This window comes from Burkholderia sp. AU30198, from assembly GCF_020419825.1.
In the GTDB taxonomy this organism is placed as follows: Bacteria; Pseudomonadota; Gammaproteobacteria; order Burkholderiales; family Burkholderiaceae; genus Burkholderia.
In genome coordinates this window covers 1-40,669 of record NZ_JAIZSA010000031.1, presented here as the reverse complement: position 1 = coordinate 40,669, position 40,669 = coordinate 1, and the positions used below count along the sequence as shown (strand labels likewise).

The following is a 40,669-nucleotide window of genomic DNA, read 5'->3' as shown; positions in this document are numbered from 1 at the left end:
CACCTTGGCTTCGGTCTTCAGCTTCTCGACCAGCGTCTTCACGTCCGGCACCTTCACGCCGGCTGCGCGCTTCGGCGGCTCGACCACCTTCAGCGTCTTCAGACGCGGCGCGACGTCCACGCCCAGGTCTTCCGGCTTCACGGTTTCCAGCGGCTTCTTCTTCGCCTTCATGATGTTCGGCAGCGTCACGTAGCGCGGCTCGTTCAGACGCAGGTCGGTGGTGATCACCGCCGGCAGCGTCAGCGACAGCGTTTCCGCGCCGCCGTCGACTTCGCGAGCGACCGTTGCCTTGCCGTCGGCCACCGTCACCTTCGACGCGAACGTCGCTTGCGGCAGGCCTGCCAGCGCGGCCAGCATCTGGCCCGTCTGGTTCGAATCGTCGTCGATCGCCTGCTTGCCGAGGATCACCAGTTGCGGCTGTTCCTTGTCGACCAGCGCCTTCAGGATCTTCGCGACACCCAGCGGCTCGACGCCATCGGTCGACTCGACGAGGATCGCGCGATCCGCGCCGATCGCCAGCGCCGTGCGCAGCGTTTCCTGCGCTTGCGCAACACCCACCGACACGGCGATCACTTCGGTAGCCACGCCCGCTTCCTTCAGGCGAACCGCTTCTTCAACCGCGATTTCGTCGAACGGGTTCATCGACATCTTCACGTTCGCAATGTCGACACCCGTGTTGTCCGACTTCACGCGGACCTTCACGTTGTAGTCGACGACACGTTTGACTGCCACCAGAATTCGCACCTGCTATCTCCTTGGCCGCCCATACGATGTGCCGCCTGTTTGCGACAGACACGCTCACGCTTTGGGCTTGATTGAATGCGCTTATGAAAATGGCATTTGAACCCGTCGCCGAGGGTTGCGCAAATATTCGATCTCACTGCCGGCCATAGGATGAACCTATGTCGAGCGCTCACCTCGAAGCGACCCGGCGGGCATCCCCGGAGCACTGAGTGATCGTTCGCGCAGTACCGCGAGCAATGCACGGTCGTGCCACTCGATCCGGTGTATCCCCTCGATGAATTGCGCGCGACGGTCATTCGAATCGGTGACATACCGGCCGATCCACGTCACGGAGTCGACGATCTCCGTGACCACCGCGAACTGCGCAGGCGCCGGACTGCCAAGTTCCCATTCGCCCGCCTGTTTGGTTGAAAGCCGGTGATGCGGCAGCGCTGCCGCACGCGGCGACAGCCACGAGATGCCCGATCCGCGGCAACCGAATGTCTGTCCCGCAAAAAATCGATCAACTGGTTTCGTCTGGCCACTACTGCGATCTCTATTAAGACGACATAACGAGTCCGCGGAAATTCCGTTCAACTACCGTGCGCGCATATGCCTATAAATTTCGACGGAGATCTTGTAGCCGCCGAAATTATGACTCTGGAAAATTCTGGAACAACCATGACAACGCCAATGTAGGTGCTCGTTTCCGCATCGAGTGAGTCTTTCCAATTTTCTTCGCAGACACCCGTCGAGCCGCCAGGCCTCATGGACTCGATTTTCGGCAGGGGCACCGTCGATCGGCCCGCTGTTTAGCAAGGCAAGCTAAAAATTTTCGTCAAACATTCACGCCATCTGCAAGTTTTCAAAGTCGGCAAAAATCCTTGAGAAAGTACAATCAAAATGATGTTTTTCCTGCCATAAAACGCCAACTTTTATCTCAAACCACCCCGCCAATCACCCATCTGCATTTTTCTCAAAAATCATTACAAAAAATTACCAGGTAATACCGATTTAAATATACGATAGCGCACGTCCTTACGTTTCCCCGACACCTTCCGTGAACGCCGGAACGCGTCGCACCGGAAACAGCCTGCACGCCGACTCGGTAGCCGCTCGCACAGGATCGCTTTTCAACCGGAGACCTCCCATGGCAACGAACACGCCCGTGAGCAGCAGCGCGAACGCGAGCAGCCTGATGCAAGAGGCCGCGCAATCGATCATCAACGGCTCGACCGGCAATCCGTCGATGGACGTCGGCACGCTCGTCAAGACGCTGGTGAACGCGAAAACGGCCGGCCGGGCCGCGGCGCTTGCCGCGTCGCAGACAACCGGCACCACGCATATTTCCGCGTTCGGCGCGCTGTCGTCCGCACTGGGGGCGCTCGAGGCGGGCCTCACGTCGCTGACGAACGGCGGGCTGCAGTCGACGTTCACCGCAGTTGCGAGCGGCAAGGGCCTGAGCGCAACGACCAGCGCGGGGGCGGTCGCCGGCATCTACACGGTCGGCGTCACGCAGATCGCGACCGCGCAGGCGCTGGCTTCGTCGGGCGTCGACGGGAGCAAGGCGCTCGGCACCGGCACGCTGACCCTATCGCTCGGCAGCCAGTCGTTCAAGGTCGACGTCAACCGCTCGAACAACACGCTGCCAGGCATCGCGGCCGCGATCAACGCCGCGCAGAACAACCCGGGCATCAGCGCGACGGTCATCAACGGCACCGACGGCGCGCACCTCGTGCTCGCGTCGACCAAGACGGGCTCGGCGAACGCGATCAGCGTCGCGGTCGGCAACGTGGCCGACGACAAGGGGCTGTCGAGCCTCGGCGTCACGTCGACGGCCGACACGTCCGGCGGCGCGTCGACGATCCAGTCGGCGAACAGCGCGGCCGCATGGCGGCAGAGCACCGTCGCGCAGGATGCGAAGTTCACGCTCAACGGCATCGCGTCGACGAGCGCCAGCAATGCGGTGTCGGGTGTGCTGAACGGCATCACACTGAACCTGGCGGCGGCCGCGGTCAGCGCGACCGATACGCAGACGCTGACGGTCAGTCCCGATACGAAATCGCAGGCAACGACGATCACGAATTTCGTGAACCTGTACAACACCGCCGTCAAGACGATGGGCACGCTGTCGAGCTTCACGGCAGGGGCGAGCTCGCAGGGCGTGCTGCTCGGTGATTCGACGCTGAACACGATCCGCAACTCGCTCGCGTCGGTCGTCGCGCGCGGCGTCGCCAACGGGAGCGGCCACGGGCACACCAACCTGATGTCGATCGGCATCTCGCTCGAGAAGGACGGCACGCTGAAGCTCGACAGCGCGAAGCTCGACGTTGCGCTGACCGCCAACCCGTCGGGCGTCGCGCACCTGTTCAACCCGAAAAACGGGATAGGCACGCGCATGGCCGAGCAGATCGCCCCCTTCACGAAGAAGGGCGGATTGATCGACGTGCGCACGAACGCGCTGGGCGCCGACCTGAAGCGCGTCACGCAGCAGCAGTCGGATCTGGCCGACTATGCGTCGCAACTGACTAAGCAGTACCAGGCGCAATTCACGGCGCTCAACGCGCTGATGGCCAAAATGAACTCGAACACGCAGTACCTGACGCGGCTGTTCGGCGGCGCCAACAGTAACGGCACGCTGGCGAACAAGGGATGAGCGTCCGGGCCGTCCGATGATCGCTCGATCCTCGTCGAGTCGAACGACAGCGTCGAGCTGCTGTCCGTCGCGACAATCCTGAAGCCGCTGGTCGACAAGGCGCAGCCGCATCGTGGCGGCGGCCGCCGTGCGACGGCTCGACCGGCTCGACCGGCTCGCGCCGCCGCGCACGGCGTCGCGCCTCGACACATCGTTCACGCACGACGGTCGGCAACCGCGCGTCGCCGGGCGTCTTTCCCCGGTTCACGCAAGCACGGCGGCGGCCTGCCCGCGGGTCGGCAGATGCGGGGGGCCGTCAGCCGAGACCTTCGACGCGATCGGCGAACAAGTCGATCGCACGCGACACCTGACGCCCGAAATAACCGGGCCGCTCGCGCTCGTATGCGCGCAGCAGCGACGTGCATTCACGCTCCGCCCAGCGCCACACGGGGCCCTGTTTCGCGAATACCGGATGATCGTGCAGTTCGGCCGGTACCGTGTGTTCGTCGTCCCAGCCCCAGAAATACGCCTGGTACGCACGCGCGAACGGCATCCCCAGATTGTTCGCCACGGTCTCGTCGTGGCGCAGCGTGAAATCGACGATTTCCTTGCGCGCGCGGCCGCCGATATCGTCGTGACGCGCCTCGATCCAGCAGTGATATCTCGCCAGTTGCGACAGATGCCGCGCGGTACGGCGCCGCTCGCGTGTCGTGCACAGCGCATACAGGTTGCCGCCGCCGAAATCCAGCACTTCCCCGCCCGCGAACGGCCGGTAAGGTTGGCCGGTCAGCAGCGTCAGCACCCGCGCACCGACGATCGCGTAGTCGGCACATCGCATGTAGCCATTGCGCGTCGTCGCTTCCGACACGCTCCGGTGGACGACCTCATCGATCACGGCGTGCAGCACCGCATCAACCGGTACCGCCAGGATCGGCGGCTGGCTTGTCGTCGTTACGTGTTGCATGGGAAACGGATGCGGACTCAACGGTTCATCGGTAAAAAACGCTCCGCGGCATAATATTACGAATCGTTACACGAACGGCGAGGCGGTTTGATCAGATTTGTGTGCTTTTGTCGTCCGACGTGAACATGCGCCGGTCAGCCGGTCAGCCGGTCAGCCGGTGGCGGTGGCGGTGGCGGTGGCGGTGGCGGTGGCGGTGGCGGTGGCGGATCGCAACACGTCGACGGAACGCGTGGCGGATTGCGGATTGCGGGCGGCTCGATGGCGCGATGGGATGGATGAAGTCCGGAGCGTGCGTCGGTGTCGTGTCGGCGGCACGCCGTCACGACGATGGGGGCAACACCAATGCGATCGGACGCCCGGCCGAGCAGGCCTCGTTCGATGCGCTCGAGCACGGCGCATCGGGCCCGGTCATGCCGCCCTGCCCGCATTGCGCACGCGGGAATCGGCCGCACCGCCGGCGCAGGCGCGCGCGGTGCAAAAAGCATGAAGACGGGCCGGGCGGCTTTGGCCGTCCCGCCCGCTCGTCACTGCATCATGTCGACCGGCAGCGTCTTGTCGAGACTGTCATGCCACGCCAGGATGGTCTTCGGCACGCTTTTCTTCCACGCCGGCACGTTCGTGTAATAGCGCATCCGGACGTTGCTCTGCGCGTCGAACACGAGCAGCCCGATCCACAAATCGTTGCCGCGGCGCATCACGATCGCTGCGTTCGTCGTCGCGATGCCACGCACCCAGTACTTCGTCACGTGCGTGTTGAGCCCGTCGAGATCCTTTTCTTCGGCGCCGTAATTGACGATGTCGACGAGCGTCTGATAATCGGCACCGAGCAGCTTGTGTGCGGTCGCGTTCTGCTGCGCATTGGCCAGCACGGCCAGACTCACGAGATCCGCGGGCGGTTTCGCTTGTGCCTGTGCCGCCGTCACGTAGTCGCCCGAGTAGACGACGCCCGCACCGGCGCCGCAATCGCCATCGTCGCCGTGCTGGGTAACCTGCACGCGCGCGCCCTTGCGGCTGAAATCGAGCCGGCATTGATCGTGCCGGAACGTGCCGCTGTTGCCGTGCAGTTCGATATCGCCGCCAAGCTCGCCGGTGTTCGCGCCGTTGTTGCCGCTCAGTTCGAAATGAAGGCGCGTCGCCGTGCCGGTGAACGTCAGCATGCCGTCGAACGACGGGTTGTCGCTGTCGCGATACCACGTCTGCTGCCAGCGGTCGGCGGCCAGCGGCGTGCCGTTCAGGCTCGCGAGCCGTTCGCGGTAGCGGTCACCGAGGCACTGCTCGTCGCCGCCGCACTGATCGCGCTGCTTGAGCCACTTCAATTGCGCGGCCTTCAGCGCAGCCGTGTCGCCGCCCTTCGCGAGCGCCTTCTTCCACGCCGCCGCCAGTTCGCCGTCGAGCTTCGACAGCGGCGCATCCGCGCAGATCGTCTTCTCGGTGGGCGACGCGGCTTTCGCGCAGTCGAAGCCGGCCGCGTAGGTGGCCAGCGGCAGCAACAGCGGCAGCAGCGCGGCTGCCGCGCGCAGGAATGGCATGTTCAACTTGATCGCCCCATTTCAATAAGATCCGTACAAAAGAAACACTCGATCCCCCCAAACGCGCTCACGTACCACGCGCCCCGCGAGCGCGCCCGCCCAGCGCTCATGCGGATGCGGCAAACGGCAACGTCATGTACGCCACCCGAACGAGAAAGAGTCAGGACCGGTGTAACGCAAATGAAGTCGGCTGCGATCAAAACGGCCATCGGCCTTCGCACCGTGTGCTATCGGTTCGGGCAGGATCGCGACGAGACCGACATCTGCACACGCGTTGATCCGTGGCCCGCCGCAATAGCCTCGATCTGTTTCGGACCACCTGGTTCCGGCATGACCTGACGGCCGTCACGCGCCGTCATCGATGGTTGCGCCTGGCGAGACGGATGCGTGCCAACGGACCGCGCAGCGTCGGCGCCGTGTCGCGGCGATCCGTCCCGCTCGCGATCGGATCAACCAACTGCACGCCGGGCACGGCCGCGTCGCACGTCAGTCTCCGGCCGGTCTGCGCCGAACGAACCGGCAACTGAACATGGCAGATCATCGGCCCGTACGGCACGAATCGCCGTCCGAGCGCCGCGAGCCGTTCCAATGCGCTTGCGCTTGCCGAGCCTCGAAAAAAGTCGCCGAGCGCTCGAGCAGGCGCGATCATGCACGATTTCCTTCATCGGCTCCACCAAACCGCCCACGCGCGACACCTTCATTCGAGCGACGAAATCAACTGCGCGCCGCATTCCGTCAAATCGTCATGAAAGGCGACCGGCGTGCCGTGATGGTTGCGGGTACTGTCTTGCGGAAGAATCCTGAACTGCCCGCCGCACTTTGGACACCATGTCAGGTGATCCTTCAGCGCAACCGGAACGCCCAGTGCCGTCAAATCGTCGCTCGCCGTGATCACTTCGCCACCGTGGGTCGTCTTGTCGTGCAGTCGGATCACGCCACGTCCGTTCTCGTCCTTCATCGTCTTCCCACCTTCTCAAATCTCGGCGGCTGGATCGTCGAGCCATGTCTCCGCATACGCCATGCCGTCGGCCCGACTTGTCCAGTTCTCGACCTGGGCCTTCGGATCATTCGGATATTCGCCGCGCTGCTGTGCGAGGACGGTATCGCCCCAGCCCACCGGGGTGCCCGCGCGAGGTTCGGCATAAGGGTCGTTCGAAGCGACCACGGAGATTGCTTCGATCGATTTCGGCCAGACCGGATCGCGGCACGTCGCGTTCGCCAGCATGCGCATTGCCGTGAAAATCAGGATCATCGGCATCATCAACAGACGGATGAAAACGGGCGCACGCATCCCGAAGCTGTAGAGCGAAAACAGGAAGGCCTCGCGCGGCGATTCATCCCGGGTATGAAACAACATCGGCTTGGGCAAACCGTTGGGGCCACTGTTCATGTATTTGCGCCAGTAGTTCCACTCGGCCAGGGCCATCTTGACCTGAATCTTGCCGCTCCATTCACGTCCGATGGAGAACACCTGCGTCACATTGCCTTGTTCGTCGACCGTGTAATGTCTGATGTGAAAGACCGTCCCGAACGGGCTGTCTTCACGATGCAGGCAAAAAATGGAATCTTCAGTCCAGGGAGCCTCCCAAACCACATCCCCCTCGCCTTGCTTCGCGGAAAAGCGTCGCGCCCGGATCGCATATAGCTTTTGCGACTCACGGTGAAATCGAATCGGACGGTATCGCAGGCCAAAGAACAGACCGCGACCCAGCTGCCAAACGATCGAACCGAACAGCAACACTGCAAAAATGGCAATGCCGTTCATCACGAAGTCACCGGATGATCCATCGCGATGGGTGACATAATAAATATATGGCCCGATTCCCATCGCGACAAAAGCGATCGCAACACCGGTAATAAACCACTGCTTTTCCAGAAATGAAGGTTCGATCACATCCATGAATACGGAGTTGATGCTGAAGATCGATCCGAAATCCTGGATGTCAGGACCAGAAGGTTGTTTTATCGACAGACGATGTGCCAAGTCCCACTCGGGAACTGGCATGCCAATGCATTTCTTCATCAAACGCTCATCCATCATCACCCCCCGATTGCCGAATCGAATGCCTTCAGCTCATCATCCAATGAACTATAGTGCTCGCCTTTGCTAAACCTGCATCGGGATATCCAGTCCTTGATTGCCGCTGCCTTGAAGTGAGCGATCAGGATGCCGACGATGATCGCAGCAAAAAAAACAATCCAGAAAGGAGGGAGCCACGCAACGATAACTGCCGGCAAAACCGAGAAGAACGGCGATAGTGATATGTAAATACCGAGAACTCCGCCAATGGCATAGAGTCTGGCAAGACCTTTTTCTTTATTCGCATAAGCTTCGGGCATATTCTTTAACAAATCATAGCCGGCGAGCACTATGCCTGCGACGGCGCCGATTGTTCGTCCTACCCGCGCGCCTGTCTCGGCCCAGCCCTCGGCACCGGCCCATTGCTTCATCAGGTATGCCGAGAGCGGATGAGCAGGCGCGGCCTTGACTGTTTCAGAGACGGATTCAACGATATTGCCGAGAATCGACACGAGCGAGCCCGTGAGCTTCAACAGGTTTTCGCCGTGGTTGAACTGATCGCTGCCGGCGTAATCTTTGTACGCAAAGGTGAGTGTGGCAAGCTGGAAAATTGCCGTGGCTACCCCCTGGTTGAATTTGTACGGTGACGACGAGCCCAACCATTTCCGAGTCGTTTCGACACCGGGGACCTTGATGACCTTGACGTCGCTCGCGTCAAGCGTGCCCGCCTTTACCCATGCGTCCGTGTCGAGTTCGTACGCGAACACAGCCGGGTCCGATGGCGGAGACGCCTTCACGACCTCCTTGCGGATATTGGCTGCGGCGGCCTGTTGGCTGAGTTGGTCGCTGTCCACTGGCAAACCGAGCATCTCCCCCTGATTGACGATCCAGTTTCGCATTTGGGCTGGCGTGATGTGCGCGGCCTTGATTGGGGTGCCCGCGTGTAGCGCCAGACGAATGGTCACGAATCCGACTGCGGGTCCTTTCAGCCCCTTTCGAAGATATGCCCGTTGAAATATCGTTGCGAGCCGTCGCCGCGCAACAGGCTCAGCGTCACGCGCTTGCCGATGAAATCCTTCGGCTCGAGATGATCGTTGTCCGACAGGATTTCGATCGTGTAAGCGAAATCCTTCGATAAGGATTCAACCCCATCGAATGCGTTCGGCAGAAGGATTCTGTAAGGCGCGTTATCGTCCGGAAAGCTGAGCTGCACTTGCCGGTTGTGCTGCGGGCCCAGCGCAAGGTCTCTCAGGGCTTGTGCTGTGTTCTGCATTGTTTTTATCCCTTGATCCGGGCGCGAAGTGCCGCGGGCCCTTCGTGCGCCTGACGTGCGTCATCAAAAGAAGGGCCGGTCGATGCCCGTGCCCACCGCAACGTGTCGCGATAAGCTCAGACGTATACCACAAAGCCCTGTGAAGACTCACTGGGAAAATTGTTACTTCGGCCGAAGGCGGATTCGCGCCTTCTGCCATGCGGCGTCGTTTATTACGGATGCCTTACTTGACTGGATGGAAGCCTGTCGGCCCAACCGTTTCGGCAGTCACGCTGCACTGCACGATGCCTTCGCGCAACACGGCCTGCGCCGCCGCGTCGATGATCCCGATGAAGACCATCACGCCCTCCCCGTCGTGCCCGGCCAGCCCTTCGTCCGCCATCGACGAGAACCGGATGCGCCGCGCGGCGACCTGGCAGACGCGCGTGGCAACCGCCCCTTTCGCATCGGCCACGCGCACGATGCCCTTCGCGCGCAGGATCGTGCGCGGCAACGCCTTCAGCCACGCGCGCAGCCGCGCCTTGTCGAGCACATCCGGCGCGGCGACGGTGACGCTCGCGAACGCCGGCATCGCGTCCTGACCGATCGGCCGGTGCGCACGCACGATATCCGGCACGCTCGGGCGATCGGGCACGGCCGCGTCGAACAGCAGCGCGAGCGGAATCTCGCCATGTCGCGCGGCGACGACGATATCGGTCGGCGCGCACGCGCGCACGTCGTCGAGCACCGCGTCGCGCCGTGCCGGCGCCACGCGGTCGAGCTTGGTCACGACGATCGCACCCGCGCCGTCGAGCTGGCGCTGCGCCATCGCGCCGACGAGCGGATCGGCGAGCGTATCGCGCCACGCGAGCGCATCGGCAACGACGAGCACCGACGTCAATCGGAATTCACCGTTCAGCAGTCCGATCTGTGCGATCTTCGCGGGATCGGCTACCCCGCTCGCTTCGACGAGCAGCAGTTCGGGCCGTGCGTCGCGCGTCGCGACGCGCGTCAGTGCATCGACGAGCGCGCCGCCGATCGTGCAGCAGATGCAGCCGTTGTCGAGCTCGATCACGTCGTCGCCGCGCGCACGCACGAGCCGCGCATCGATGTTCACCGCGCCGAAATCGTTGACGAGCACCGCAATGTGCCGGCCATGCGGCGCCTGCAGGATCGCGTTGACGACCGTCGTCTTGCCTGCGCCGAGATAGCCGCCGATCACCGCGAGGTCGATCGGTGCACGCGCGGCCTCAGTGGGCGCAACCGGCATGCTCATCGCGGCGACCGGAACACGCGCCCGCCCAGCACCGTGCCCCACACGGCGAGTTCCTTCAGGCGCGCGGGCGCGCACACCGACGGATCGTCGTCGAGCACCGCAAAATCCGCGAGCTTGCCGATCTCGATGCTGCCGACGAGATGATCCATCCGCAACGTATAGGCCGCGCCGAGCGTGATTGCATGCAGCGCATCGTCGACCGACAGCCGCTCGCCTTCGCCGAGCACGCGGCCCGACGCCGTCTCGCGCTGCACCGCGCACCATGCGGTAAACAGCGGATTCAGCGGCGTGATCGGCGCATCCGAATGCAGCGCGAACGGAATGCCGAGCCGCTGCGCGGAGCCGGCCGCATCCATCCGGTTCGCGCGATCGGGGCCGATGGTCTGGCTGTAATGCGCATCGCCCCAGTAGTACAGATGATTCGCGAAGAAGTTCACGCACATCCCGAGCGCGCGCATGCGCTTCAACTGCGCGGCGTCCGCCATCTGGCAATGCTGCAGCGTATGGCGATGATCGGGGCGCGGGTGGCGTGCGAGCAGCGTCGCCATCGCGTCGAGCACGACGTCGGTCGCTTCGTCGCCGTTGGTATGCACATGCAGTTGCAGCCCCGCGCGATGGAACGGCTCGAACACGTCGACGAGCTGTGCGGGCGGAATCAGCCACAGCCCGTTCGGCTGCCCGCCCGCGTAACCGGGCCAGCGCACGCGCGCGGTGAAGCCCTGGATCGAGCCGTCGACGATGAACTTCACGGGCCCGAAATGCAGCTTGTCGGTATTGCGCTCGATCTCCGCGAGCACGCTGTCGGCCGAGCGGGCCGGATTGCGCTGCGGCGCGAACGCCGGCACGATCCGCACCGGGTAGTCCGGATCGGCGGTGACTTCATGCAGCGTGCGGTTACCGTCGGCCGACAGGTCGTTGACGAGATCGGTGGCCGTCGTCACGCCCGCGAGCTGCGCGACGCGCCCGAAATTCCAGATCGCGTGCGGTTTTTCGCTCGCGGAGATCGCCAGCTTGCCGCCGATCGTCTGATAGACCGGCAGCATCGCCGCGAACTCCTGCAGCTCGCCGGTCGGACGGCCGTCGGCATCGCGCGTCACGCCGTCGATGTCGGTGTCCTCGTCGATCCCCGCGCGCGCGAGCATCGCACCGTTCACGTTCATCAGGTGCACGCTCGCATGCAGGATCGCGATCGGCCGCTGCGCCGACACGCGATCGAGTTCGCACGTCGTCAGCCGCGCCGTGCCGAAGAAGATCGGATCGAAGCCCCACGCGAGCAGCGGCCCGTCGTCGGTCATCGCGCGCTCGGCGTCCGCAAGCCGTTCGAGCACCGCGTCGAGCGAGCGCAGCCCCGGCCACAGCGTGCCGTCGGGGCCGCGCCGGTCGTAGTAGCCGACGTACACCGCGTCCCACATCGCGCCTTCCATCAGGTGGCAATGCCCTTCGACGAGCCCCGGCATCAGCACCTTGTCGCGCAGCGTGTCGTCGGTCGTGCACGCACCGAACCGCGCCTGCCACGTGGCGACGTCGGCGGCGTCGCCGACCGCGAGGATGCGGCCGTCGCGCACGGCGACATGTGTGGCCGACGGCTGCACCGGGTTCATCGTCAGGATGCGGCGGGCCGTAAACACCGTCACGGGCGCAGCCGGGGTTGCGGATGCTTGCATGGGATGCGGTTCTCCTTGCGGCGGAACGCCGATGGTTCAGGATACGGCGTAGTGCTTCACCGGACGGCCGTGCAGCATCACATGCACGGCCGCGACGACGAGCACGTTGACGACGAGGCACACGAGGCCGAGGTTGATGCCGCCGAAGTCGACATGGAACACGTAGAAGATCATCGCGAGCACCTGGCCGCAGATCATCCCGGCCCCGACCGCGACGGGCCGCACCTGGCGCCCCGCCAGCAGGATCAGCACGCCCGGCAGGAACTGCGTGACGCCGTAGTACGTGGTGTTGATCAGCGTGAGCATCAGGTTCGGCGTCAGCAGCGTGGTCGCGATCGACAGCAGCAGGTAGCCGACGATCACGTATTTCGCCGCACGCTTCTGGCGCGACTCGGGCAGGTTCGGCATCAGGTTGCGCGTGACGATCGGCCCGATCGCGAGGCAGATGCCGGCCAGCACGAGCAGCCCCGACAGCGCGGCCCCGGCCGCGACGAGGCCGATCAGCCAGCCGGGCAGCAGGTGCGTGACTGCCGCGAAGAACGCATCGTTCGGCGACGCGAGCGTCAGGTTCGCGGTGATCGCGTAGTACGACGCGATCACGAGGAACGGATACATCAGCATGTACAGCGGCATCACGACCTGCGTGCGCCGGATCGCGTTCGGCCCGCGCGCGGTGAAGAAATTCTGCGCGGCGAACGGCATCAGGTAGAAGCCGAGCGACTGGAACAGCATCGTGCTCATCGAGAAGCGCAGCTGCGATCCGCTCATCGTGTTGCTGACCTGCCGGCTCGCGGCGTCGAACACCGGATGCACGCCGCCGACCTGCCACGCGACGGCCACGCCCGTCACGACGATCGCGAGCAGCATCAGGATGTCCTTCAGGATGGCGATGTACGCCGACGCGCGCACACCGGAGATCGCGATATAGGTGAACGCGAGCGCCGCGCACACGAGGATCAGGTACAGCGGCTCGACATGCCAGCCGAGCCCCTTCAGCGCCGCGACGAGCCCGGTGAACTGCAGCTGCCCCCACGGGATCAGGAACAGGATCGATGCGCACGCAACGACCAGCTCGAGCCCGCGGCTGCGGTAGTGGCCCTTGAACAGGTCGGGCAGCGTGATCGCGTTGTGACGCTTGCCGGCCTCCCAGATCTTCGGGCCGACGAAATAGCCGATCGGGTAGGCGAGCAGGATGTAGCCGAGGAACCACACGCCGTAGGTCGGCCCTTTCGCGTAGATGCCGCCGGGGAAGCCGACCATCGTGCCGATGCTGTAGATCTCGCCGGCGGTCAGGAAGAACACGAGCGCCGTGCCGAACTGGCGCGACGCGACGAAGAAGTCATGCACGCTCTGCTTGCCGCGGCCACGGCCGGACCGGATGGCGAGATAGAGCGACAGCGCGATCAGCGCGGCGAAGACGACCGTTGACATGCGCACCTCTGCGAAAGAACGGAAAGCGTAGGGTTCGCCGGAAAGCGCGGGCGGCCGGCGGTCCGCGGGACAGCGGATGCGCGCTAGGCGGCGCCGCTCGCGCGGCGGTCGAACAGCAACCAGCACGCGAACAGGCAGCCGGAGGTCAGCACGAACCACGCGAAGATCCACATGAAGATGAACGGCACGCCCAGCACGTAGCGGTCCTGCGCGGCCACCCAGGGCAGCACGCCCATCACGCCGAGATACGGAATACCGATGCCGATCAGATACCTGAGCATGCGTGTCTCCTCGAAAACGGGTTCGTGCGGCAGGGCCGCACGCGGGGCGGCGAATGTCGCGTGGACGACATCCGGCGTCGAATCCAGTATTCGAAGACAAAATGGCGCGGGATAGTGCCAGACGCGGGCAATCGCTTGGGCCAGCGGCCTGCTGCCCGGTCATTGCGGAAATGATCGAAGCGCCAACGCGGCCCCGCTCCGTCACGATCGACGCGTGCCGGTCATGACACGAGCCGGTGTCAGCCGTCGAACGGCGCCAGCTCGTAACTCGTGCTCCGGCCGCCGGACGACGAGCGACGCAGCACGCCGCGCTCGACGAGCTCGGTGATGTCCCGCAGCGCCGTGTCTTGCGAGCACTTCGCGAGCGCCGCCCACTTGGTGGTCGTCAACTTCCCCTCGAAGCCGTCGAGCAGGCGATTCATGACCTTGACCTGACGTTCGTTCATCGCGAAGCCGGCACAGCGCTGCCAGAAGCGCGCCTTGACCAGCACCGCATCGAGCGTCGTGTGCGCGTGATCGATGGCCCTGCCGAGCGCGGTCAGGAACCACGCGAGCCATTCCGTGACGTCGAGCGAGCCGCGCTGGGTACGCTCCAGCACGTCGTAATACGCGTTGCGCTCGCGCTGGATTTGCGCCGACAGGCTGTAGAAGCGTTGCGGACTCCGGTCGGCGCGCGCCAGGACCAGATCGCCGAGCGCGCGCGCGATCCGGCCGTTGCCGTCGTCGAACGGATGGAGCGTGACGAACCACAGGTGGGCCAGGCCGGCCCGGATCAGCAAGGGCTCGACCGGCGCGGCATTGAGCCACGTGAGGAAGCGCGCGATCTCGCCAGTCAGGCGCGTGGCTGGAGGCGCTTCGAAATGCACGCGCTGCCGGCCGATCGGCCCGGACACGACCTGCATCGGCCCGCTTGCGTCCGTTCGCCACGCACCGACCGTGATGCGCGACATCCCCGAGTAGCCGGTCGGGAACAGCGCCGCATGCCACCCGAACAGACGAGCGTCCGTGACCGGTGCCGCCGCGTGGGTCGTGGCGTCCAGCACCATGTCGACCACGCCCTCGACGTGGCGATCGACCGGCGCCAGCGCACCGATGTCGACGCCGAGCCGGCGCGCAATCGACGACCGGACCGATGCCACGTTCAGGCTTTCGCCCTCGATGGCGCTGGTCTTGACGACGTCCTCCGTCAGCGCGGCGAGACTGGCCTCGTCGCGCAACGCCAGGCCGACATCGGCCAGCCGCCCGGCCAGCATGCCTTGCGCGCGGCTGACGTCGGCGAGTGGCGTCGCCAGTGCCGGAAGGTCGAAGCGCCACGCAGGCCAGTCGGCCGACTCCCAGATGTAGGTGTAATCTCCGCTCATGATGCGGAGATTATCCCATCAATTGACCGCACGATTCAATATTCTCCGCAATATTTGCGGAGAATAACGCCTTCATTCCCCGCAAACGTGCCCGCTACCGCGCCCGGCCGGCCCCGCCCTTCGCCGGGGGCGCAGCCTCTCCGAGCCGTTCCGCGAGAAACCCGATGAACGTGCGCAGCGTGACGAACCCTTCCCGATGCTGCGGGAACACCGCATTGAGCGTGATCGGCGACGGCGCATACGCGTCGAGCACCGGCACGAGCGCGCCGCTGTCGAGCGCCGTGCCGACGATGAAGTGCGGCAGCAGCGCGATGCCGAGCCCCGCGATCGCCGCGTCGCGCACCACTTCGCCGTTGTTCGCGACGAGCGGCCCCTGCACGTCGAACGTGCGCGCCGCGCCGTCGATGCGGAATTCCCAGCCAACCCGGCGCTCGCGCCCGTACAGCAAGCACGTATGGCCGGCGAGATCGGCCGGCGTCGCCGGCGTGCCCTGCCGCTTCAGATAGGCGGGGCTCGCACACGCGATCATCCGCCACGCGCCGAGCGGGCGGGCGATCAGCGTCGAATCCTCGAGCGAGCCGATCCGCAGCACCAGATCGAAGCCCTCGCCGATCACGTCGACGCGCCGGTCGGTCAGATCGAGGTTCAGCCGCACGGCCGGGTGCGCGGACAGGAATTCGGCGATCAGCGGCGACACATGCGTAATCCCGAACGACAGCGGCGCGCTGATTTTCAGCGACCCGTGCAGCTCGGTGCTGCGCACCGACATCGCCTGCTCGGCGTCGGCGATCTCCGCGAGGATCCGCTGCGCGCGCGCATAAAACTCCTGCCCCGATTCGGTCACCGCGAGATTGCGCGTGTTCCGGTGCAACAGCCGCACGCCGAGCGACGCCTCCAGCGCCATCGTGCGGCGGCTGACGAACTGCTTGGACAGCATCAGTTGATCGGCCGCCGCCGTGAAGCTGCCCGCATCGACCGTCGCGACGAAGATCCTCAGATCGTTGAGTTCCATATTGTCCACTCCATAGCGACAGTCATTATCTCCTCAGTCATTTATTTGTCAAATCGATTGACCTAAGATGTTTCTCAACGAACAGCCGCGCCCACTTCCGAGGTTCGGCGTCTTGAAGGACAAAAATCATGATCGAAATCCGTGCAGCAAACCAACGTGGCCGTGCGGAGCATGGCTGGCTCAGCTCCCGTCATACGTTTTCGTTCGCGAACTACTACGATCCGAAGCAAGTCGGCTTCTCCGACCTGCTGGTGATCAACGACGACCGCGTCGCGCAGGGCGGCGGCTTCGGCACGCACCCGCACCGCGACATGGAAATCCTGTCGTACGTGCTCGAGGGCGCGCTGGAACACAAGGACTCGATGGGTACCGGGTCGGTGATCGTGCCGGGCGACGTGCAGTTGATGAGCGCCGGCACCGGTGTGCGCCACAGCGAGTTCAACCACTCGAAGGAAGTGCCGGTTCACTTCCTGCAGATCTGGGTCGGGCCGGCTGAAAAGGGTGCGGAGCCGCGCTATCAGCAGACGAATGTCACGGCCGGCGACAAGCGCGGCAAGCTCGCGCTCGTCGTGTCGCCGACCGGCGACGCCGGTTCGCTGCAGATCCGGCAGGACACGCGGATCTACGCGGGCCTGTTCGACGGCGATGAACGCGCGACGCTGGAACTGGCGCCGGACCGCTTTGCGTACGTGCACGTGGCACGCGGCAGCGTGACGGTCAACGGCGTGACACTCGGCGAAGGTGACGGCGCGCGCGTCCGCGACGAACAGGCGCTGACGTTCGCCGACGGGAAGGATGCCGAAGTGCTGGTGTTCGACCTGCGTCCGGTCGAAGTAACGGCCGAGTGGGCATAAAGCCCGTTCGGGAAACCGGGCCCCGCTGAACGCGGGGCCCTTTTAATCGGAGAATCGCAAGATGGCCAAGGTACTCGTTCTTTACTACTCGTCCTACGGGCACGTCGAAACGATGGCGCAGCACATCGCGGAAGGCGCGAAATCGGTGGCAGGCGTCGAGGTCACGCTCAAGCGCGTGCCGGAAACGATCCCCGCCGACCAGGCCCGGGCGATCGGCGTGAAGGTCGACCAGGCTGCACCGGTCGCGACGGTGGATGAACTCGCCGACTACGATGCGATCATCTTCGGCACGCCGACCCGCTTCGGCAACATGGCCGGCCAGATGCGCACGTTCCTCGACCAGACCGGCGGCCTGTGGATGAAGGGCTCGCTCGTCGGCAAGATCGGCAGCGTGTTCACGTCGACCGGCACGCAGCACGGCGGCCAGGAAACGACGATCACGTCGTTCCACACGACGCTGCTGCACCACGGGATGGTGATCGTGGGCGTGCCGTATGCATGCAGCGGCCTCGTCAACATGAACGAAATCACCGGCGGCTCGCCGTACGGCGCGAGCACGCTCGCAGGTGCGGACGGCAGCCGCCAGCCGAGCGCGAACGAGCTCGACATCGCGCGCTACCAGGGCAAGCACGTCGCGGAAATCGCGAGCAAGCTCGCGTCGTAACGCGGCGGCCCGACCGTTCGGGCAGCCCCGCACACGCGCAAACGGCGCCGGTCGATCCGGCGCCGTTTGCGCTGTGCTGGGGCCCGGGCCAGGCCGTTACTGGCCCGACGCCGGCGCGGCCGGCGCCGCTTTCGTCGCGGGCGCCTTCTGCGCGGCGTTCTGCGGATAGTTGCTCTGGTCGTTGGTCAGCCGGTAGCCGCTACCCGTGCCGATCGCCTTCAGGTCCGACGCATGCCGTGCCCGGGCGGCCTTGCGGGCCGCCTTCTTCTGCGCCTTGTCGACCTGCTTCTGCGTCGGCGCGGACGCCGGATCCTGCGCGTATGCCGCCGGCGCGGCGGCCAACAGCAGACCGAACGACGCCGTTACTGCTACTGCCACCGAAACCACGCGAGACTTCTTCATGGCCGGATCTCCTTGTCGATTGTTGGTTGTGGGTCAGACACCGGCGCGCACGCGACCGCTTGCGACATCGGAGCCGATGCAACGTTAGCCGATCAGTATGCACTTGTCCGTGTGCGTTCCTGAATTCTCCCGATAACGGCCACGATACATGCGCACCGCGTGCGCCGCCGTTCCAGCACCGCGCCTGCGCCATCAGGGAAACCGATAACCCGGCCTGACCGGGCCTGCGCTCAGATCCAGCGCGACAGCACCGGCAGCAGGATCGGCACGACGAAAGCCGTCAGCACGCCGTTCAGCCCCATCCCGAGCCCGGCGAACGCGCCGGCCTCCTCGCTGACCTGGAACGCACGCGCGGTGCCGATCCCGTGCGACGCGACGCCGAGCGCGAACCCGCGCACGGCCGGCTCGTCGACGCGCAGTGCGTTGAGGATCCCGCGCGCGCACACGGCCCCGAAGATCCCGGTCGAGATCACGAGCACGGCGGTAAGCGACGGAATCCCGCCGATTTCCGCGGCGACGGCCATCGCGATCGGCGTCGTCGCCGATTTCGGCGCGAGCGACGCGATCGTCTGGTGCGACGCCCCGAACAGCGCCGCGATGCCGACCGCCGATACGATCGCGGTCAGCGAACCCGCGAGCAGGCCAACCAGCAGCGGCACCGCGGCGCGGCGCAGCTTCGACCACTGGCGGTACAGCGGCAGCGCGAGCGCGACGGTCGCGGGGCCGAGCAGGAAGTGGACGAACTGCGCGCCTTCGAAATACGTCGGATACGGCGTATGCGTGATCGTCAGCAGCACGACGATCAGCGCGACCGCGATCAGCACCGGGTTCGCGAGCGGGTTGAAGCGCGCCCGTGCATAGATGGCCTGTGCGAACAGATACGCGATCAGCGTGATGGTCAGGCCCAGCAACGGGGTCGCGGCGAGATAGACCCAGATCGCGCCGAGTTTCGGGAAGGCCGTCATTGCGTGCCCTCCGCCGTGCCGCCGGCGCGCCGCTGGCGGCGCAGCAGCGCGCGCGTGACGAGTGCCGTCACGGCGATCGCGAGCGTGGTGCTGACGGCCAGCGCGACGACGACCGCGACCGCGTCGCCGCGCACGCGGTCGGCCGACACCATGATGCCGACGCCGGCCGGCACGAACAGCAGCGACAGGTGGCGCAGCAGTTCGAGCGCGGTCGGCTCGATCGCGTCGGCCACCTGCGGGCGCAGCATCACGAAGCCGAACAGCAGCAGCATGCCGATCACGGGGCCCGGCACCGGCAGGCCGAACAGATAGGACACGCCTTCCCCGAGACACTGGAAGGTCAGCAAGACCGCGAACGCCCGCAGCATGAACCGTTTCTCCCGAACGTGGCCGCGCAGCGTGCGGCCGCGCGACCGGTGGCCGGCGGGTTGCGGCGCCGGCGTGAACGATACGGGCGATCGTACCAACTTCGCACGATATCGGACATCGCCGAGTGCGGTTGCGGGAAGACACCACCGGCTGCACGGCACGCGGCCTCCCGCCGCCACGCGTCACCCCAGCGCAGGCTCGGCCGACACCGTCCGGCCCGGGTCGTGCGCGTTGCCGGATACACCGGCCACGGGCAGCGTGAGCGTCACGGTCGTACCCTGCCACGGGGCGCTGCGCACGCTGATCTCGCCGCGGTGCCGGTCCACGACCGCCTTGGCGAACGCCATGCCGAGCCCGACGCCCCTCGTGTCGGGCTGCCCTTGCAGGCGAAAGCGCCGGTAACGCTCGAACAGGCGCGCCTGATCCTCGGCCGCGATCCCGTAGCCGCGATCGCGAATCACGCAGCTCACCGACGCGCCGCCGTCGGCCAGTTCGACGCTGCACTCGATGCGGGTATGCGCCGCGCTGTAGTCGACCGCGTTCCCCAGCAGATTGACCAGCGCACGCGACAGCAGCGCCGGATCGCCGCGCACGAGCGCGTCGTCGCACGACGGTACGTCGTCGATCGCGATGTGCTTGTCCCGCGCGCGCAGCCAGATTTCGTCGCGCGCCTGATTCATCAGGTCGGCCACGTTGACGAGTTCCGACGCGTACTCGCCCGCCTCCGCCCGCGACACCTGCGCGAAGCCGTCCGCCATCGCCAGCGTATGACGCGCCAGCCCGTCGATCTCGTGAAGGCGCTCGCGCACCGTGCAGTCGGGCGGGCAGGCGGCAGGCGCGTTCACGAGCACGATGACCGAGGTGAGCGGCGCGCGCATGTCGTGCGAGAACAGCGTCAGCATGTCGTTGCGCTGCCGCTCGAGCAGCGTGCGATGGACGTAGGCGCCGCGCAGCGCGTCCAGTGCATCGTTCACGTGCACGATCTCGGGGCTCGTGCCCGGAATCTGGACGATCGGCGATACGTCGCCCTCGCTCAACGCGACGATGCGCCGGCTCAGCGCATCGAGCGGCTTCGACAGCGTCCGCTGCGTGCCGCGCACGAGCAGGAACAGGATCGCGATGCAGCAGGCGGCCTCCGCGGCCGACACCGCCATCCTGACGCGCGCCGCATCGCGCAGCTCGACCGCACGCGCACGCGTGTGGTCGAGCACGTGGTCGCGCAACCGCTCCGATGCTTCGAGGTCCCGCATGACCCGCGACGAGAAATCCTCGGCGTTCATCGCATAGACGCCCGTGCGGCCCGCGCGGAGCGTCGCGGCGACGAGCGGCAGGAAGCTGCCGTCCATCGTGTCGTTCAACCGCACCAGGTCGTTCGACAGCATCGCGTCGTCGAGCGGCGGTGCGAACGCGCCGGCGATCAGTGCGCGGAGCTGCACGATGCGCCCGCGCATCTGCAGGATGCGCGCAAGCCGATCGTTGTCGAGCGCCTCGCTCCTGACCAGCGGCGCGACGAACAGCGAGCCGAGCCGGCCCGTGTATTCACGCAGGTCGCCCAGCAGGCGCGCGAGGACCAGCGCGCCGGCCGTGTCCGGATGGCGCATCGCCGTACCCGCCATCACGCCGCTGGTCAGCGCCGCCAGATCGTCGGCGGCTGCGAACATGCGGTCCTGCGCGGCCTGCACCTGCCACGTCGCACGCGCGGCCGCGGGCCGCGCGGCGAGCGCGTCGACTTCGCCGCGCGCGCCGGCCAGCTCGGCGCGAATCGACTCGAGTGCGTGCAACGCGGCCCCGCGCTCGGACGCACCGGGCGCCGCCGCCCGCGCGAGGTCGTGCCGCAGCCCATCGAGCGCCCGATCCGTATGCGCACGCGCATCGCGCAGGGCCTGCGCTTCCATGGCCGAATCGCGCCGCCGCAGCGCCAGCACCCGGTTGGCCGGCCAGCGTTCGGCCGAGATCCGGTTCGACGCGATCATCACGCACTCGACCAGCCCGAAATCGCGCAGATCGAGAATTCCCTGCCGGTACTGCCGATAGCTTTCCCACAGATTCGTGCCGCACGCGACCGCCGTCAGCATCGCGACGAGCACGAAGCCGGCACGCATCCGCTGCCGGATGGAGAGGCCGCGCAGGTTCACGATGCCGGCCCGTTGCGCGAAGGAGGCGCGCCGCCTTCGCCATCGGGCGAGCGCGCCGCCCCGGCCGACGCGACGTGCCGGCCGGCGCCATGCGTCGCGGGCCGCGCGGGTCCTGCCGCGGCCGCCCTTGCCCCGCTAGACTGCACACCATTCTCCCGATGATTCGTCTGCGGCGCTTCCGCTGCCGCGACAGGACGCGACGGCGGCATGTGCGTCCTGCCGTCGCGTATGACGCGTGCCGGGCGCCACGCGCGGCGGCGTGCCGGCCGCGCGCTTGCCGGCACGCGCCGGCAAGCTGCACGCGACGCACACGGGATGCCGGCGCAGCGCGTAGCGGTAGGTGATGAACGCCGCGCCGCAATCCCGGCATCGGGCGATGTCGAGCGCGCCGGCGTCGACGAAGCGCACCAGCATCCACGCACGTGTCAGGTCCAGCGGCAACGCGCAGCACGCGGCATCGCCCTGTTCGGCGTACAGCGTATAGGCCTTGACGAGCGCCTCGAGTCGCGGGCAGCCCGCCTGGTTGCGCAGGAAGCGGTAGATGCTGTGGAACAGCGATGCATGAAGGTTGGCGAACCACGTCATGTACCAGTCGATCGACGACGGCAGCAACCCCTTCGGCGCGGCCACGCCACGCACTTCGCGATACAGGCGCACGAGACGGTCGCGCGGCAACCCGCACTCGATCTCCAGCATCTGCAGCCGCGCGCCGAGCCGGATCAGCGCCGCCGCGTGCATCGTCAGCTGCGCATCGTCCGCGAGGCCATGCCGCGCTGCCCGGCCGCTCACGATGTTTCCTCGTCGGGTAGCGCAAGGCCGGCCAGCACCATCGCGGTATGCACGCGCACGAGATCGACCGGCGGTGTCGCGCGGGTCAGCGCCGACAGCACGCCGTACCGGCCCGGCCGCAACGCGCAGATCAATTGCCCCGCAGACGCGAGCTCGTTCATGTGCTTCATCGACAGCGCGGCGGCGACGTCGGCGGTCACACCCAGGCGGAACATGCCGGTTGCGCGATCCGACTGCAGCAGTCGCTGCGCTAGCCACAGATACGACATGTTCAGTTCCCACATTGCATCACTGTCGTTGGCAACCTTCATCGTTCACCTCGATTCATGCGCGATCAGGATCAATGATTCACCGTCAAAACGCGTGCCGGTCATCCGGTTGTTACGAACCGTTATTTTTTCGCTCGGCGTGGATAACAGACATTCACTGCTGCCGAACGACGCGCATCGTGTGCGTGCATCGCGCCGTCGTTCAGTCCTGAGGCGGCCGCCTGCTTCGTCGCTCACGTCGCCGCGATGCCGGTGACGCATCGAATGGCGCGCCCGCATTCGCCTGCATTGCGAACTGTCGTGATTGAGTCTCGGCGATATTCCGCTGAATGTAAATGCGACGTTAGACGCAAGACAGATGCGGGACAAACGCGACTTTAGTATTAAGACTTTCGTCTTGTACAATCCGGTTCGTTCGTAGCGGTCCGCTTCCGGATTCACATATTCAAGCGTCCTCATGAAAATTCTGATCGTCGACGATCACGCGATCCTGCGGGATGGCGTGGAGATGCTGCTGCGTCAGGGTGACGACGACACCGTCGTCGTCCAGGCGAGCAGCGCCGATGACGCGATGCGGCTGCTCGACGAGCACGCCGACCTCGACGCCATCGTGCTCGACCTGAAGCTGCAGGGCATGGACGGCCTCGACGCGCTCGCCGTCTTCGCGACGATGCGCCCGGGGCTCCCCGTCATCGTGCTGTCGTCGTCCGAGGATCCCGGTGCCGTGCGCAGCGCGTTCGCGCAGGGCGCGATGGGGTACGTGCCGAAGTCCGCGAGCCCCCGCACGCTGCTGTCCGCCATCCGGATCGCACTCAACGGCGAGCGTTACGTCCCGCCGCTCGTGCTCGACGACCCCGCGCTGCAGCATCAGGACGGCGCCGCTGCAGCACGCAGTTCGATGCTGACGCAACGCCAGATCGAAGTGCTGCGCTATCTCGCGGAAGGCGTACCGAACAAGGTCATCGCCGACAAGCTGGGCCTGTCCGAAAAGACCATCAAGGCGCACATCACCGCGATCTTCAAGACGTTGAACGTGATCAACCGCACCCAGGCAGCGGCGGCCGGCAGAAAAGCCGGCCTCATCTGACCGGATGCCGGTGCGCGCGTCCCGGCATTGCCATGCCGGCGCGAATCGCCTAGATTTTTCTCATCCCTTCCGCCCGCTCGAGGAGCCTGCGCATGACGCGCGTCGACGAACCGCCCGAAGCGCCGGACGAGCACGATGCGTCGTTCGACCTCGCCGCCGACGTGATCGCGCGCTGGCAACGCCTCGTCGATCTGATGGCGGAAATCGTCGGCGTGCCGGCCGGGCTGATCATGCGCAACGTCGGCCGCGACATCCAGGTGCTGGTGGCGAGCCGCAACACCGGCAATCCGTTCTATCCGGGCGAATCGGCCGAACTGCACGGCTCGGGACTCTACTGCGAGGCGGTCATTGCGAGCGGCGATACGCTGGTCGTGCCGGATGCGCGGCAATCGGCGCAGTGGCGCAACAACCCGGACCTGCGCGTCAACATGGTCTCGTATCTCGGCCTGCCGATCCGCTGGCCCGACAACACGCCATTCGGCACGATCTGCTTGCTCGACTGCAAGGAGAATGCGTATTCGGAGCGCTACATCCGGCTCGTCGAGGAATTCCGCGACCAGATCGAGATGCAATTGCAACTGATGCGCGCGCAGCGGATTGCCGAACGCGAACGCCAGCGCGCCGCGCAGCTGGCCGAGAACTTCCGGCGGCAAAAGGATCTCGCGACCGAGGCCGTGCACGTCAAATCGAGCTTTCTCGCCGCGGCGAGCCACGACCTGCGCCAGCCCGTCCACGCGTTGAGCCTGTTCGTCGGTGCGTTGCGGCATGTCCCGATGCCGGCCGACGGCACGCTGCTCGTCGATCGCATCGACCAGTCCGTCAACGCAATGGATGCGCTGTTCACCGCGATCCTCGACATCTCGCGGCTCGACGCAGGCGTCGTGCCCGTCCATCGCCGGCCGTTCGCGATCGGCGCGGTGCTCGAGCGCGTGTGCCGCGAGGTCGCCGCCGACGCGCACGGGAAAGGCCTGTCGCTGTCGTACGTGCGCAGCACCGCGATCGTCGATTCCGATCCGGTGCTGATCGAGCGCATCGCCCGCAACCTGCTGTCGAATGCCGTGCGCTATACCGACGCCGGACGCATCGTCGTCGGCTGCAGGCGCACGCGCCGGCATGTGCGCCTGCAATTCATCGACACCGGGCGCGGCATTCCGTCCGACCAGCAGGCGCGCGTATTCGACGACTACTACCAGTTGCGCCATCGCGGCGACGAACCCGAACGGGGCGTCGGCCTTGGACTGGCGATCGTGCGGCGCCTCGCGGGGCTGCTCGACTGTCCGCTGACGCTGCGCTCCGAGCCCGGGCGGGGCTCGTGCTTCGAACTGCAGCTGGCGCGGCTGGACACGGCCGTGCCGCCGAGCGCCGCCGCCGACGAGATCGCCGTCGACGAGGCGACTGCCGCTGCACACCTCGTGGTCGTGATCGACGACGAAAGCGCGATTCGCGTCGGCATGTCGATGCTGCTCGAGCGCTGGGGCTACCAGGTCGTCACGGCCGCGTCGGTCGACGACGCGATCGCGTGCCTGGCATCGTGCGACGTCCGGCCGACCCTGCTGATCTGCGACCTGCACCTGCATGGCGACCAGAACGGGATCGGTGCGATCGCGCGGCTTCGCGACGAGTACAACAGCGCGATTCCCGCGATGCTGATCACGGGCGACACGACCGCGCGGCGGCCCGGCCGGCTGAAGCACGGCGGGTTCGTGCTGCTGCACAAGCCGGTGCCGAGCGACAAGCTGCGCGCGGCGATCGCACGCCTGCTGCATGCGCAGCCACCCGGACAGCGGTTCCGGACGAGCGCGGGATAGTCGCCGGCGCGCTGCGGCGCTTTCGCATCCCGCCCGCCGGCTGCACGCAAAAACGGCGGGCATGTGCCCGCCGCCGCGTCTTCGCACGCGCACCGCCTCGAGCGCGGCGCGCGTGATCGGTCGCTTACTTCAACCGCGTCGCGATCTCGTTCGCCATCGCCTTCATCGCGGCCTTCGTCGGTGCATCCAAGGCCAGTGCGTTCAGCAGGCCGAAATCGTGGATCGTGCCGTCGTAACGCGTGGTCGTTGCGTCGACACCGGCCGCGTCGAGCTTGCGGCCGTACGCTTCGCCTTCGTCACGCAGCACGTCGAACTGCGCGACCTGGATCAGCGCGGGCGGCAGCCCCTTCAACTGCGCGGTGCTCGCGCGCAGCGGCGACGCGTAGATCTCGTTGCGTTGCGCGTCGTTCTTCGTATAGGCGTCCCAGAACCACTTCATCATCGGCCGCGTCAGGAAGTGCCCTTGCTGATACGCGTTGTACGAGCCCGTGTTGAAGTTGTGGTCCGTCACCGGCCACATCAGCCCCTGGAAGCGGATCGCGGGGCCACCCTTGTCCTTCGCCATCAACGCCACCACGGCCGCCATGTTCCCGCCGACGCTGTTGCCGACCACCGCGAGGCGGCTGCCGTCGACGCCGATCTCCGCGCCGTGCGCGGCCACCCACTTCGTCGCCGCATATGCCTGGTTGATCGCGATCGGGTAATGCGCTTCCGGCGACGGCGTGTAGTTCACGAACACCGCGACGGCTCCCGATTGCACGACGAGGTCGCGCACGAGGCGTTCATGCGTCGGGAAATCGCCGAGCACCCAGCCGCCGCCGTGGATGAACATGAACACCGGCAGCGTACCCGTCGCACCTTGCGGGCGAACGATCGTGACCGGCACGGACAAGCCGTCCTGTTCGATCGTGCGGTTCGACACGTCGATGCCCGACAGGTCGACCTTCGTGCCGTTCTGCGCATCGACCAGCACCTGGCGCGCCTTCGCGGGGCTCAGCGTTTCGAGGCCCGGGCCTTTCTGGCCGTTCAGCGCGGCGAGGAATGCGCTCGTCGTCGCATCGGGCCGAACGGCTTCGGCGCCAGCACCGGCGCCAGCGGCAAACGCGGTGGTCGTGGCGGACAGTGCAGCGGTGACGGCGGCAGCGATCAGCAGCGGCTTGACGATCCTCATGATGTAACTCCTTGGCTCAATCGGTGAATAACGATGTAACGGTTGATGTTTCGCAATGCGTAATATCAGACGAGCGTAAGCGTGACGTCGATGTTGCCGCGCGTCGCGTTCGAGTACGGGCACACGAGGTGTGCGCGATCGATCAGCGTCTGCGCGGTATCGCGGTCGAGGCCCGGCAGCGCGATCTTCAGTTCGACTTCGATGCCGAAACCGTTCGGGATCGCGCCGATGCCGACGCTGCCTTCGATCGCGGCGTCCGCGGGCATCGCGATCTTGTCGCGGGCCGCGACGAACTTCATCGCGCCGATGAAGCACGCGCTGTAGCCGGCGGCGAACAGTTGCTCGGGGTTCGCGCCTGCGCCGCCCGCGCCGCCGAGTTCGCGCGGCGTGGCCAGCTTCAGGTCGAGGTCGCTCTCGGGCACCGTGGCACGGCCGTCGCGGCCGCCGGTGGCTTTTGCATGGGCGCGGTACAGCACTTTTTCGATCGACATGACAGACTCCTTTTCAATCAGTGAGTGAAACAGCCTTCCAACCCGGGGCCGCGTGCCGGCTGCTCGACAGCCCGTTTCGCGCTTGTTTATCTACTCATAGATAGACAAACATCCCCAAAAAATGCAGGCGGTTGATCCGCCTGCCCAGGCAATCTATCTATCACCAGATAGACAACCAGATCCAATAAAAAGGCGGCGAACCGCCTGACCGCTTGCGCCGCCCGTCAGGGCCGCGTTTTCCAGACCGCCTCGACATCCTCGAGACGCGCCCGCGTGTGAAACAGCCGGCTGGCCAGCACGCTGCCCTGGAACGCCGCATACAACGTGCGCGCGGCCGTTTCGGGCTTGCCGCTGAACTGCAGCGTGCCTTCCTTCGCGCCCTGCGCCAGCAATTCCGCGAGCCAGCTCTCGTTGGCCTTGAAGAACGCCTGCACGGCCTGCCGCACATGCTCCGGCAACGATTCGATATCGGCCGCGAGCATTCCGCACAGGCAGATCATGTTGCCGTCGCCGAGCGTGCGGCCGAACATCTTCGTGTACAGGCTCAGCTTGACGTCGGCCGGCAGCGCCGGATCGATCGCCCGCATGGCCGAGAGGACGTCGTCGCTATAAACCGACACCGCTTCCAGCACGAGGTCGTCCTTCGACGGGAAGTAGTAATGGATGCTCGACGTCTTCACGCCCACCAGGTCGGACAGGTCTCGATAGCTGAAGCCGTTGTAACCGCGCAGCATCATCAGCGTGATCGCGTGGTCGAGAATCTGTTCGCGGACGGTCGGTTTCGTTTCCATGCAGCGAACTTTATCTACTCATAGATAGACAGTCAAGGGCTTTTTTTGAGGGCGCGATCCGCGAACTGCCCGGCGCCCTGCCCGTGCTCGCCAGCCAATGGCCGCGCAACGCGCGCGCCGGGCTCGGATCGCGCCCGAACCCGGTGTGCGTCATACCCGCACGACCATGCCTACTGTGGCTTCAACATCCGCTGAATGATCGTCCGCAGCATCGCCCGGTGCGCGCGCGGCTTGAACCCCGGCTCGAACACAACGCGCCCGACCGCGCCTTCGGCGAGCGCGAGCAGCCAGGTCGCGACGAGATCGGGCTTCAGGCTGCCGTCGATCTTCCCTTGCGCGACACCGCGCTTGATCAGCGCGATCATCCGCCCTTTCACCTGCGCCTCGTTCGCCGCGAACAGCGCGGCGACATCCGGATTGCGCGTCGCCTCCGCCGCGGTCTCGACGCTGATGCGCGCATAGACGGGATCGCTCGACAATTCCATCAATGCCAGCGCGATCTCCTCGATCGCGGTCAGCGCATCGTCGGCGTTCGCATGCCGTGCGAACAGTTCGGCCATCTCGCGCTGGTCCTCCTGCGCGACCGCCTCGATGATCGCCGCCTTCGTCGGGAAATAGTGGAACAGGTTGCCGGGGCTCATGCCGGCCGCCTTGCAGATCGCGGCCGTGGACGTCGCATGGAAGCCGTCGCGCGCAAAACAGTCGATCGCGGCGTCCAGGATCTGGCGTCGCTTCGCTTCCACTCTTTCAGGGTCGATCTTTCTCAACAGGAACTCCGTGCTCGACGATCACTCAAATTTTTATTAGACTGACTAGTCGATCTATTATCGGGGCGATGTCCCGCAGGCGTCAAGGCACCGTGCCGCTGCACGTGCCGCCTGCGACGTCCGCCCACACCACCGCACCGAGGGCCTCTTGAAACGAATCGTCATTGCCGGCATCGCGCTCGTCCTGCTCCTGCTGGCCGCGGTGGGTGCAGTCGTGTTGCGCGGCCTGTCCGATTTCGAGCTGAAGGGCGCGGATGTAGCGACGCTCGCATTCCGCGCCGGCGACGCCGACCTCGTCGGCACGCTCGCATTGCCGGCGCACGCGCCCGATGCGCCGATCGTGCTGCTCGTCCACGGCGACGGGCCGCGCACGCGCTTCTCGGACGACGCGATGCTGCCGCTCGTCAACAGCCTGCTCGACGCCGGCATCGGCGTGTTCGCGTGGGACAAGCAAGGCACCGGCCGCAGCAGCGGCGACTGGCTCACGCAATCGATGCAGGATCGCGCGAACGAAACGATCGCCGCGATGGCGCGCGTGCGCGCCACCGTCGGTCCCGCGCACAAGATCGGCCTGCTCGGCTTCTCGCAAGGCGGCTGGGTCATTCCGCGCGTCGCGAATGCGGTGCGGCCCGCATTCTCGGTCATCATCGGCGGCGCCGTCAGCTGGCGCCGGCAAGGCACTTACCTCACGCGACAGCAGCTCGAGGCAACCGGCCTGCAGCCGGATCGAATCGATGCGACACTGGCCGCCGAGCGACGCGACAACGACGCGATCTTCGGCCAGGCGGACGTGCCGGCCGATCCGCGCCGCCGTCCCGACATCGAGCCGCGCCGCTTCGGCTTCATCGCGCGCAACTACCTGGAAGACGCGTCACAGGCACTCGCGACGATGCAGGGGCCCGTGCTGGCCGTGTGGGGCGCGCAGGACCGCAATGTCGATCCGCTCGATGAGGCGAATGCTTACACGCATGCGTTCGCGAACCAGCCCGATCGGCGCGTGGCGGTCGTGCCCGATGCGACGCATGCGCTGCTGCGCAGCAGTTGGTTCGACTACCAGCTCGAGTCCGACTGGCCGACGTGGAAGCAGTGGCTGTACACGGCGCTCGGGCGCGATGCGTATGCACCGGACACGCTCGGCCCGATCGAGGCATGGATCCGGGCGCAGTGAACACGCGTGCAACACGGCGGCGCCGCTAAGGGCGTCGCGCATGAAACGGGCAATACGGGCCGCGCCGGTCGGCGTGGCCGCATCAAGGAGAGGTTTCAATGTTTTCGTGGTTTGAACGGCGCCTGCCGACTTTCCCGCTCGAAGATCCCGCCACGCCGCCGCGGGGATTCTTCTCGTTCGTCTGGGCGTGCACGAAAGGCGCGCGCAGCTGGGTCCTGCTGGTCGCGCTGACGTCGGCCGCGCTGGCCGCCTACGAAGCCGCGCTGTTCGCGATGATGGGCCGCGTGGTCGACTGGCTCGCGTCCGCGACGCCGGCCGAATTCGGCGGCAGGCACTTCGGCACGCTCGCCGGCTTCGCGGCGATTCTCGCCGGCAGTACGCTGCTGATCGCGCTGCATACGATGGTCAAGCACCAGGTGCTTGCGATCAACTTCCCGATGCGGCTGCGCTGGCTGTTTCACCGGCTGATGCTCGACCAGAGCCTGTCGTTCTACGCGAACGAATTTGCGGGCCGCGTGACGACCAAGATCATGCAGACCGCACTCGCGGTGCGCGATGCGCTGTTCATGTCGGTCGACGTCGTGATCGGCGTCGCCGCGTACCTGATCGGCATCCTCGCGCTCGCGGCCAGCTTCGACTGGCGGCTGATGATCCCGCTTGTGCTGTGGGCGTTGGGCTACGGCGCGGCGTGCGCGTTTTTCGTGCCGCGCCTCGGAGACGTCGGCAGCCGCCAGGCCGATGCGCGCGCGCTGATGACGGGCCGCATCACCGACGCGTATTCGAACATCACGACCGTGAAACTGTTCTCGCACACGCGGCGGGAAGCCGACCACGCGCGCCGCGCGATGGAAGCGTTCAAGGCGACCGGCGACGCGCAGATGCGGCTCGTCAGCGCGTTCGAGGTCGTCAACCACCTGCTGTCGACGCTGCTGCTGGTCGGCTCGACCGGCCTCGCGCTGGTTCTGTGGATGCACGGCGAGGTGAGCGCGGGTGTCGTCGCGGCGGTGATCGCGATGGCGCTGCGCCTGTCGAGCTATTCGCACTGGATCATGTGGGAGATGACCGAGCTGTTCGAGAACGTCGGCACGATCCAGGATGGCATCAATACGCTGACGAAGGTGCGCAGCGTGGTCGACGCGCCCGATGCGAAGCCGCTCGCGGTGCAGCGCGGCGGGATCGTGTTCGACAACGTGCAGTTCGCGCACGAGGACAACGACCGCGCGGTGTTCGACGGGCTGAACCTGACGATCCGGCCCGGCGAGCGGATCGGTCTGATCGGCCGCTCGGGTGCCGGCAAGTCGACGCTCGTGAACCTGCTGCTGCGCTTCTACGACGTGGGCGGCGGCACGATCCGGATCGACGGGCAGGACATCGCGCACGTGACGCAGGACAGCCTGCGCAGCGCGATCGGGATGGTCACGCAGGATACGTCGCTGCTGCACCGGACGATGCGCGAGAACCTGCTGTACGGGCGCCCCGACGCGACCGAGCGCGAGATGCACGACGCGGCCGTGCGCGCGGAAGCGTCCGAGTTCATCGACCGGCTGCGCGACCGCCACGGCCGCAGCGGCTACGACGTCGAGGTCGGCGAGCGCGGCGTGAAGCTGTCGGGTGGCCAGCGGCAGCGCGTCGCGATCGCGCGCGTGATGCTCAAGGACGCGCCGATTCTCGTGCTCGACGAGGCAACCAGTGCGCTCGATTCGGAAGTCGAAGTCGCGATCCAGCGCAGCCTCGACGGCCTGATGCACGGCAAGACGGTGATCGCGATCGCGCACCGGCTGTCGACCATCGCGGCGATGGACCGGCTGATCGTGCTCGACGAAGGGCGCATCGTCGAGGAAGGTACGCATCAGCAACTGCTGCAGGCCGGCGGCATCTATGCCGGACTGTGGGCGCATCAGAGCGGCGGCTTCCTCGGTGAAACGGCGGATGTGGAGAAGGCGGAGCAGTAAGCCGCTCATCCGGATGCGTGAGACGCGCGGCCTCGTCGTTCAGGCCGCGCGTTGCCTCCGACGTTACAACCGCACGACCGTCGATTTCAGCTCGGTGTACTTGTCGAGCGCATGCAGCGACTTGTCGCGGCCGTTGCCCGACAGCTTGTAGCCGCCGAACGGGAAGTTCATGTCGTCGCTGCCGTCGCCATAGCAGTTGACCCACACGGTGCCCGCGCGCAGCCGCCTCGCCACGGCATGCGCGGTCGAGAGATCGGCCGACCAGACGGCCGCGGCCAGTCCATACTCGGTGTCGTTGGCGATCCGCACGGCCTCGTCCACATCGTCGAACACGATCACCGACAGCACCGGCCCGAAAATCTCCTCGCGCGCGATCTTCGCATCCGGCCTCACCTCGAACACCGTCGGTTCGACATAGAACCCGCCCGTTTCCTCCTTCACGCGCGCGCCGCCCGTCACAAGCTTGCCTTCGTCGCGCCCGGCGCCGATATACCCCATCACCCGGTCGAGCTGCGTGCGATCGACGATCGCCCCCATCGTCACCGACGGATCGAGCGGATGCCCGGGCGTGTAGCGCCGCGACGCGTCGACCAGCTTCGCGACGAATGCGTCCTTGATGTCGCGATGCACGAGCAGGCGCGAGCCGGCCGTGCACACTTCGCCCATGTTGAAGAAGATCGCGTCGGCGGCCGCCTGCGCGGCGCGGTCGAGATCGGAGCAATCGCGCAGCACGATGTTCGGCGACTTGCCGCCGAGCTCGAGCCATACGCGTTTCAGGTTCGACTGCGCGGCGCACGCCATGATCTGCTGCCCCGTGCGCGTCGACCCCGTAAACGCGATGCAGTCCACGTCGCGATGCAGCGCGAGCGCCCTGCCCGGCTCCGCGCCGCCCGGCACGACGCTGAACACGCCGGGCGGCACGCCCGCGTCGCACGCGAGCTGCGCGACACGGATCGCGGTGAGCGGCGATTTCTCGGATGGCTTGAGCACGACGCTGTTGCCGGCCGCGAGCGCCGGCGCGAATTTCCACGCGGCCATCAGCAGCGGGAAATTCCACGGGACGACGGCCGCGACGACGCCGATCGGCTCGCGCGTGACGAGCCCGACCAGATGATGGTCGACCGGCGCGACTTCGCCGCCGACCTTGTCGATCGCCTCCGCATACCAGTCGACGCAATGCGCGGCCGCCGGCACGTCGATCGCCGTGGTATCGGCGATCGGCTTGCCGGTGTCGAGCGTCTCGAGCAGCGCGAGCTCGTCGAGGTGCTCGCGCATCAGCGCGGCCCAGCGCTGCAGCACCGCCTTGCGGGCGCGCGGATTCATGCCGGCCCAGCTCCTCGCGTCGAACGCGCGGCGCGCGGCCGCCACCGCGAGGTCGACGTCGTCGGCGCCGCAATCGGCCACGTGCGCGAGCACGGAACCGTCGATCGGGCTCACGCAAGCGAAGGTCGCGCCGGTTTGCGCGTGGCGCGCCGCACCGTCGATGAATGCGCGCCCTTCGACCCGCACGACGGCCGCGCGGGCCTGCCAGTCTTCGAATGTCGGTTGATTCATGCGTTTCCTCGTGAAAAGTCGCGCATCACGACCCGGTGACCGGATCGATCGGCGTGAAGATGCCCGCGCGCGCCTCGATCGCTTCACCCGCGGCGAGACACAGCGCTTCCTGGAAGCGGCCGGCGACGAGCTGCACGCCGGTCGGCACGCCAGCGCGGATGCCGGTCGGCACCGACAGCCCCGGCAGCCCGAGCAGCGCGGTCGCGAGCAACGGCCCCTGCCGCTCGACGATCGCGCGCATCGCGTCGTCGCCGTGCTGATCGGCGTCGATCGCGAACGGCTGCGCGCACGACACCGGCATCAGCAGCAGCGGATAGCGCGCGAAGAACTGCTGCCAGTCGCGCAGCAGCGCAGTGCGCCGCGCGAGGCCGTTCATGTAGCCCTCGAGGTCCAGCGGCTTCGCGAGACGGCGCTGGCTCGCGAACGCGGTACGGATCGCCGCGTCGCCGTGCTGCATGATCACGTCGCCGAGGCCGCTGCGCGCTTCGTTGGTCACCAGGTCCAGCCACAGTTCGCACGCTTCGGCGATTCGCGGCGGCACCACTTCCTCGACGATGCAGCCGGCTTCTTCAAGCCAGCGTGCGGCCTGCCGGATCGCATCGACCACGACCGGATCGGACGGCACACCCGGCAGCGCCGGGCACACGGCCACGCGCGCGGGGAACCCGGCTTCGTGCGCATTCGGCGCGACCGGCATCCACCATGCGTCGCGCGCGTCACCCGCCGCCATCGCGTCGAGCGCGAGCCGCAGATCGCCGACCGTGCGCGCGAGCGGGCCCTGGACGGAGGCGAGCTGCACCGCGAGCGTGCGATCCTTCGACTGCGTCGGGTTGTACGCCGGTACGCGCCCGGTGCTGGGCCGCAGCCCGGCGACGCCGCATGCGTAGGCCGGGTAGCGGATCGAGCCGCCCAGGTCGTTGCCGTGCGCGATCGCGCCAATGCCGGCGGCCACGGCCGCGGCGGCACCGCCGCTGGAACCGCCCGGCGTCAGCGACGCATCCCACGGGTTCGACGTGCGGCCGTGCAGGTCGTTGTCGGTGAACCAGCGATACGAAAACGCCGGCGCATTGCTGCGCCCGATCACGATCGCGCCGGCCTTGCGCAGGTTCGCGGTCACCGGGCTGTCCTCGTGCGCGATCAGGTCCGAAAACGCGCGCACGCCGTTGGTCGTCGCGCATCCGGCAGTGTCGACGTTGATCTTCACGGTCACCGGCACGCCGTGCAGCGGGCCGACCGGCGCGCCGCGCGCGATCGCGGCGTCGGCATCGGACGCGGCCTGCAACGCGCTGTCGGCCATCACGTCGACGACCGCGTTGATGACGGGGTTCACCGCCTCGAGCCGCTGCAGGCAGCTGCGCGTGAGTTCGGTGGCAGACACGTCGCGACGCGCGACGCGCTCGGCCATCTCGGCCGCACTGAGACGCCACAATTCCTGGGTCATGGGTTGCTCCTCGTTGATCTCGATGGTTGTCCTGAACCGGCCGCGCGTTACACGCTCGGCTGTCCGGCCTGCGGTGCGTGCGACGCATAGATCTTGCGGCACGTTTCGACGACTTCCCACGTGCCGCGAAAACCCGGCGGGATCACGAAGCGGTCGCCCGCGCGCAGCACGCGTTCGCGGCCGTCCGCGTCGCGCACGATCACGACGCCGCTCAGCATCTCGCAATACTCCGACTCGTCGTACTTGATCGTCCAGCGGCCTGGCGTGCATTCCCAGATCCCGCAGCTGAATTCCCCGCACGGGCTGAGGTAGTGATGCGACAGCGTCTGCAGCGGATTGCCGTCGAGCAGCAGCCCGCTCGGCACGCGGCTTTGCGTGAGCTTCGCCGGTGCCCGCATCAGGTCGACGAGATTCGTGATGTTGGTCATGAGTGCCTCCAGGGCATGAGTGATTCGAAACGTTTCAATGTCGCGCGGACGGACGAGCCGCCCCCGCGCGGGTCAGAGCAGGTCCATCATCCGGTGCCAGGTCATGGCAAGCGCCAGCATCGGCGTGCGCAGCGCCCGCCCGCCGGGAAAGTCGCGATGGCGGATCCGGCCGAACAGGTCGAAGCGCGTGGCCTGCGCGTCGATCGCTTCCGCGATCAGCCGCCCCGCGAGGCCCGTCACGTTGACGCCGTGCCCGGAAAAGCCCTGCGCGAAATACACGGTCGGCTCGAGCCGGCCGAAATGCGGCGCGCGATTCATCGTCGCGTCGATCAGGCCGCCCCACGCGTAGTCGATCCGCACATCGGCCAGCTGCGGGAACGTCTTCAGCATGTCGCGCCGCATCGCGGCCGCGAGATCGCGCGGCGTGTTCGTCGAGCTGCTGGCCTTGCCGCCCCACAGCAGCCGGCGGTCGCGCGTCAGCCGGAAATAGTCGAGCGCCGAATTCGTGTCGCAGATCGCCGCATCGGCCGGCATCGTCTCGGCCGCGCGCGCGTCGCCGAGCGGCTCCGTCGCGATCAGGTACGTCGCGACCGGAATGATCTTGCGTGCGAGCGCCGGCGCCAGCCGCCCCAGGTACGCGTTGCAGGCCAGCACGACATGACGGGCATCCACGTGCCCGCGCGCACACGTGACGCGGTGATACGGCGCGGCACGATCGAGCGCGAGCGCGGGCGTGTTCTCATGGATCGTCACACCGGCTTCGTGCGCCGCCCGCGCGAGGCCGAGCGTGTAGTTCAGCGGATGCAGATGGCCGCTGCCTTCGTAACGGAGGCCGCCGACGTAACGGTCCGACGCGACGAAGCGATGCATGTCGGCACGCTCGACGACCTCGTAGCCGCGATAGCCGAAGCGTCTCGCCGCGGTATCGCGCCACGCGCGCAGCGCATCGAGATGGCGCGGCTTGTTCGCGGCAGTCAGGAAGCCCGAGGTCAGGTCGCAATCGATGCCGTACCGCTCGACCCGCTGCCGGACGATCTCGACCGACTCCAGCCCCATCGCCCAGACGCGCCGCACGTCGTCTTCCGGCAGGTAGGCCGAAAACGTATCGATATCGCACGCGTAACCGGCGATCAGCTGGCCGCCGTTGCGCCCGCTCGCGCCCCAGCCGATCTTCGACGCCTCGACGAGCGCGACCGAATGGCCGCGCTCGGCCAGATCGAGTGCCGCGGACAGGCCCGTGAGCCCGCCGCCGATCACGCAGACGTCGGCCGTCACGGCCCCATCGAGCGACGGATACCGCGCACGGTTGTTGGCCGTCACTGCGTAGTAGGACTGAACATGTTGCTGGTTTTCGAACTTGAGCATGTGCAAGACTCGCGAACGGCGTCGCGTCAGAACGCGTAGATGAGTTGGGTGGCGAGCAGGTCGTTCGACTTCTCGTACGACCCGTCGTGACGCAGGAACACCTTGTTGCTCGCCCAGTCGTGCCGGTATTCGACCTTCACCGTCACTTGCTGGGTCGGGTAGAACAGCAGGTCGAACGCGGCGGCCTGCCGCGTCGCGCCCTTGCATTCGAAGCCGACACCGCCATTCGCCTTCGACATCGCGAGGCAGTCCGCATCGATGCCGAAGCCGTTGTACGGATCCATCCCGTTACCGTTCAAACCGATCGACGAACCGCCGCCGCCGTTCTTCCGGTTCACGAGCAGGTCGTAGCGCAGCGTCGCGCCCATGCGGCCGACCACCGGCGCGTTGAACTTGCGGTGCGCGAGCAGCGACAGCCCGAACCACTGCGCGAGCCCGCCGTTGAACGCGCCGTGCTGCTGCTGGCCATAGTCGAATTCGGCGTTGTACTGCGCATCGGCGAGCGTGTAGGTCGCATCGGCTTCGCCGAAGAAGAATGCGCCGTACGCGCTCGGGGCGTTGCCGCCCACGCCATAGCGCACGTTGCCGGTCGCCGGATCGACCGCGCTCGGCAGCGTCTGGCGGCCGATGCTGATCGAGCCGCCGACGTCGAGCGCGCTGCCGTGCAGGTAATCGACGCGCGCGGTGAAGGTCGGCACCTTGTTGCTGGTCGTGATCGGGTCGCCGAGCGCGTTGACGCCGGTCTGCGTGACCGCGCCCGCGCTGCGGAACTGCTCGTTGCCGACGAAGAACTTCCACGCCCAGTGGCCGTCCGCGCTCTGGTAGTTGAGGCCCGCGCCGATCGACGAGCCCGGATCGGAGAAGTCGTACAGCAGGTTGTGCGTGAGCGTCAGCATCATGTTCGACTGCTGGTACTCGTAGCCGCCGAAGCCCGTCACGAGACCACCGGTGAGCGCCGTCGTGCCCGACAGCGGCACGGTCAGGACCGCCGTGTTGATGATGTTCAGGCCGCTCGAGCCGCTGCCCGTCATCATCGACAGGCCCGCGCCGCGGTTCGGCATCAGCGTGATTTCCGCGGACGGCGCGGTCGGGCCGACACCGAAGGTCTTCTTGATGTCGAGGAATACGTCGCCGAACGTGCTGTTGTAGTAGGTGTACGCGTTCTCATGATTCGCGAACTGGAACGACGACGTGCCGCCGCCCCGGTTGTACAGGTAGGTCGGATCAAGGTAGCCAGTCACCGACAGCCCCGCGATCGGGCCCGTACGTGCGGCATCGGTCAGCGAATCGACCTTCAGTTGCTGGTTCGCGACCTGCTGCCGGATCTCCGACACGTCGTCGTTGGTGAGCACAGCCGGTGCCTGCCCGTAGCCGGGTGCGGAGGGGTCAGCCGCCGCGCCGGTCGCCGCGTTCGACGCGTTCGCCGCGGCCGGTACGGCCGAAGGCTTCGCGCCAAGCTGCGATTGCAGCGCGCTCATCTGCCGTTGCAGCACCGCGATCTGCTGCTGCAGCGTCCGGATCTGGTCGGCGCTCGGGTTCGCCGCGGCCAGCCCCGGCAGCGCTCCGGCGATCAGCGCGCAGAGCATCTTCTTTTTCATGGAATGTCTCCTAGTCGTTCGTCTTTGTTCGTCACTTCGTGGGATGCGGGATACGGTCGTGCAGCGGCGCCGCAGCCGGCGCGCGCGCGGGCGGCATGGTGGACGGGGACGCGGGGGTGCCCGATATCTCGGGCGCGGATGCCGCGAGCCACGTACGCGTGTCGCGCGCCTGCCGCCGCTCGCGGGCCAGCATCGTGCGGTTCACGACGACGACACCGATCGTCACCACCGTGATGAACACCGTGGCGAGCGCATTCATCTCCGGATTCAGCCCCATCCGCACGCGCGAGAACACGACGAGCGGCAGCGTCGTCGAGCCAGGGCCCGACAGGAACGCGGACAGGATCACGTCGTCGATCGACACCGTGAACGCGAGCAGCCAGCCGGACACCAGCGCCTGCGCGATCAGCGGCAGCGTGATCACGAAGAACACCTTCCACGGCCGCGCGCCGAGATCGAGTGCGGCCTCCTCGATCGAACGGTCGAGCTCCTTCACGCGCGACTGCACGATCACCGCGACGAACGACAGGCACAGCATCACGTGGCCGATCCAGATCGTCAGCCAGCCGCGTCCGGCCGGCCAGCCGAAGGTCTGCTGCATCGCGACGAACAGCAGCAGCAGCGAGATGCCCTGGATCACTTCCGGAATCACCAGCGGTGCATTGATCATCGCGGCATACAGCGTGAAACCGCGAAAGCGCCCCATGCGGGCGAGCACGAAGCCGGCCCAGGTGCCGATCGCGACCGACGCGGTCGCCGTCAGCAGCGCGATCTTCAGCGACAGCCATGCGGCCGTGAGCAGTTCGTCATCGTGCAGCAGCGCGCCGTACCACTTCAGCGAGAAGCCCGACCACACCGTCACCAGCTTCGATGCGTTGAACGAGTACACGACCAGGCTGATGATCGGGATGTACAGGAACAGAAAGCCCGCGCCCAGCACGCACGCGGACAGGATGCGATTCGCGCGGGTCATGGCCGGGCCTCCGCTTCGGTCTGGCTGTAATGGAGCAGCGCCATCGGCACGAGCAGCAGCAGCACCATCGTCACCGTCACCGCGGACGCCATCGGCCAGTCCATGTTGTTGAAGAACTCGTCCCACATCACGCGGCCGAGCATCAGCGTGTTCGCGCCGCCGAGCAGCTCGGGGATCACGTATTCGCCGACCGCCGGAATGAACACCAGCAGGCTGCCCGCGACGATGCCGTTGCGCGACAACGGCAGCGTGATGCGCCAGAACGCGGACCACGGCGTCGCGCCGAGATCGTTCGCGGCCTCGAGCAGCGTGAGATCCATCTTTACGAGGTGCGCATACAGCGGCATCACCATGAACGGCAGGTACGAATAGACCATCCCGATGTAGACGCCCGCGTCGGTGTGATACAGGCGCAGCGGCGTCGCGATCACGCCGAGCGCCGCGAGCACGTGGTTCAGCAGCCCGTCGTCCTTCATGATCCCGACCCACGCATAGACGCGGATCAGGAACGACGTCCAGAACGGCAGCATCACGGCCATCATCAGCAGGTTGCGGCGGGCCGGCGCCGAGCGCGCGATGCAGTACGCGATCGGATAGCCGGCCAGCAGGCACATCAGCGTCGACGCCGCGGCCATCTTCAGCGAGCTGACGTAGGTGTTCAGGTACAGGTCGTCCTGCAGCAGCAGCGCGTAATGCTTCAGCGACAGCGCGACCTGCACGGTGCCGGCCTCCAGCCGCGCGAGTGCGGTGTACGGCGGGATGCCGAGCATCTGGTCGGCGAAGCTGATCTTCAGCACCAGCACGAACGGCAGCGCGAAGAAAACCGCGAGCCATACGAACGGCACGCCGATCGCGACGCTGCGGCCCGACGGCAGGAAGCGCGACAGCATGGAGAAACGGCCCGGGCGCGTGTGGCCGGCGCCGGTCGACACCGGCGCGGATGGAGTGGAAGCAGAGGTTCTCATCGTGGCGTCCTCATTGCGTCAGCACGACACCGCTGGCCGGCGACCACGACACGAACACGTCGTCGTTCCACGCCGGTGCGTTGTCGTTCATCAGGTGCGAGCTCGACAGGTTCGACACGACCGTCTTGCCGCTCGGCAGGCGCACGTGGTACAGCGAGTAGCTGCCCATGTACGCGATGTCGGTCACGACGCCGCGCGCCCAGTTGTGCTTCGAACCCGGCTTCTCGCGCGACACGTGCACGCGTTCCGGGCGCACCGAGATGCCGACCGGCATCCCGAGCGGGCCCGTCACGCCATGGTTCACATGCATGCGTGCTTCGAGATCGTCGCTTTCGACGAAGATGTGATCGGGTTCGTCCTCGACCACACGCCCTTCGAACAGGTTGGTCGAGCCGATGAATTCGGCGGAGAAGCGGCTGTTCGGGAATTCGTAGACTTCGCCCGGCGCGCCTATCTGCACGATCTTGCCTTCGCTCATCACCGCGAGGCGGCTCGCCATCGTCATCGCCTCTTCC

General features: G+C 66.5%; 39 protein-coding genes. 7 read left to right on the top strand and 32 right to left on the bottom strand.

Annotated features, from left to right (window positions below; translation table 11 throughout):
• Window positions 1–744: electron transfer flavoprotein subunit beta/FixA family protein (locus tag LGN19_RS37915; RefSeq protein ID WP_226220069.1), on the bottom strand; the 744-nt coding region annotated here is incomplete at its 3' end.
• A 1,129-nt stretch (window positions 745–1,873) separates the two neighbouring features.
• Here LGN19_RS37915 and fliD point away from each other — a divergent pair.
• Window positions 1,874–3,379: a flagellar filament capping protein FliD gene (fliD, locus tag LGN19_RS37910; RefSeq protein ID WP_226220068.1), complete on the top strand. Its 1,506-nt coding sequence runs from the start codon at window positions 1,874–1,876 to the stop codon at window positions 3,377–3,379.
• Between the two features lie 295 nt (window positions 3,380–3,674).
• Here the strand turns inward: fliD and LGN19_RS37900 are convergent, their stop codons facing one another.
• The 13 genes from LGN19_RS37900 to LGN19_RS37840 all read right to left on the bottom strand — a co-directional run bounded on the left by LGN19_RS37900 (window position 3,675) and on the right by LGN19_RS37840 (window position 16,148).
• Window positions 3,675–4,322, bottom strand: a complete 648-nt coding sequence (locus LGN19_RS37900) for a hypothetical protein (RefSeq protein WP_226220067.1) — start codon at window positions 4,320–4,322, stop codon at window positions 3,675–3,677.
• Window positions 4,323–4,846: 524 nt separating this feature from the next.
• Entirely contained in the window at window positions 4,847–5,851 is a 1,005-nt protein-coding gene (locus LGN19_RS37895; RefSeq protein WP_226220066.1) for a lysozyme inhibitor LprI family protein, read from the bottom strand.
• Between the two features lie 355 nt (window positions 5,852–6,206).
• Window positions 6,207–6,500 carry a hypothetical protein gene (locus LGN19_RS37890; protein WP_226220065.1) on the bottom strand — a complete coding sequence of 98 codons (294 nt, stop codon included), beginning with the start codon at window positions 6,498–6,500 and terminating at the stop codon, window positions 6,207–6,209.
• Window positions 6,501–6,548: 48 nt separating this feature from the next.
• The gene (locus LGN19_RS37885) at window positions 6,549–6,809 is read right to left on the bottom strand and encodes a PAAR domain-containing protein (RefSeq protein ID WP_122950151.1); all 261 of its coding nucleotides are present in this window, start codon (window positions 6,807–6,809) and stop codon (window positions 6,549–6,551) included.
• Window positions 6,810–6,824: 15 nt separating this feature from the next.
• Complete coding sequence (locus LGN19_RS37880) at window positions 6,825–7,874, bottom strand: DUF6708 domain-containing protein (RefSeq protein WP_226220064.1); 1,050 nt, start codon at window positions 7,872–7,874, stop codon at window positions 6,825–6,827.
• A 17-nt stretch (window positions 7,875–7,891) separates the two neighbouring features.
• Complete coding sequence (locus tag LGN19_RS37875; RefSeq protein WP_226220063.1) at window positions 7,892–8,836, bottom strand: T6SS effector BTH_I2691 family protein; 945 nt, start codon at window positions 8,834–8,836, stop codon at window positions 7,892–7,894.
• A 20-nt stretch (window positions 8,837–8,856) separates the two neighbouring features.
• The gene (locus LGN19_RS37870; protein WP_226220062.1) at window positions 8,857–9,144 is read right to left on the bottom strand and encodes a contractile injection system protein, VgrG/Pvc8 family; all 288 of its coding nucleotides are present in this window, start codon (window positions 9,142–9,144) and stop codon (window positions 8,857–8,859) included.
• A 223-nt stretch (window positions 9,145–9,367) separates the two neighbouring features.
• Window positions 9,368–10,399: a CobW family GTP-binding protein gene (locus LGN19_RS37865; protein ID WP_226220061.1), complete on the bottom strand. Its 1,032-nt coding sequence runs from the start codon at window positions 10,397–10,399 to the stop codon at window positions 9,368–9,370.
• Window positions 10,396–12,063 (bottom strand): amidohydrolase, encoded by a 1,668-nt coding sequence (locus LGN19_RS37860; RefSeq protein ID WP_226220060.1) that lies wholly within the window; start codon window positions 12,061–12,063, stop codon window positions 10,396–10,398. The genes LGN19_RS37865 and LGN19_RS37860 overlap by 4 nt, the downstream gene beginning before the upstream one ends.
• A gap of 36 nt (window positions 12,064–12,099) precedes the next feature.
• A complete protein-coding gene (locus LGN19_RS37855; protein WP_174959908.1) occupies window positions 12,100–13,494 on the bottom strand; it encodes a sodium:solute symporter family protein in 1,395 nt (464 codons plus the stop codon).
• An 83-nt stretch (window positions 13,495–13,577) separates the two neighbouring features.
• Window positions 13,578–13,775 (bottom strand): DUF3311 domain-containing protein, encoded by a 198-nt coding sequence (locus tag LGN19_RS37850; protein WP_226220059.1) that lies wholly within the window; start codon window positions 13,773–13,775, stop codon window positions 13,578–13,580.
• A 239-nt stretch (window positions 13,776–14,014) separates the two neighbouring features.
• Complete coding sequence (locus tag LGN19_RS37845) at window positions 14,015–15,136, bottom strand: Fic family protein (protein WP_205169614.1); 1,122 nt, start codon at window positions 15,134–15,136, stop codon at window positions 14,015–14,017.
• Window positions 15,137–15,230: 94 nt separating this feature from the next.
• Window positions 15,231–16,148, bottom strand: a complete 918-nt coding sequence (locus LGN19_RS37840; protein ID WP_174959906.1) for a LysR family transcriptional regulator — start codon at window positions 16,146–16,148, stop codon at window positions 15,231–15,233.
• 128 nt (window positions 16,149–16,276) lie between these two features.
• Here LGN19_RS37840 and LGN19_RS37835 point away from each other — a divergent pair, with 128 nt between their 5' ends.
• Both LGN19_RS37835 and wrbA read left to right on the top strand, forming a co-directional pair.
• Window positions 16,277–17,002: a pirin family protein gene (locus LGN19_RS37835; protein WP_226220058.1), complete on the top strand. Its 726-nt coding sequence runs from the start codon at window positions 16,277–16,279 to the stop codon at window positions 17,000–17,002.
• Window positions 17,003–17,063: 61 nt separating this feature from the next.
• On the top strand, window positions 17,064–17,666 hold the full coding sequence (gene wrbA / locus LGN19_RS37830) for an NAD(P)H:quinone oxidoreductase (protein ID WP_174959904.1): 603 nt from the start codon (window positions 17,064–17,066) through the stop codon (window positions 17,664–17,666).
• A 96-nt stretch (window positions 17,667–17,762) separates the two neighbouring features.
• Here wrbA and LGN19_RS37825 read toward each other — a convergent pair whose 3' ends face one another.
• The 6 genes from LGN19_RS37825 to LGN19_RS37800 form a co-directional block, all read right to left on the bottom strand.
• The gene (locus LGN19_RS37825) at window positions 17,763–18,068 is read right to left on the bottom strand and encodes a hypothetical protein (RefSeq protein WP_122950161.1); all 306 of its coding nucleotides are present in this window, start codon (window positions 18,066–18,068) and stop codon (window positions 17,763–17,765) included.
• A gap of 230 nt (window positions 18,069–18,298) precedes the next feature.
• Window positions 18,299–19,033, bottom strand: coding sequence for an LrgB family protein (locus tag LGN19_RS37820; RefSeq protein ID WP_122950162.1), 735 nt, complete (start codon window positions 19,031–19,033; stop codon window positions 18,299–18,301).
• Entirely contained in the window at window positions 19,030–19,401 is a 372-nt protein-coding gene (locus LGN19_RS37815; RefSeq protein ID WP_226220057.1) for a CidA/LrgA family protein, read from the bottom strand. The genes LGN19_RS37820 and LGN19_RS37815 overlap by 4 nt, the downstream gene beginning before the upstream one ends.
• Window positions 19,402–19,584: 183 nt before the next feature.
• Complete coding sequence (locus tag LGN19_RS37810) at window positions 19,585–21,537, bottom strand: ATP-binding protein (RefSeq protein WP_226220056.1); 1,953 nt, start codon at window positions 21,535–21,537, stop codon at window positions 19,585–19,587.
• A 135-nt stretch (window positions 21,538–21,672) separates the two neighbouring features.
• Complete coding sequence (locus LGN19_RS37805) at window positions 21,673–22,326, bottom strand: FlhC family transcriptional regulator (RefSeq protein WP_226220055.1); 654 nt, start codon at window positions 22,324–22,326, stop codon at window positions 21,673–21,675.
• A complete protein-coding gene (locus tag LGN19_RS37800) occupies window positions 22,323–22,637 on the bottom strand; it encodes a flagellar transcriptional regulator FlhD (protein ID WP_174959900.1) in 315 nt (104 codons plus the stop codon). The genes LGN19_RS37805 and LGN19_RS37800 overlap by 4 nt, the downstream gene beginning before the upstream one ends.
• Window positions 22,638–23,052: 415 nt before the next feature.
• Between LGN19_RS37800 and LGN19_RS37795 the strand changes: the two genes are divergently transcribed.
• Together LGN19_RS37795 and LGN19_RS37790 are read left to right on the top strand one after the other, a co-directional pair.
• Window positions 23,053–23,682 (top strand): response regulator, encoded by a 630-nt coding sequence (locus tag LGN19_RS37795; protein WP_226220054.1) that lies wholly within the window; start codon window positions 23,053–23,055, stop codon window positions 23,680–23,682.
• 92 nt (window positions 23,683–23,774) lie between these two features.
• On the top strand, window positions 23,775–25,490 hold the full coding sequence (locus tag LGN19_RS37790; protein ID WP_226220053.1) for an ATP-binding protein: 1,716 nt from the start codon (window positions 23,775–23,777) through the stop codon (window positions 25,488–25,490).
• A gap of 124 nt (window positions 25,491–25,614) precedes the next feature.
• On the opposite strand, the gene LGN19_RS37785 is transcribed toward LGN19_RS37790, so the two are convergent.
• The 4 genes from LGN19_RS37785 to LGN19_RS37770 form a co-directional block, all read right to left on the bottom strand.
• On the bottom strand, window positions 25,615–26,661 hold the full coding sequence (locus LGN19_RS37785; RefSeq protein WP_226220052.1) for an alpha/beta hydrolase: 1,047 nt from the start codon (window positions 26,659–26,661) through the stop codon (window positions 25,615–25,617).
• A gap of 65 nt (window positions 26,662–26,726) precedes the next feature.
• Window positions 26,727–27,152 carry an organic hydroperoxide resistance protein gene (locus tag LGN19_RS37780; RefSeq protein ID WP_174959891.1) on the bottom strand — a complete coding sequence of 142 codons (426 nt, stop codon included), beginning with the start codon at window positions 27,150–27,152 and terminating at the stop codon, window positions 26,727–26,729.
• Window positions 27,153–27,376: 224 nt separating this feature from the next.
• Window positions 27,377–27,943, bottom strand: a complete 567-nt coding sequence (locus LGN19_RS37775; RefSeq protein WP_122950167.1) for a TetR/AcrR family transcriptional regulator — start codon at window positions 27,941–27,943, stop codon at window positions 27,377–27,379.
• Window positions 27,944–28,113: 170 nt separating this feature from the next.
• A complete protein-coding gene (locus LGN19_RS37770; RefSeq protein ID WP_175223324.1) occupies window positions 28,114–28,710 on the bottom strand; it encodes a TetR/AcrR family transcriptional regulator in 597 nt (198 codons plus the stop codon).
• A 148-nt stretch (window positions 28,711–28,858) separates the two neighbouring features.
• Between LGN19_RS37770 and LGN19_RS37765 the strand changes: the two genes are divergently transcribed.
• Entirely contained in the window at window positions 28,859–29,878 is a 1,020-nt protein-coding gene (locus LGN19_RS37765; RefSeq protein WP_226220051.1) for an alpha/beta hydrolase family protein, read from the top strand.
• Window positions 29,879–29,976: 98 nt separating this feature from the next.
• The gene (locus LGN19_RS37760) at window positions 29,977–31,830 is read left to right on the top strand and encodes an ABC transporter ATP-binding protein (protein ID WP_226220050.1); all 1,854 of its coding nucleotides are present in this window, start codon (window positions 29,977–29,979) and stop codon (window positions 31,828–31,830) included.
• A 63-nt stretch (window positions 31,831–31,893) separates the two neighbouring features.
• Here LGN19_RS37760 and LGN19_RS37755 read toward each other — a convergent pair whose 3' ends face one another.
• The 8 genes from LGN19_RS37755 to LGN19_RS37720 all read right to left on the bottom strand — a co-directional run.
• Window positions 31,894–33,384, bottom strand: a complete 1,491-nt coding sequence (locus LGN19_RS37755; protein ID WP_226220049.1) for an aldehyde dehydrogenase — start codon at window positions 33,382–33,384, stop codon at window positions 31,894–31,896.
• 25 nt (window positions 33,385–33,409) lie between these two features.
• The gene (locus LGN19_RS37750; protein ID WP_226220048.1) at window positions 33,410–34,825 is read right to left on the bottom strand and encodes an amidase family protein; all 1,416 of its coding nucleotides are present in this window, start codon (window positions 34,823–34,825) and stop codon (window positions 33,410–33,412) included.
• 47 nt (window positions 34,826–34,872) lie between these two features.
• The gene (locus LGN19_RS37745) at window positions 34,873–35,253 is read right to left on the bottom strand and encodes a cupin domain-containing protein (RefSeq protein ID WP_226220047.1); all 381 of its coding nucleotides are present in this window, start codon (window positions 35,251–35,253) and stop codon (window positions 34,873–34,875) included.
• Between the two features lie 72 nt (window positions 35,254–35,325).
• Window positions 35,326–36,618, bottom strand: a complete 1,293-nt coding sequence (locus LGN19_RS37740; protein ID WP_226220046.1) for an NAD(P)/FAD-dependent oxidoreductase — start codon at window positions 36,616–36,618, stop codon at window positions 35,326–35,328.
• Between the two features lie 26 nt (window positions 36,619–36,644).
• Window positions 36,645–38,216: a DUF3138 family protein gene (locus tag LGN19_RS37735; RefSeq protein ID WP_226220045.1), complete on the bottom strand. Its 1,572-nt coding sequence runs from the start codon at window positions 38,214–38,216 to the stop codon at window positions 36,645–36,647.
• A gap of 31 nt (window positions 38,217–38,247) precedes the next feature.
• Window positions 38,248–39,189, bottom strand: coding sequence for an ABC transporter permease subunit (locus LGN19_RS37730; RefSeq protein WP_226220044.1), 942 nt, complete (start codon window positions 39,187–39,189; stop codon window positions 38,248–38,250).
• Complete coding sequence (locus tag LGN19_RS37725) at window positions 39,186–40,154, bottom strand: ABC transporter permease subunit (protein ID WP_226220043.1); 969 nt, start codon at window positions 40,152–40,154, stop codon at window positions 39,186–39,188. The genes LGN19_RS37730 and LGN19_RS37725 overlap by 4 nt, the downstream gene beginning before the upstream one ends.
• Before the next feature lie 10 nt (window positions 40,155–40,164).
• The coding region (locus LGN19_RS37720) for a TOBE domain-containing protein (protein ID WP_226220042.1) at window positions 40,165–40,669 on the bottom strand (505 nt) is incomplete at its 5' end.

Excerpts from the sequence above, each read along its gene's own strand:
- fliD (WP_226220068.1), top strand. The coding sequence starts at position 1,874 with ATGGCAACGAACACGCCCGTGAGCAGCAGCGCGAACGCGAGCAGCCTG.
- LGN19_RS37900 (WP_226220067.1), bottom strand. The coding sequence starts at position 4,322 with ATGCAACACGTAACGACGACAAGCCAGCCGCCGATCCTGGCGGTACCG.
- LGN19_RS37895 (WP_226220066.1), bottom strand. The coding sequence starts at position 5,851 with ATGCCATTCCTGCGCGCGGCAGCCGCGCTGCTGCCGCTGTTGCTGCCG.
- LGN19_RS37890 (WP_226220065.1), bottom strand. The coding sequence starts at position 6,500 with ATGATCGCGCCTGCTCGAGCGCTCGGCGACTTTTTTCGAGGCTCGGCA.
- LGN19_RS37885 (WP_122950151.1), bottom strand. The coding sequence starts at position 6,809 with ATGAAGGACGAGAACGGACGTGGCGTGATCCGACTGCACGACAAGACG.
- LGN19_RS37880 (WP_226220064.1), bottom strand. The coding sequence starts at position 7,874 with ATGAAGAAATGCATTGGCATGCCAGTTCCCGAGTGGGACTTGGCACAT.
- LGN19_RS37870 (WP_226220062.1), bottom strand. The coding sequence starts at position 9,144 with ATGCAGAACACAGCACAAGCCCTGAGAGACCTTGCGCTGGGCCCGCAG.
- LGN19_RS37865 (WP_226220061.1), bottom strand. The coding sequence starts at position 10,399 with ATGAGCATGCCGGTTGCGCCCACTGAGGCCGCGCGTGCACCGATCGAC.
- LGN19_RS37860 (WP_226220060.1), bottom strand. The coding sequence starts at position 12,063 with ATGCAAGCATCCGCAACCCCGGCTGCGCCCGTGACGGTGTTTACGGCC.
- LGN19_RS37855 (WP_174959908.1), bottom strand. The coding sequence starts at position 13,494 with ATGTCAACGGTCGTCTTCGCCGCGCTGATCGCGCTGTCGCTCTATCTC.
- LGN19_RS37850 (WP_226220059.1), bottom strand. The coding sequence starts at position 13,775 with ATGCTCAGGTATCTGATCGGCATCGGTATTCCGTATCTCGGCGTGATG.
- LGN19_RS37845 (WP_205169614.1), bottom strand. The coding sequence starts at position 15,136 with ATGAGCGGAGATTACACCTACATCTGGGAGTCGGCCGACTGGCCTGCG.
- LGN19_RS37840 (WP_174959906.1), bottom strand. The coding sequence starts at position 16,148 with ATGGAACTCAACGATCTGAGGATCTTCGTCGCGACGGTCGATGCGGGC.
- LGN19_RS37835 (WP_226220058.1), top strand. The coding sequence starts at position 16,277 with ATGATCGAAATCCGTGCAGCAAACCAACGTGGCCGTGCGGAGCATGGC.
- wrbA (WP_174959904.1), top strand. The coding sequence starts at position 17,064 with ATGGCCAAGGTACTCGTTCTTTACTACTCGTCCTACGGGCACGTCGAA.
- LGN19_RS37825 (WP_122950161.1), bottom strand. The coding sequence starts at position 18,068 with ATGAAGAAGTCTCGCGTGGTTTCGGTGGCAGTAGCAGTAACGGCGTCG.
- LGN19_RS37820 (WP_122950162.1), bottom strand. The coding sequence starts at position 19,033 with ATGACGGCCTTCCCGAAACTCGGCGCGATCTGGGTCTATCTCGCCGCG.
- LGN19_RS37815 (WP_226220057.1), bottom strand. The coding sequence starts at position 19,401 with ATGCTGCGGGCGTTCGCGGTCTTGCTGACCTTCCAGTGTCTCGGGGAA.
- LGN19_RS37800 (WP_174959900.1), bottom strand. The coding sequence starts at position 22,637 with ATGAAGGTTGCCAACGACAGTGATGCAATGTGGGAACTGAACATGTCG.
- LGN19_RS37795 (WP_226220054.1), top strand. The coding sequence starts at position 23,053 with ATGAAAATTCTGATCGTCGACGATCACGCGATCCTGCGGGATGGCGTG.
- LGN19_RS37790 (WP_226220053.1), top strand. The coding sequence starts at position 23,775 with ATGACGCGCGTCGACGAACCGCCCGAAGCGCCGGACGAGCACGATGCG.
- LGN19_RS37785 (WP_226220052.1), bottom strand. The coding sequence starts at position 26,661 with ATGAGGATCGTCAAGCCGCTGCTGATCGCTGCCGCCGTCACCGCTGCA.
- LGN19_RS37780 (WP_174959891.1), bottom strand. The coding sequence starts at position 27,152 with ATGTCGATCGAAAAAGTGCTGTACCGCGCCCATGCAAAAGCCACCGGC.
- LGN19_RS37775 (WP_122950167.1), bottom strand. The coding sequence starts at position 27,943 with ATGGAAACGAAACCGACCGTCCGCGAACAGATTCTCGACCACGCGATC.
- LGN19_RS37760 (WP_226220050.1), top strand. The coding sequence starts at position 29,977 with ATGTTTTCGTGGTTTGAACGGCGCCTGCCGACTTTCCCGCTCGAAGAT.
- LGN19_RS37755 (WP_226220049.1), bottom strand. The coding sequence starts at position 33,384 with ATGAATCAACCGACATTCGAAGACTGGCAGGCCCGCGCGGCCGTCGTG.
- LGN19_RS37750 (WP_226220048.1), bottom strand. The coding sequence starts at position 34,825 with ATGACCCAGGAATTGTGGCGTCTCAGTGCGGCCGAGATGGCCGAGCGC.
- LGN19_RS37745 (WP_226220047.1), bottom strand. The coding sequence starts at position 35,253 with ATGACCAACATCACGAATCTCGTCGACCTGATGCGGGCACCGGCGAAG.
- LGN19_RS37740 (WP_226220046.1), bottom strand. The coding sequence starts at position 36,618 with ATGCTCAAGTTCGAAAACCAGCAACATGTTCAGTCCTACTACGCAGTG.
- LGN19_RS37735 (WP_226220045.1), bottom strand. The coding sequence starts at position 38,216 with ATGAAAAAGAAGATGCTCTGCGCGCTGATCGCCGGAGCGCTGCCGGGG.
- LGN19_RS37730 (WP_226220044.1), bottom strand. The coding sequence starts at position 39,189 with ATGACCCGCGCGAATCGCATCCTGTCCGCGTGCGTGCTGGGCGCGGGC.
- LGN19_RS37725 (WP_226220043.1), bottom strand. The coding sequence starts at position 40,154 with ATGAGAACCTCTGCTTCCACTCCATCCGCGCCGGTGTCGACCGGCGCC.